Genomic DNA, 54,633 nt, shown 5'->3' on the forward strand with positions numbered 1-54,633 from the left:
TCCTGGCATGCGCCTGGCCAGGGCGTCCCCCATGGTGAACCGGCCCGTGTTCCGCAGCGGTTCGGCCAGCAGGAACATCAGGACCAGAAGCGACAGCAGGGTGCTGACGGCGAGGACGACACCGTCGTAGCCGCACAGCGCGATGACTCCGCCGATGGTGAGCACGGTCGCCGCGGAGATGTAGTCCCCGGCGATCGCGAGTCCGTTGCGAAAAGGGGAAAGTGAGCGGTATCCGGTGTAGAACTCGTCCAGGTCGTCGTGGTCCGGGCCGGTGAGCACACACAGCAGCAGGGTCACCGTGACGGCGGTGCAGAAGGCGACCAGCGACCAGGTCTGGGCGGTCTCGCCGAAGCCGGTCACGGGAGCCGCTCCCGCTCCGTCCCGGCGGCCCACGGCGCGTGCCGGGTGACCCGGAAGGCCAGGGGATCGACGTAGCGCCGCGCGGTGCGTTCGTACAGCAGCACGGCGAGCCAGGTGACGGGGACGTGGGAGAGCGCCAGGACGAGCCCTGTCGGCAGTCCGCCGAGGAGCGGGCGGGCCATGAGGGCGGGTTCTCCCGCGGAGAGGATCAGGAAGGCCGTGAAGTAGCCGAGGGCCAGCAGTGTGGTGACCCGGCGCTGTAATCGGTACCTGCGTCGTAGCCGCCGCAGGTCGCCGTGGTGCGGCCGGGCATGGGCATGGGCATCGCCGTGGGGCATTCCGGAACTCCAGGTGGGGGGAGCGGCTCGGGTCCTCGCACGCTATTCGGCCGTGCGTACGACGAGGAGGGTTTTTCCGGAACTGCCTGGTAGACGGCCTGGAGGGCCGGAAGTCCGATTGTTGCCCATGTGTCCGATGGGGCCTCAGGGGCGGATGAGGCCGGTGAGCGGTGGCCCCGCCGGACGTCAGGGCCGCTCCCGCTCCAGCAAGCCGACGCAGCGGGCGAGCAGGGACTCCAGTGCCGCCCGCTCCTCCTCGGTGAACTCCGCCGCCAGGGCGCGTTCCACGCGTACGGCGCGGGCGTCCGCGTCGGCCAGGACGGCTCGGCCCTCGTCGGTGAGGCGGGTCTCCAGGACGTTGCGGTGCCACTCGTGCGGGGTGCGTTCGATCAGAGTGCGGTCCTGGAGGTTCTTCAGGACCGTGTTCATGGTCGGCGGGGTGACCCCGCACAGCCGGGCCAGGGCCGCGGCCGAGATGCCGGGGTTGGCGGAGAGGTGGAGCAACGCGCCGTACTGCGCGACCGTCACGCCCGCTGGTCTCAGCACCGCGTTCTTGGTCGCGTTGAGAGCCTGCTCGGCCCGCTTGAGATGGGAGCCGAGACGCTCGGAGGCGGGCATGGACGTCATGCACGCATGGTAGCGGGAGCATCCATCGATTCACGCCCTTGCATTCGTTAATACATTGACGAGCATTAGAGCTCTAATCTACATTCATGTACGTCAACTTGTGAGTAGCCGAATCGAGAGGCGTCGACCACCGTGTCCCGTTCGATGCACCGCCGCACGTTCCTGGCCTCCGCCGCCGCCCTGGCCGTGTCCACGGCCGCCGCACCCGCCGCCCACGCGGCCACCGCACCCCGCGTCTCCACCGCCTTCGCCCTCCCCGGCGACCGCGCCTACCCCGAGGGCATCGCGCTCGACCCGCGGACCGGGGACGTGTACGTCGGCTCGTACACCACGGGCGCCGTCTACCGGGCCGCGCCCGGGCGGCGTACCGCCGAGGTCTTCCTCCCCGCGGGTACGGACGGCCGTACCACCGCCAACGGACTGAAGGCCGACCGGGCCGGCCGGCTGTGGGTCACCGACTCGACCGCCGGGGCCGGCGTCTACGACTCGCGCACCCGGCGCCTGATCGCCCGCCTCGACGTCCCCGGCGACGCGCCCCGCTTCGTCAACGACCTGGCCCTCGCCCCCGACGGGACGGCCTACCTCACCGACAGCACCCGCGCGGTCGTCTACCGTGTCACCCCCGCCGAGCTGGCCGCCGCGGCCCGCGACGGACGCGGGACGCTCGTCCCCGCCTACGACCTGACCGCCGTCAAGGACCCGCAGGCCCCCGACGCGATCACCCTCAACGGCATCGTCGTGGACCGGGCGGGACGCCGGCTGTACGTCGTCGACATGACCGGCGGCGGCCTGTACCAGGTGGACACCGCAACCGGCACGGTCCGCCGAGTCACCCTGTACGGAGGGGACTTGACGCACGGCGACGGCCTGGAGCTGGCGCACGGCACGCTGTGGGCCGCGCACAACAGCGTCAACACCCTCACCCGCTGGCAGCTGTCCGCCGACGGCACCTCCGCGCGTCTGGAGCGGCGCTTCACCGACAGCGCGTTGCAGATCCCGACAACGCTGGTCCGCGACCGGGGGCGGCTGCTGGTCGTACGGTCCCAGTTCGACAAGGGCGGTCCGATGGGCCCCGGCGTGCCCGAGACGCCGTTCACCGTGGCGTCCGTCACCGGCATCTGAAGGCCGCCCCGAGCCGGGGCGGGCCGGGTGCCGGCGAGTCGCTGACCTGCTGTGACTTCTCCCACCTGCTCTTGCCCCGCCCGCCGGGCTTTCCTAGGTTCGGTGGTATGTCCTCCCCTGACTCCGACAGCTCCGCACCGGCCGAGTTCGCCGTCGACCTCAGCTCGCACGAAATGCTCCGGCGGACCCACGTCATGGCCGCTCTGGGCCCCGACTGGGACCCGGCCGCGGCGCTGCGCGGCGAGGAGGAGGCGCAGGACCTGCTGTACTCCGGCCTCAGTGAGGAGCAGCAGCGCCTGTACGACGAGCTGGTCGCGGCCGGTGTGCTCCCGCGGCGAGGAGGCGGCCATGCTGCCGCTTGACCCGCAGGCCGACATCGGCCGCCGGGCCTGGGTGGACTGCCCGAACTGCGCGGACCACCGCGGGTGCGCCATGTGCGAGCAGGGTCAGACGTGCTCCCGGCACTGGCGCTACCTGCTCTCCAACACCGGCAGCATCCTGCACCTGCAGTGCCCGGCGTGCACCCACATCTGGTCGCACGAGACGAACTTCGGCGCCACCCGCTCCCAGGGGTAGCGCACAGCCCGCTCCCAGGGGCAGCACACCGTCCGCACGCCGCCGGTGCCGGTGCCTCTGCCATGCTTGGGCCCGTGCAGGAGCCGACGCCCATCACCCCCGACGCCCCGACCGGCATACGCCCCCCCCTGGTCACCCAGCAATGGCTCGACCTGTGCTTCGTGCACTGGGCCGTCGCACCGGACGTGGTGGCGGGCCTCCTGCCCGGCGGAACCGTTCCGGACACGCACGACGGGGTCACCTACGTCGGACTCGTCGCCTTCCGCATGCACCGGGTCGGGTGGCTGCGGCTGCCCGGGGTGCCGTACCTGGGGTCCTTTCCGGAAACCAACGTGCGCCTGTACTCCGTCGACGCGCACGGCCGGCGCGGTGTCGTCTTCCGGTCCATGGACGCCGCACGGCTGATCCCCGTGGTGATGGGGCGCGTCGGCTTCCGGCTGCCCTACCTCTGGTCACGGATGAGAGTCCGGGCCGCCGACGACACCGTCACCTACACCAGCTCCCGCCGCTGGCCCGGCCCACGGGGCGCGTACAGCCGCATCACCGTACGCAGGGGCGAACGCATCGAGCGGCCGACGCAGTTGGAACACTTCCTCACCGCCCGCTGGGGCATGCACAACTCGTTCTTCGGCGGGGCCTCCTATCTGCCCAACCACCACCCGCGCTGGCCCCTGTACCGCGCCGAGCTGCTCGGCTGTGAGGAGAACCTGCTCGCCGCCGCCGGTCTGCCGGCGCCCGCCGACGCGCCGGTCAGCGTGCTGTACTCCCCGGGCGTACCGGTCCGCCTCGGCGGCCCGCTGCGTCCGGCGGGCATCCCCACCCCCTGAAACGCCCCGGTCCGAGACCTGTGACGTGACGGGAGCAGTGGTTCGGTGGGTTCATGACGTTGCTGATGCTGGACCTCGACAACACGCTGGTCGACCGGGACGCGGCCTTCCGTGACGCCGTCGCCGCGTTCCTCGCCGAGCACCGCCTGCCGGACACCGATCTGACGTGGGTGACGACCGTCGACGCCGGCGGCTACGCCGCCCGCCGGGATGTCGCCGCGGCCATGACCGGCCGATACGGGGACTCGGTGCCGGCCCGGGCCATCCACTCCCTGCTGGACCATGGCGCCGCCGACCGTGTCGTGCTGACCGACTCCTCCCGCGAGGCCGTGAAAAGGGCCCGGGCCGGCGGCCTGACCTGCGTGATCGTCACCAACGGCCGCACCGGCCAGCAGGAGGCGAAGATCCGCCGCACCGGACTCGACCGGCTCGTCCAGGGATGGGTGATCTCCGAGGGCGTCGGTCACAAGAAGCCCGCACCGGAGATCTTCCACGCCGCGGCGCATGCCGTCGGAGCGTCCCTCACCGGCGCGTGGGTCGTCGGCGATTCCCCGCACGCCGACGTGGCGGGCGCGAACGCGCTCGGTCTGCGCAGCGTATGGGTCTCCAACGGGCGGCCGTGGCCCCAGGTCACCTACCGGCCCACCCATGTCGCCGGGGACGTCGCCACGGCGATCGACCGGGTCATCGAGGCCATTGTTCCGTAACTCCATGATCACGTGGCGTACTGGGCGGATCTCGGGCCATGCTGGCGTCGCCCTGCTGGTGGTGCTGCAACGGCATTGCATGCAGGGGCTGTTGGTGTGTGAACTGCTCACAGAAACCGAGTGCGATGTCGAGTAAGAAGGTGGTGACCGTCGCCGTTCTGGTGGCGGTCCTCACGTGGAGCACGGTGATGACCGCGCTGGGGCAGGTGGCCGCGGCAGCCGCCCTGCTCCCGTCCCTGGGCCTGCTCGTGCAGCAGATCGTCCAGGCCCTGACCGCGCCGGACGGGTCCCGCCCGCCGGCCGAGCCCGGCCCCACCGCCGTCGGGGGACAGGAGCCGCCCCGATGATCTGGACCCCCGACGCGGACCAGCCTCCGCCACCGGACACCGGCGGCAAGCGGGGCCGCAAGCCGGCCCCGATCTCCCAGGCCGCCGGCCTGTCGCACCGGGCCTGGCTGGAGCCGGTCCGCAGCTTCCTCTTCTCCAGCGGCCTGACCCTCAACGACCTCGTCGACCGCTCCGGTTACTCCAAGACCCGCATCAGTGAACTCCTGCGCGGCAACGGCTACTACCCCGCCTGGGAGATCACCTTCAGCGTCATACGCGCCCTGGGCCTGCCGGTCCAGCCGATGCGCCGCCTGTGGACCGCGGCCGCGCGCGAGGCCCGGAAGGAACCGGGCTGGATCGAGCACTGCATACAGCAGGTCGCCCTCGAACCCGAACACCCGCCCGTCGCCCACCAGGCCTTCACCGAGGCCCTGCGCACGCCCTACACCGACTACACGCGGGCCTTCCTCCTCACCGACCACCGCGCCCGCTGGGTCGTAGCAGAAACCTTCGACCTGCTGTGGCTGTGCTGGAGCGAGGCCGGCACCAGCGCGGACATCCGCCGCTACGCCTGGCGCCTGCTGCGCTCCCGGGTCATGGCCCGCGCCGACCGCCACCACGACGGCCACCCCGACCTGCGCCCGGCCGTCTTCTCCACGGCGGAGGTCCGCGACAGCACGCCGGGCCACTTCATCATCCTCACCGAACTGGTCGACCTCTTCGACGCGATCGGCCGCCTGCCCCACGACCAGATGGACGTCGCCGTGCTGCGCTACCTGTGCGGCATGCACCCCGACGACATGCCCGACGTCCTCGGTCTGAGCCCGGCCATCTGCCACGCCGTCGACCACCACGCCCGCGCAGCCCTCGAAGACCTCCTCCGCCCCTACAGTCCCCGGGAGTGAACCCACCCGCCATGACCGCCATCGACCAGCTCCTGGCCCGCGCCCGCCTGCACCACGACGCACAGGTGCACCCCGACACCGTCCCCTACGAGGACTGCACCTACCCCGACCTCACCCACGACCCGGCCACCCCGCGCCCCGACGGCGCGGACACCGACGACCGCGCCGCCCAGCACCTGCACACCCTGTGCGAAGCAGTCGTCACCACCGCCGCCCCCGGAGCCCTGGAATTCCTCACCGACCAGCTCCCCGAGCCCGAAGGGGCCTGGCTGCTGGGCTGCGCGCTGCATCTCGCGGGGATCGACGACGGCTCCCGCTTCTGGTGGCAGTACGCGGCCGGCGCCGGCCACACCCCGGCCGCCTACTGCCTGTCCCTGCACCACCTCGCCCGCGGCGAGGCCCACGCGGCCGGCTTCTGGTACGACCAGACCGGCCTCGAGTCCGTCACCGACTCGGAGACGCTCACCGTCACCGGCGCCTGGCCGCCCCACGACCAGTTCCGCTTCGACGCCAGCGTCCCCACCGTCCTGCGCGTCCTCAACCGCCTGAACACAGCGCGCCCGCGCCCGCGCACCCACCGGGCCGACGCCATCACCAATTACGTCGCCCACGCCGTCACCCACGGCTACGCACGCCACCCCGGCGTCGAAATCCCGGTCCCCGAACCCCGGTTCGCCGACCGCGTCAGCTTCATCCTCTCCGCCACACCCCCTTGGCGGCGCCGGCCGGCCCGCGTGCTGAACCCCGCCCTTCCCACCCGCCCGGAACAAGTCGGCCGCGGCGCCACCGTGGACGCGGCCGAGGGCTGAGCAACTCGCGTCGCACACCGGCCCATTGACTACGGCACCCCCGACTGGTTGAGTGGCTCATCCACTCAGCCACTGGGGAGGACGGCGTGGAGGCACTGCCCCGCGAGACCATCGTCGATGTCCTGGAGAGCCGTCTGCGCGAGGACATCCTCGCCGGACGCCACCCGGCCGGCAGCTACCTGCCACCGGAACGGCGGCTCGCCGACGGCTACGGCGTCACCCGCACCACCCTCAAGCACGCCTTCGGCCGCCTCGTGCAGGCGGGACTGCTGGAAACCCGGCACGGGGTCGGCACCCGCGTGCGCGACTACCTGCGCCTGGGCGGGGCCGATCTGCTGCCCATGCTCGTACGGCACAGCCCCGACTGGATCGGGGAGATCTTCGAAGTACGGCGCGGCATCGGCGCGTTGATCGCCGAACGGGCCGCGGCCCGGGCGACCGGCCGGCAACGCGCCGAACTGCGCCGGCTGCTCGAAGCCGTCGGGGAGGCGGCGGACGCCGACGCCGTACAGCTCGCGGACATCGAGGTGCACCGCGCCCTGGCCCGCGCCACCGGGAACCGGGTCTACGTGCTGCTGACCAACACCCTCTTCAACGCCTACGTGCCGGTGCGCGCCGCGCTCAGGGGACCGTTCACGGACGCCGGGGCGGCCAGGGGCCGTCTGGAGCCGGTGGTCGACGCGATCGAGGCCGGCGACGGGGCCGCCGCCCGGCTGGCGGCCGAGGAGTATCTGACCGAGACCGAGCGCATCATGCTGGACGGCCTCGCATGAACGCGGACACCGCGGCCCGCGGCACCGTCTTCAGCGAGACGATGCTCGGCACCCTGCGGCTCGACGACGAGGACCGCACCCGCCGGGTACGGCTGGACCTGAGGGTCTCGGCGGACGGCATCCTGCGGGTCACCGGCACGACCGAGGCCCGCGCCACCGGCCGGACACGGATCGAGGGCTGGGCCGACGACCCGGACACCGAGGGCGAGTTGGAGATCTCGCCGCTCGCGCGACGCCGTATCCGCTACCGCCTGGCGTTCACCGCGCACGGGCGCCGGCTGACGCTCGACGGCTGGAAGTCCGTGACACCGCTGAGGCCGCTGGCCTCGATGACCGTGCTGCCGTACACCCTGTACGACAACGGCGCGCGGATCGGCACCGGGACGCTCCGCTTTCCCGTCGCCACGCGGCTCCTTCCGTTCCTGGCGAGCTTCCGCTTCCCGCGCCGGGAGGACCCGGCCGGGTATCTCGCCCCGCGCCTGCGCGGCGAACCCGGCCGTACCGAGGTCTGGTACACCACCGTCACCGACCCGGCGACCGGCAGCGGGCTCTGGCTCCACCACGAACTCACCGCACCCGCCGACGGCTCCGCGCCGTACGCGCACGGCTGGGCCGCCGTGTTCCCCCAGGACGGACCCGTACGGCACGCCCGCTTCGGCCCCGCCGAGTGGGCCACCGGGGCGGCCGGGTTCAGCGCCGCCGGGGTCACGGCCGGACCCGGGACCCTCACCGGCTCGGCGGACGACGGCGCCCTGCGCTGGCAGCTCACCGAACAGCCCCTGGCCGGGCCGCTGTTCACCTTCCCCCGCTGGTCCTGGCGCCGCCCCCTGCTGCCCGCGGCCCACATGCTCCCCGCCGCGCGGGCCCGCTACGACGGAACGTTCACCCATGACGGCACGACGCTGACGCTCACCGCGGCTCCGGGAGCCTCCGCCCGGATCCACGGTCACGGCAACGCCCGCCGCTGGGCCTGGCTGCACGCCGACCTCGGCGGCGGGGACGTCCTGGAGATCGTCGCCGCCGTCGCCACGCGCCCGGGCCTGCGCGGACTGCCGCCCCTGGTCTTCCTGCGCCTGCTGCGCGGCGGACGCACCTGGCCGCGGCGCCCCGAGCGGTCGGCGGTCGGCTGGGCCGGACCCGGCCGCTTCCGCGCGGCCATCGACCTGCCCACCTGGACGGTCACCGGCCGTGCGGGACCGCGCCGGATCCGCGTGGCGGTCACCCAGCCCGCGGACCGCACCCTCACCCTGGACTACACCGATCCCGACGGCTCCCACGCCCTGTGCCGCAACAGCGAACGCGCCGACGCGCACGTCCTGTTGGAGCGCTGGTGGTTCGGAGGCTGGCGCACCGAGGCCGAGTGGACGCTCGACGGCACGGCACACGCGGAGGTGGGCACGCGATGAGCCTCACCGGTCTGGTGGCCGCCCTCATCGCCGACGACGGCACCGCCGACTGGCCCGCACGCGTCCCCGCGAGGCTGGAGACGGTCCTCGCCTCGATGCCGCTGCCCGCCCGGGCCGGCGTACGCGCGGCGGCACGCGGGCTGGACGCCTACGCCAGGCTCCGCACGGGACGCGGGCCGGCCGCGCTCACCGGGCCCGAGCGCGAGTCGGTACTCGGGTCACTGGGCGCGCGGCCCGCCCTGGCGGCGCTGCTGGACGTGGTCAAGGTGCCCGTCCTGCTCGCCGCCGGGACGGAGCGGATGCTCCAGCAGGGACTGCCGGCGCGCCGGCCCGCGCGCGAGGACCCGCCGCTCGACTGCACGCCCGCCGCCCAGTGGCCCGCGCGCTCGACGGCCGACGCCGTCGTCATCGGCTCGGGCGCGGGCGGCGCCGTCGCGGCGCGAACCCTCGCCCGGGCCGGACTCGACGTCGTCGTCCTCGAAGAGGGACGGCACCACTGCACCGACTGGTTCGGCCGCCGCACCCCGCTGGAGCGCTTCGCCGAGCTCTACCGGAACGGGGGAGCGACCTTCGCCCTCGGCAGCCCCCCGCTGCTGCTGCCGGTGGGCCGGGCCGTCGGTGGCACCACGGTCGTCAACTCCGGTACCTGCTACCGCACTCCGGACCACGTCCTGGCCCGCTGGAGCACAGAGTTCGGGTTCGCGCCCGCCGACGGCTTCGGCAGCCGTCTCGACGAGGTGGAGCGCACCCTGCGGGTGGCCGCCCAGCCCCTGGACGTCCTCGGCGGCAACGGCCGGACCGCGCTCGACGGGGCGCGCGCACTGGGCTGGCGGGCCGCGCCCCTGCGCCGCAACGCGCCCGGCTGCAAGGGGTCCTGCCAGTGCGTCGTGGGCTGCCCGACCGGTGCCAAGCAGAGCGTGCAGCTCTCCGTACTGCCCGACGCGTGCGCCGCCGGGGCCCGGATCGTCAGCGGAGCACGGGTGGAGCGCGTCCTCGTCGACACGGACCGGCCGGGCGGGCCGCGTGCGGCGGGCGTGCGCGTACACCGGGAGGGCGGCGGGATCGAGATCCTCGCGCCCCTGGTCGTCGTCGCCGCGGGCGCCCTGGAATCACCGCCGCTGCTGCGCCGCTCCGGCCTCGGCAGGCATCCCCGGCTCGGCCGCAACCTCAGCGTCCACCCGGCCACGAGCGTCGCCGGGCGCTTCGCCGAGCCGGTCACCGCCTGGGAGGGCGTGCTCCAGAGCGTCGGCGTGGAGGAGCACCACCACGCGGGCGTCCTGATCGAAGCCACCGCCACCCCGCCGGGCATGGGCTCCTTCGTACTGCCGGGACTCGGCGCCGAACTGCGCGGTGAACTGGAGGACGCCCACCGGCTCGCCACCCTCGGCGCGATGATCGCCGACCGGCCCTCCGGCCGTGTCCTCGGCCGCGACCGCACGCTGCTCCGCTACGACCTCGACCGCCGCGACGCCGGCCGGCTGATGCGGGCGGTGCGTGCCATGGGCGAACTGCTCTTCGCCGCGGGCGCCGAGGAAGTGCTCACCGGCATCACCGCCACGCCCCGGGTGCGCAGCCTCGCCCAACTGGACGCGGTGCTGGCCGGCACCGGTGCCCGGCAGCTCCATCTGTCGGCGTACCACCCCACCGGTACCGTCGCCGCGGGCGCGGACGCGCAGCGGTTCCCGGCGGACGCGACGGGACGGCTCCGCGGGGTGGAGGGGGTGCTGGTGGCGGACGCGTCCGTGCTCCCCGGCTGTCCCGAGGTGAACCCGCAGCTGACCGTCATGGCGGCGGCCCTGGCGGTCACCCAGACGCACCTGGGGTCGTGACCGCGGTGGTCACCGCCCCGGCGCTCCCGCGCGCAGGCCGTCCATGACGAGGTCCAGGAGCCGGTCGGTACGTGACCGCCAGTCGTCGGTGGGGTCGATCTGCCACAGACCCGCGATGGCGAGGAGGAAGTCGGCCCCGGTCACTCCCGGGCGGATGGTGCCGGCCTTCTCGGCGGCACGGAGCAGGAGTTCGGCCGCGGCGGTCACCGGGGTGGGGGCCGGCTTGCCGGGACTCCCCGGCGCGCTGGTCGCCTGACGGATCGCGTCGGCCAGGCCGGCCTTGGCCATGGCGAACCCGGCCAGCCGGTCCATCCACGCGCGCAGGGCCTGATCGGGCGCCCGGTCCTGGAGCAGCTCGGCCGCGCTGTCGGCGACCTGCCGCATCTCGTGGCGGTAGATCTCCAGGACCAGGGCCTCGCGGTTGGGGAAGTTGCGGTAGAACGTGCCCTGCCCGACGCCCGCCTTCCTGGCGATCACACTCAGCGGGGCGTCCGCGTTCCGCGTCAGCTCGGCCAGGGCGACCTCCAGGATGCGCTCGCGGTTGCGCTGCGCGTCCGAGCGCAGGGGCGCCTCCTTCTTCTCCTGCACCTGTCCTCCTCGGGGTCCGTGGCCGAACCCGGTCCTTGCTAAGCGGACAGCTGTCCGTTAGGTTCTCCGTAGTAGCGGACAACTGTCCGGTTCGGTCCACGATAGCCGTGGACGTGCCTTCGCTGAAGCGGCGGCGCCCTGTGCGACGCCATCCCTGCGACGCCCGGTCCGTCCGGCTGCCGGACCGTCCTTCCGTCCTTCCCGTACCGGAAAAGCGAAAGAAGCTGCTCATGGCCTCATCGACGTCCAGTGTCATCACCCTGAACGTCAACGGCGAGAAGCACACGCTACCCGTCGACCACCGCACCACCCTGCTCGACGCACTCCGCGAGCGGCTCGAGCTCACGGGCACCAAGAAAGGCTGTGACCAGGGGCAGTGCGGCGCCTGCACCGTCCTGCTGGACGGCCGGCGGGCCGTGGCCTGCCTCCAGCTGGCGGTGGCGGCCGAGGGGCGCGAGATCACCACCATCGAGGGCGTGGCCGAGGGCGACCGGCTGCACCCGGTGCAGCAGGCCTTCCTCGACCTGGACGGCTACCAGTGCGGCTACTGCACGCCCGGGCAGATATGTTCCGCGATCGGGGTGATCGAGGAGCACGCGGCCGGCTGGCCGAGCGCCGTCACCGACGACCTCCGGCCCGAGTCCGGGCCGCCACCGCTGTCCGCCGAGGAGATCCGGGAGCGGATGAGCGGCAACCTGTGCCGCTGCGCCGCGTACGTGTCGATCGTCGAGGCGGTCGCCCGGGCGGCGGCGCAGAAGGCGCCTTCGGAGAAGACCGCGGAGAAGGGGGAGGTCGCGGCGTGAAGGAGTTCGGCTATCACAGGGCCTCCGACGTCGCCGGCGCGGTCGCGGTGCTCGGGACCGATCCCGACGCCCGCTTCCTCGGCGGAGGCACCAACCTCGTCGACCTGATGAAGGCGGGCGTCGAACGCCCCGCCCGGCTCGTCGACGTACGCGAACTGCCCCTGGACCGGATCGAGCCGACGCCGGACGGCGGGCTGCGCATCGGGGCGACCGTCACCAACAGCGAACTCGCCGCCCACCCCGAAGTCCGGCGCCGTTACCCGGCGTTGGCGCAGGCGGTGCTGGCCGGTGCGTCCGGGCAGCTGCGCAACATGGCCACGGTCGGCGGCAACCTGCTCCAGCGGACCCGCTGCGGTTACTTCACCGACGTGACCAAGGCGTGCAACAAGCGGGTCCCCGGCAGCGGTTGTCCCGCGATCCGGGGCGAGCACCACAACCACGCGATCCTGGGCGCCTCCGGCCACTGCGTGGCCGTCCACCCCTCGGACATGGGCGTGGCGCTGGCCGCCTTCGACGCCGTCGTCTCCTACGAGACGGCCGATGGGCCGGGCGATTTGCCGCTCGGCTGGTTCTATCTGCCGGTCGGCGAGACCCCGCAGCGGGAGACCGCCCTGCCGTCCGGGGCCCTCATCACGGGCGTCACCCTGCCGCCCGCCCCGGTCGCCGCCCGCTCCCGCTACCGGAAGGTCCGCGAGCGCGCCTCCTACGCCTTCGCCATCGGCTCGGTCGCCGCCGCGCTCGACGTCCGGGACGGCATGGTGCACGACGTGCGGCTGGCCTTCGGGGCGGTCGCGTCCCGGCCCTGGCGGGCCCGGGCGGCCGAGCGGGTGCTGACCGGTGCGCCGGCCGACGGCGACAGCTTCGCCGCCGCCGCCGACGCCGAACTGGCGGCGGCCAGGCCGCTGCCGCACAACGGATACAAGGTGACCCTCATGCGCAACCTCGTGGTGGCCGTGCTGACCGAACTCGCCGAGGAGGCCGCCCGATGACCACTGCCCCCACGAGGCGGACCGCCAAGGGCGCCGTCGGCGCCGCGCACACCCGCGTGGAGGGCCGTGCCAAGGTCACCGGAGCGGCCCGCTACGCCGCGGACATCCCCTTCGCCGAACTCGCCCACGGCTGGCTGGTGTTGTCCACGATCGCCCGAGGGCGCATCCGCGCCATCGACACCGGCCCCGTGCTCGCCATGCCCGGCGTCCTCACCGTCCTCGACCACCGCAACGCCCCGCGGCTCGACACCGACTACGTGGGCCCGCTGGGCAAGCCGGACCCGACCTGCGCCGTCTTCCAGCACGACCGGGTGCCGCACCTGGGCTGGCCGGTGGCGCTCGTCGTCGCCGAAACGCCCGAGCAGGCCAGGGAAGCGGCCGAGACGCTCGTCGTGCACTACGAACAGCAGCCCCACGACATCGACTTCACCGGCGACCACCCGGACGCCTACCCCGTGGACGGCCACATGCCGGCGGTGACGGACAAGGGCGACCTCGAGGCCGAACTCGCCGCGTCCGCCACCGTCGTGGACGTCGAGTACACCACCCCCGAAGAACACCACAACCCGATGGAACCGCACGCGGCGGCGGCCCACTGGGACGGCGGCCGGCTGGAGGTCGTCGACTCCAACCAGGGCGCCGGCTGGGTCGCGGGCGAGCTGGCCAGCCTGTTCTCACTCGACCCCGCCTCGGTACGCGTACGCTCCGAGCACGTCGGCGGCGGCTTCGGCAGCAAGGGCGTCCGCGTCCCCCAGGTGGCGGCCGTGATGGCCGCGACGGTCCTCCAGCGGCCGGTACGCGTCGTCCTGACCCGGCGTCAGATGTTCTCGCTGGCGGGCTACCGCAGTCCCACCACCCAGCGGATCAGGCTCGGCGCCGACGCCGACGGACGGCTGCGCGCACTGGAGCACCGGTCCCAGAGCCTCACCTCCACCGTGCACGAGTTCGTCGAGCCCAGCGCCGGGGTGGCCCGGGTGATGTACGACGCCGACGCCCACCACACGGCCAACCGCGTCGTACGGCTCGACGTGCCGACCCCGACCTGGATGCGCGGGCCGGGCGAGGCGCCGGGGTCGTTCGCCCTGGAGGCCGCGCTCGACGAACTCGCCGAGAAGTGCGGCATCGACCCGATCGAGCTGCGGCTGCGCAACGAACCCGAGCGGGGACCGGTCTCCGGCCTCCCGTTCGCCGGCCGCAATCTGCGCGCCTGCTTCCGTGAGGGCGCCCGCAGGTTCGGCTGGGCGGACCGGGACCCCCGTCCCGGTGTGCGCCGCGACGGGCGCTGGCTGCTCGGCACCGGCACGGCCGCGGCGTCCTTCCCGGCCGGGGCCGCACCCTCCACGGCGACGGTGACCGCCCGGGACGACGGCACCTTCACCGTGCGGATCGCCGCGGCCGACATCGGCACCGGCGCCCGGACCGCGCTCACCCTGGTCGCCGCGGACGCGCTGGCCGTGACACCGGACCGGGTCGAGGTACGCATCGGAGACAGCTCCTTCGGACCCGCGATGATCGCCGGCGGTTCCATGGGCACCCGCTCCTGGGCCTGGGCCGTCACGGCGGCGGCCGGCGAACTGCGCGAGCGGCTCGCCCTGGGTGCCGGCATTCCGCCGGAGGGCATCACGGTACGGTCGGACACCACCGCCGCCATCGGCGCCCTCGCCCAGAAGGAACGCCACTCCTTCGGAGCGCAGTTCGCCGAGGTGGCCGTCGACCTCGCCACCGGCGAAGTGCGCGTGCGGCGCATGCTCGGCATCTTCGCGGCGGGTCGGATCGTCAACCCGCTCACCGCGCGCGGCCAGTTCCTGGGCGGCATGGCCTGGGGTATCTCCATGGCCCTGCACGAGGAAGCGGTCCGCGACCGGGCCTCGGGCGGCCATGTGAGCCCCGACCTCGCGGGCTACCACGTGGCCACGAACGCCGACGTACCGCTCATCGAGGCCGACTGGGTGGAGGACCCCGACCCGGACGACCCGGTCGGCATCAAGGGCATCGGCGAGGTCGGCATCGTGGGCGCCGCCGCGGCCATCGCCAACGCGGTGTGGCACGCCACCGGCGTACGGCACCGCAGCCTGCCCATCCGGCCCAGCCGGGTGCTGCCGGCCGCCGGCGGAGCGCCGGATGCTTGACATCGCCGAGGAGCTGGACCGGTGGCTCGCCGAGGGCCGCGAGTTCGCCGTCGCCAGCGTCGTGGCCGTCGGCGGCAGCGCGCCCCGTGGTCCGGGCGCCGCGCTCGCGGTGGACGGCGCGGGCACCGTCGTCGGCTCCGTCTCCGGCGGCTGTGTGGAAGGCGCGGTGTACGACCTGTGCGTCCAGTCCCTCAGTACCGGGGAGAGTGTCACCGAACGGTTCGGCTACAGCGACGAGGACGCCTTCGCCGTGGGGCTGACCTGCGGCGGCACCCTCGACGTCCTGATCACGCCGGTCGGCGCGCGCTCGCCCGCCCCGGCGGTGCTCCGGACCGCGCTGACTGCCGCCGTACGGGGCGAGCCGGCGGCCCTCGCCCGGGTCGCCCGCGGCCCGGAGGAGTTCCTGGGCAGGGCTCTGCTGGTGCGTCCCGACGGCACCCGCGAGGGCGGCTTCGGCGGCCACGAGAACCTGGACCGCACGGCGGAGGCGGCGGCCCGGGCCATGCTGGAGACCGGGCGCACCGGCACGGTCGAGGTCGCGGCGGACGGCTCGCACTGTCCCGGCGGGCTCACGCTGCTGGTCGAATCGAACGTGCCGCCGCCGCGGATGATCGTCTTCGGGGCGATCGACTTCGCCGCGGCGCTGGTGCGTGCGGGGAAGTTCCTCGGCTACCACGTGACCGTCTGCGACGCCCGGCCCGTCTTCGCCACGCGGGCCCGTTTCCCCGAGGCCGACGAGATCGTCGTCGACTGGCCGCACCGCTATCTGCGGCGGACCACGACCGACGGCCGCACGGTGCTGTGCGTGCTCACCCACGACGCGAAGTTCGACGTGCCCCTGCTGAAGGCGGCACTGGGGATGCCGGTGGCGTTCGTCGGGGCGATGGGCTCGCGCCGCACCCACGAGGAACGCAACCGCCGCCTGCGCGAAGTCGGCGTGAGCGAGCGGCAGTTGGCGCGATTGAGGTCCCCGATCGGCCTGGACCTCGGCGCCCGCACACCGGAGGAGACCGCCCTGTCCATCGTGGCGGAGATCGTCGCGGCCCGGCGCGGAGGGACGGGGGCCCCGCTCACCGGGTCCAGGACGCCGATCCACCGAGACCGGGGGAACGGAGTGATTCGGACACCTTTTGCGCCCGCGCGGTCACGATGAGTGCAAGAACGCGACGCGCCGTCGAAACAGTGTTCCATTCATGGGAGGCGGCGGGTTAAGGTCACGCTCTGAGAGATCTTGTGTGGAGGTGCCCGGTATGGAGAACAGTGAGCCCGTGCGCCGGGGACGGCCGCCTGGCACCCGGTCCGCCGAGGGCGAGCTCACCCCCCGCCAGCAGGACATCGTCCGTTTCATCGCCGACACCGTCCAGCGGCAGGGCTACCCGCCGTCCATGCGCGAGATCGGCCAGGCCGTCCGTCTCGCCAGCACGTCCTCCGTCGCGCACCAGCTGATGACGCTGGAGCGCAAAGGCGTCCTGTACCGCGATCCGCACCGGCCGCGGGCCTACCGCGTGCAAGTCTCCGCGGCCCCGGAAACGAGTGCTCCGGCCGAGCCGCCCGTTCGGGTGCCGCTGGTCGGCCGCATCGCCGCCGGCGCGCCGCTGCTCGCCGAGGAGATGGTCGAGGACGTCTACACGCTGCCGCGCCAGCTGGTCGGCGAAGGCGAGTTCTTCGCCCTGACGGTGTCCGGCGACAGCATGATCGACGCGGCGATCTGCGACGGGGACATCGTCACCGTGCGGCGCCAGGACAGCGCCGACCACGGCGACATCGTCGCCGCCCTCCTCGAGGACGAGGCCACGGTCAAGGTGCTGCGTCGCCAGGTGGGGCAGGTCTGGCTCATGCCCCGCAACCCCGCCTACGATCCGATCCCCGGAGACCAGGCGCAGATCCTCGGCAAGGTCGTGAGCGTGATGCGCGCGCTGTGAGCGCGGTACACGCCGGGCCGCTCAGTGACCGGGTGCGTCGTCCGGCTGGATGTCGGCGAACTCCCACCAGGCGAGCGGCAGCCAGTCTCCGTCGACGAAGCCGTCGACGGAGCCCCCGGTGCCTCGTATGGCCACTCGGGTGCCCTCCGGGTAGGTGGTGCCGGACAGGCCGGTGACTGCCACGAGCAGGGTTCCGAGACGTCGCGACAAAATAATCAATCCTTCCGGAACTGCGCAGAACGGACTCTGCGTCCTCTGGGTGCAAATCGTCTCATCATGTACCAGCCTGGTATATGAGCCACAGCACAGAAGACCGATCGATTTCGCGGGCCTGTCGCTGGAAGGGCAGTGGGCCCTCGGCATCGTCTTCCTCACTGTGACCGCGCTTTTACGTCCAGTGGAGGTGCTTGAGGATGAGGGCTGTCGTGTACAAGGGACCGTTCGAGGTGGCGGTCGAGCAAGTGGAGGATCCCAGGATCCAGCACCCGAACGACGCGCTCGTACGTGTCACGTCGACCGCCATCTGCGGTTCGGACCTGCACATGTACGAGGGCCGCACCGCAGCGGAGCCGGGGATCGTCTTCGGTCACGAGAACCTCGGAGTCATCGAGGAGACCGGCGACGGAGTCACCACGCTCAACCGCGGGGACCGGGTCGTCATGCCCTTCAACGTGGCCTGCGGATTCTGCAAGAACTGCACGGCCGGCTTCACGGGTTTCTGCCTGACGGTGAACCCGGGCTTCGCCGGAGGTGCCTACGGCTACGTCGCGATGGGCCCCTACACGGGAGGACAGGCGGAGTACGTACGGGTGCCGTACGCCGACTTCAACTGCCTGAAGCTCCCCGAGGGCAATGAGCAGGAGACCGACTTCGTTCTTCTCGCCGACATCTTCCCGACCGGCTATCACGGCAACGAGCTGGCCGACGTCCGCCCAGGTGACAGCGTCGCGGTGTACGGCGGTGGCCCGGTCGGACTCATGGCCGCCTATTCCGCGATGCTGCGCGGCGCGAGCAAGGTGTTCGTGGTCGACCGGGTGACGGAGCGGCTCCAGAAGGCCGAGGAGATCGGCGCCATACCGATCAACTTCACCGAGGGCAACCCGGCGCAGCAGATCAAGGAGCAGATGGGAGGCGAAGGCACGGACAAGGGCATCGACGCCGTCGGCTACCAGGCCCAGGCCACGGGGAAGGAGGGCAAGGACCGCGAGGAACCGGCGACCGTACTGAACTCGCTCGTCGAGACGGTCCGGGCGACGGGCGCGCTCGGCATCCCCGGCCTGTACGTCCCGCGCGACCCCGGCGGACCGGACGAGCAGGCCAAGCAGGGCATGCTCATGGTCTCCATCGGGCGCCTCTTCGAGAAGGGGCTGCGCATGGGCACCGGTCAGTGCAACGTCAAGCGCTACAACCGTCACCTGCGTGACCTGATCATCGAGGGCCGTGCGCGGCCGAGCTTCGTCGTCTCGCACGAGCTGCCGCTCGACCAGGCGCCGACGGCGTACGAGAAGTTCGACAAGCGGGTCGAGGGTTACACCAAGGTCGTCCTTCACCCGCAGGCGTAGGAACACCGTCCGGCGGGCGACTGTCGCGGACCGTCCGACGGGCGCTTCTGAGAAATACCCCCTGGGGTATCTGTGTTAGCGTGCAGATACCCCGGGGGGTAATTTCACGCTGAAGGGAGCGCCAGGTGTACTTCGTCGACACCATCGAGACGGCAGGGATCGGGAACCGCGGCTACCTCGCCGGCGGCGAGCGAACGGCGGTGGTCGTCGATCCACCCCGGGACATCGACCGGGTGATCGCGGCGGCGGCCCGGCGCGGGGTGCGGATAGCCCATGTCGTCGAGACGCACATCCACAACGACTACGTCACCGGCGGTCCGGAACTGGCCCGCGTCACCGGTGCCGCCTACCTCGTCCCGGCCGGTGCCCGCGTCTCCTTCGAGCGGGTGCCCGTGCGCGACGGGGACACCACGGCCGTCGACCCCGGCTCCGGGCTGAACCTGCGGGCGATGGCCACCCCGGGCCACACCCCGCACCACACCGCCTACGTCCTGGAGCACGACGGGACGGCCGTCGCGGTGTTCACCGGCGGCTCGCTGCTGATCGGCGCGGTGGGCCGCCCCGACCTGGTCGAGCCGCGGCTGACCGAGCGGCTGGCCCGTGCCCAGCACGCCTCGGTCCACCAGCTGGCCGCCGAACTCCCCGACGACACAGAGGTGTTGCCCACCCACGGCTTCGGCAGTTTCTGCGCCTCCGGCCCGGTCGCGGGCAGCGCCACGACGGTCGGCAAGGAGAAGGCGGGCAACGACGCGCTCACCCAGGACGTGGACGCCTTCGTCGCCGCTCTGCTGGCCGGGCTCGACGACATCCCCGCCTACTACGCGCACATGAACCCCGCCAACGCCGCCGGCCCCGCCCCGCTCGACCTGACGCCACCCGCCGTGGCCGACGCCGACGACATCGCCACCCGGCTCGCCGCCGGCGAATGGGTGGTCGACCTGCGCAGCCGGGCCGCGTTCGCCCAGGGACATGTCGCGGGGTCCTTCAACTTCGCGGCTGAGGGGCAACTCGCCACGCATCTGGCCTGGTTGATCCCCCCGGGGAAGCCGGTGACGCTGCTCGCCGAGTCGGCCGGACAGCTCGCCGCCGCCCAGCGCGAACTGGCACGCGTCGGCATCGACCGGCCCGCCGCCGCCGCCACGGGCGCGCCGTCGGACTGGGTGCGCGAGGGGGAGCGCCCGAGCTCCTTCCCACGGGCCACGTTCGCCGACCTCGCCGGCCGGCGCACGGATCACGGGACGGTCGTACTGGACGTCCGCCGCGACTCCGAACGGGCCGGCGGCTTCATCGCCGGATCGGTCCACATCCCGCTCCACCACCTGCGCCCCCGGCTCCGCGAGATCCCCGACGCAGAGGTGTGGGTGCACTGCGCCGGCGGGACGCGCGCCGCCATCGCCGCGTCACTGCTGGACGCGGCCGGCCGTGCCGTCATCGCCGTCGACGACTCCTTCGACGCCGCCGAGCGGGCCGGACTGGTCGTACGCGAGGGTGCGACGGGGCCGGGGTGCGCGGGGAGCGAGACGGGCCGATGACCTCGTTCCACCACCCCGCGGGCGAAGGCCTGGCCACCGGAGATCAGGGTGGGGACGGCAAGGTCGCGTGAGTGCTCTGATACTCGCCCTGGCCGCCGGGGCCGTCGTCGGTGTGGCGCTCGGTGCGCTCGGGGGCGGCGGCAGCGTCCTGGCCGTGCCCGCCCTGGTCTACCTGCTCGGTTTCACCCCGGTCGCGGCCACCACCGCGAGCCTGGTCGTCGTCGGTGTCACCTCGGCCGCCGCGCTGGCAGCGCACGCGCGCGAGGGCCGTGTCCGCTGGGGCACGGGGCTGCTGTTCGCGGCGGCCGGCACCGTGCCGGCGATGCTGGGCGGCGCGGCCGCCGGACGGATGCCGGACACGGTGCTGACCGGAGGCTTCGCCGTGGTCGCGGCCGTGGCCGCGATCCGGATGCTGCGCCCGCCCCCGGCGACGGAACCCCACCGCCCGCCACGGCCCGGGCGGGCGGCGGCGGCCGGTGCGGGCCTCGGTGCCGTCACCGGAGTGCTCGGTGTCGGCGGCGGCTTCCTCGCCGTACCGGCCCTCGTGGGCGTGGTCGGCCTGCGGATGCGGGCGGCGGTGGGCACCAGCCTGCTGGTCATCACCGTCAACTCGCTGGCCGCCCTCGCGTCGCGGGCCGGGACGGCCGACGGACTGGACTGGGCCCTCGTCGGCCCGTTCGCCGGGGCGGCGATCCTCGGCGCGTGGGACGGCAAACGCCTGGCCACGAAGGTGTCCGGGCCCGCGCTGCAACGGATCTTCGCCCTGGTGCTGCTGGCCGTGGCCACCTTCATGCTGATGGACGCGGTGGCCGTCTGATGTGTACGCCCACGGACGCGCGCGGGCGGCGCCTCACGCCAGCGACAGGAACAGCTTCTCCATGCGGGCGCGCATCTGCTCGGCGTCCTCGCCGTTCTTGCGGCCGGACTCGATGTCGGCCACGCAACTCTGGAGACCGGTCGCGATGATCGCGAAGCCGGCGCGGTCGAGGGCGCGGGACGCGGCGGCCAGCTGTGTGATCACGTCCTCGCAGTCACGGCCTTCCTCGATCATCCGGATCACTCCCGAGATCTGACCCTGCGCACGGCGCAGCCGGTTCAGTACGGACTTGAGTTCGGCTCCGGCGAGATCCAGCTCCACGACCACTCCTCGATATATACCCCTGGGGGTACTGTACGTCCCGTTTCGGGACGGCGTCGACCACCGGGATCACCCACCACCAAGGATCACACCTGTCATGACCGCTCCGGTCACGCCTTCCGCCCTCACCGTCGGCGAGGCGCACGCCCGGCTGTCCGGGTTCACCGTCATCGACGTGCGCACCCCCGGTGAGTACGCCTCCGGTCACCTGCCCGGCGCCCTGAACGTCCCCCTCGACCACATCGGCCGTGTGCTCCCCGGCATCCGTCACGCCGCCGAACACGGCGATGTCCTCGTCGTCTGCGCCTCCGGCGCCCGCTCCCGGAAGGCCTGCGAGCTGCTGGCCGAGCAGGGCGTGCGCAGCGCCACCCTCGTCGGTGGCGCCGGAGCCTGGGCGGCCGCCGGCCACGATCTCCAGCGCCCCGCGGGCCGCGCCGCCCGGGCCGGCTGGAGCATGGAGCGCCAGGTGCGTCTCACGGCCGGCACGCTCGTACTCCTCGGCCTGGGCCTCGGCCTGCTCCACCCGGCGTTCCTGATCCTGTCGGCGGGCGTCGCGGGCGGGCTCGTCCTCTCCGCGCTCACCGGTACCTGCGGTATGGCCCTCGTCCTCGCCAGGCTGCCCCACAACCGCCCGCGCACCGCCGACCTCGACGCGGCGTCGGCGGCCCTGCACGGCAGGTGAGCGCACGCGTCACGGCCGGTGGGCGCACGCGTCACGGCCGGTGGGCGCACGCGTCACGGTGACGCGCGCGCAGGCCGATTCGGCTGATTCAGCCGTGGTGCCGTCACTCCGTCCCGTGGACCATACCGATATGACGCCACGTCACTTACGAGCGGGTCCCGGTCGCGCACTGGCCGCGGTGGTGGCGGTGCTGATTCTCACCGGCACCGCCTGCGACAGCGACAGTCACTCCGACGACCAGGGCCGGGAGCGGCTCACCGTCGCCGCGCTGCCGCTGACCGATGCCGCCGCCCTCTACGTCGCCCGGGACCGGGGGCTGTTCGCGAAGGAAGGGCTGGACGTCCGGATCAAGCCGGTCCAGCAGAGCGTGCAGGCACTGCCCGCCCTGCTGAAGGGGCAGGTCGACGTGATCGCCAGCGCCAACTACGTCACCTACCTCCAGGCCGCCGAAAAGGGCACCGCCGACGTCCGTATCCTCGCCGAGGGCGTCCGGGCCGCCCCGCACATGATGGACGTCCTGGTGGCGAAGGACTCGGCCATCAAGACGCCCGCCGACCTCAAGGGCCGTACGGTCGCGGTCAACCTCCTGAACAACATCCAGTCGCTCACCCTCAACGCGATCCTGGACGCGCAGGGCGCCGGCCGGCCCGTGTACCGGCAGGTCCCGTTCCCCCAGATGGGTCCCGCCCTGCAACGCGGGCAGGTCGACGCCGTGCACGCGGTGGAGCCGTTCGACAGCGCGATCCGCGGCGAGCTGGGGGCCAGGGTGCTGCTCGACGGCGATTCCGGCCCCGCGGCGTCCCTTCCGCTGAGCGGGTACGTCACCACCCGCGCGTTCGCCGCCCGCCACCCGAAGGCCGCGGCGGCCTTCCGCCTGGCCATCACGGCCGCCTCGAAGATCGCCGCCCGGGACCCGTCGGCCGTACGCGCCGAACTGCCCAAGTACACCAAGGTGACCGCGTCCCAGGCCAAGGCCATCCGGCTGCCCGCCTACGCGACCACCTCGGATCCCGCGCAACTGCGCCGGCTGACCCGCCTCATGAAGGAGCAGGGCCTGCTGAACACCTCACTCGACCCCGCCAACCTCCTTGTGACGCTGCCGAGGTGAGGCGCCGTCAGGAGACCGTAGTCCTCGGCGTGACCGGCGTGCTGCTCGCCTTCGGTGTCTGCGAGGCGGTCGGCCGCGCCGGCATCGTCCGCCGCAGCTACCTCCCTCCCGCCTCCGAGGTGCTGGCCCGCGCCACCGAACTGGCCGGCGACCACGCCTTCCTGACCGGCGTCGGCGCCACCCTGCGCGCCTGGGTTCTGGGCCTCGGCCTGGCCTTCGCGATCGCCGTCCCGCTGGGACTGCTCCTGGGCAGCGTGCCGGTCGCGGGCGCCGCCCTCCGCGCGCTCGTCGAGTTCCTGCGCCCGCTGCCGTCCGTCGCCCTCATCCCGCTCGTCTCCCTGCTCCTCGGCTCGGGCACCGAGACCGAGGTCGCCCTCATCACCTACGCGTCCGTGTGGCCGTTGCTGTTCAACACCGTCTACGGACTCGGCGAGACGGACCCGCTGGCCCGGGAGACCCTGCGCGCGTTCGGCTTCGGCCGCCTGGCGGTGCTGCTCCGCGTGGACGTGCCCGGCACCGCGCCGTTCATCGCCGCCGGGCTGCGCATCTCAGCGGCGACCGCGCTGATCCTGGCCGTCGCCACGGAGATCCTCTCCGGCTTCGGCGAGGGTCTTGGCACCTTCATCGCCCAGGCACAACTCGCGACGGACGGCACGCGGGACGTCCTCGCGGGCGTGGTGTGGGCGGGCACGCTCGGCGTACTCGTCAACTGGCTCCTGGTGCGCGCCGAGCGCCGGCTGTTCCCGTGGACACCGGAGCACCGGCGGGTTCCGCGGGTCCGGGCGGCGAAGCGCCCATGACCGGCACCCGTCACGCCCTTCTGCGGTGGCTCGTCCTCGTGGTCTGTGCCGGTGTCTGGCAACTGGCCGCCGTGAACCACCACAGCGTGTTCTTCCCGCCCCCGTCGCGGATCCTCCGGCACGCCGGGGACCTGTGGTTCTCGGGCCCGGCACGGCACGCGTTCCTCTCCGACGCGGCCATCGGCGACGTGCTGCCCAGCCTCGGCCGGATGACCGCGGGCTTCGCGCTCGCCGCCCTCACCGGTATCACCCTCGGGCTCCTCATCGGCCGCTCGCGGCGGGCGTACGCGCTGTGCGACCCGGTCCTCCAGTTCGCGCGGGCCGTCCCGCCCCCGGCCCTGGTGCCGGTGTTCGTGGTCGTACTCGACTTCGGTACGCCGATGCAGCTGACGTCGATCGCGTCCGGCGCCCTGTGGCCGGTGCTGGTCGACACGGCGGAAGGGGCCCGTGCCGTCGACCCGCTGCGGCTCGACGTCGCGGCCGTGCTGCGGCTGACCGCGGCCGAGCGGCTGCGGCTGCTGATCCTGCCCTCCGCGCTGCCACGCGTCTTCGCCGGCCTGCGGCTGAGCCTGTCGCTCTCCCTGATCCTGATGGTCTTCTCCGAACTGCTGCCCGGCACCGCCGACGGCATCGGGTTCACGCTCACCGACGCCCAGTCCCGCTCCGACCTGCTGACGGTGTGGGCGGTCCTGGTGCTGCTCGGCGCCCTCGGGTACCTGCTCAACACCGGCCTGCTGGCCGTCGAGAAACGACTGGTGGGCAGGGCCCGCGCCGGATGGAGGCCGATATGAGGAGCCTGCGGGACGACCGTCCGGAGGGGACCGTCCTCGACGCCGTCGTCCGATTCCTGCGCGATACCGGGATGACGACGGTCTTCGGCAACCCGGGCTCCACCGAACTGCGCATGCTGCGCGACTGGCCCGGCGACTTCACCTACGTGCTCGGCCTCCAGGAGGCCACGGTCGTCGCCATGGCCGCCGGTCACGCCCTGGGCACCCGCAGCGCGGCCCTCGTCAGCCTGCACTCGGCGGGCGGGGTCGGCCACGCCCTCGGAGCCGTCTTCAACGCCCACCGCGACCGGGTCCCGCTCGTCGTCGTCGCCGGCCAGCAGTCCCGGTCGCTGCTCCGGCTGCGCCCGTTCCTCGGCGCCGACGAGCCCGCCCAGTTCCCCCGCCCGTACGTGAAGTTCTCCCGCCAGCCCGAACGCGCCGCCGACGTCCCCGCCGTGCTCGCCGAGGCCCACCGCATCGCGATGACCCACCCGCGCGGCCCCGCCTTCGTCTCCGTCCCCGAGGACGACTGGGACCAGCCGGCCGACCCCGTGGCACCCCGCACACTGCACGCCGGCTTCACCGCGGGCCCCGAAGCCCTGGCCGCGCTCGCCGGCCGCCTGACGGGCTGCGCCCGCCCCGCGCTGGTGATCGGCCCCGGCGTGGACGACGAGGACGCCCTGCCGGAGGCGGTCGCCCTGGCCGAGCGGACCAGAGCCGCGGTGTGGATGAGCCCGCTCTCGGGCCGCTCCGGCTTTCCCGAGTCGCACCCCCTCTTCCAGGGCTTCCTGCCTCCCGTCGCGGGCCCACTGGCCGACCGGCTGGCCCCGTACGACGTGGTGGTGGCCCTCGGCGCACCCGTGTTCACCTACCACGTCGCCGACGACGGCCCGCCCCTGCACCCGGGCACGGCCCTCTTCCACCTGGACTGCGACCCGGCACAGGCCGCCTGGCTGCCCACCGGCACGAGCATCGTCACCACGCTCAAGCCCGCCCTGACCCTCCTGGCCGCGCTGACGCGACAGGCCGACCGGCCACCGCCCCCGCCCCGCACGGTACCCCCGGCGGTGTCCGCCGACGGCGCGAAGATCACCCCCGAACTGCTCCTGGACCTCCTGCGGGAACGACTGCCGGGCGATCGGGTCCTCGTCGAGGAGGCCCCCAGCCACCGGGACGAGCTCCACGCGCGCGTGCCCGTCGACCTTGCGGGCGGCTTCCTCACCACCGGCAGCGGTGCCCTGGGCTGGGGCCTGCCGCTCGCCGTCGGCCGCGCCCTGGCCGACCGCCGCCGCGTGGTGTGCGTCCTCGGGGACGGATCGGCGCTCTACTCCGTCCAGGCGCTGTGGACCGCGGCCCGCCACCGGGCCCCGGTGACGTACGTGATCCTGGACAACGGCGGCTACGCGGCCGTCCGCGCCCTGGGCCGCCGCATCGGCATCACACCCGTCCCCGGCACGGACATCGGCGGCGTCGACTTCGCCGCCCTGGCCGCCTCCCTCGGCTGCCCCGGCGCCGAGGTCAGGCATCCGGCTGAGCTGCCCGCCGCCCTGGACCGGGCGCTCGCCGCCGGCGACGAGGACGGCCCGTACCTCCTCCACGTCCGCGTCACCCCCACCGAGGACGCCCTGTACACCGAACCCCGGGGCCGGTGAGCCGCCGCCGTGCTCCGACTCGACGCCCTCGGCCAGCGCTACGGCGACCACCAGGTCCTGCACGACATCAGCCTCACCGTGCCGGACGGCCAACTCCTGTGCGTGGTAGGCCCCTCCGGCTGCGGGAAGTCCACCCTGCTGCGCACCGTCGCCGGCCTGCTCCCCGCCGCCGAGGGCACGGTCACCGTCGACGGCACACCCGTCACCGGCGTCCCCGACCGCATGTCGGTCGTCTTCCAGGACTACGCCCGTTCCCTGCTGCCCTGGCTGACGGTCCGCGACAACGTGGCCCTGCCACTGCGCCGCCGGGGACTTCGCCGCGCCGCCCGCCGCGCCGAGGCCGAGGACATCCTGGACCGCGTCGGCCTCACCGGCACCGCCGACCGCCATCCCTGGCAGCTCTCCGGCGGCATGCAGCAACGCGTCGCGATCGCCCGGGCGTTGATCGGCCGCCCGTCCCTGCTCCTGATGGACGAGCCGTTCGGCTCGCTCGACGCCCAGACCCGCGAGGACCTGGAAGACCTCCTCGTGGAGGTGCACCGCACGGACGGCGCGACGATCGTCCTCGTCACCCACGACATCGACGAGAGCGTCTACGTCGGTGATCGCGTCGTCGTCCTGTCCCCGGCACCGGCCGCCCACATCGTCCTCGACCAGCCGATCGACCTGCCCGATCCGCGCGAGCAGCTCACGACCCGGGGATCACCGGAGTTCGCCGGCCTCCGGTCGAAGATCGGCCGGGCGGCCCGCACCCCGGCCACCTCGTGAGGTCCGGCCCCCGCGGCACTGGAGGACCTCCGTGCGCGGCTGCGTAATCCGTTGGCGCAGCCGGGAGTTGGCGTGCCAGCCTGGTGCGCCATGGAACAGGATGTGTGGACCGAGCAGGTGGCCCGGACGTACGACGAGTCGTCCGCGTACATGTTCGCGCCCGAGGTGCTGGAGCCCGCGGTCGGGTTCCTGGCGCGCCGCGCGGAAGGCGGGCCGGTGCTGGAGTTCGCGGTCGGCACGGGGCGGGTCGCGCTGCCGCTGCGGGAGCGGGGCGTGGCCGTCAGCGGGATCGAGCTGTCGGAGCCCATGGTGCGGGAACTGCGCCGCAAGCCCGGCGGGGACGCCATGCCGGTGACACCGGGAGACATGGCCCGGGTGCGGGTGCCGGGCGAGTTCAGCCTCGTCTACCTGGTCTACAACACCATCAGCAACCTGCTCACCCAGGACGAGCAGGTCGCCTGCTTCCGCAACGCCGCCCGCCATCTGCGTCCCGGTGGCCGGTTCGTCATCGAGGTCGGCGTGCCCGACCTGCAACGGCTGCCGCCGGGGGAGAGCGCCCGGCCCTTCCACGTCGGTGAGCACCACGTCGGCTTCGACACCTACGACCTGGTCGACCAGCGCCTGGTCTCCCACCACTACCGCCTCACCGACGGGCGGGCCGAGACGTTCCGCTCCCGCCACCGCTTCGTGTGGCCCTCCGAGCTGGACCTGATGGCCCGTCTCGCGGACCTCGAACTCCGCGAGCGGTGGGCCGACTGGAACGAGACCCCGTTCACGGCGGACAGCAGGGCGCACGTGTCCGTGTGGCAGAAGCCGGACGCCGTGGGTCAGTAGCCGACGCGGAAGGTCGCGTCCTGCTGCTCGGTGGCGGTGGAGACCGGGTCGACGCGCAGGGCGTAGTCGTAGTGGCGGATGTAGCGGGTCGGGTTGTTGTAGGAGCGGAAGGACGACCAGCTCGCGTCGGCCAGGCCCGCCGTCCGGTGGAAGGTGGCGTCCGCCGCGAACGCCGACGTGCCGTCGTTCACGTCGAGTCGCAGTTGGTAGTCGTAGTGCCGCAGGTAGCGGGTCGGGTAGTTGACCGACTGGAAGGAGACTCCCGAGCTGTCCGCGAGGCCGGGGACGAGCTTCCACTGCGAGTCGGTGTACGGGTCGAAGGGGTACTCGTCGATACGGCCCACGAAGTCGGAGTGGCGGACGTAACGGGCCGGGTAGTTGTAGGACTTGAGTCGGTTCCAGGCGGGGGCGCCCCACGTGGCGACGAGGTTGTCGTACTGGGTGGCGGTGATCGTGGTGATGCCGCAGTGCTTGGAGTTGACCGGCTGGGTGTAGGTTTTCTGGTCCAGTGCCGTCCAGGTGCCCGCCGAGAGGTCGCTGGACTGCCAGGCGTAGAAGACGCCGTTGGGGGTGTAGGTGTCCCCCCACAGGTACCAGGTGCCGGCCGTCAGGGACTTGACGAGTGTCGGGGCCTCGGTGCCGCCGTGGGCGGCCGGGGTGCTGAAGACGGTGAAGCTGCCCGGGTCCAGCGAGGTGGAGCGGGCGCCGACGAGGGTCTGGTCCTTCTTGAAGTACAGGTAGTTGACGCCGTTCACGCCGACGGCCATGTCGCCGTCGATGACGTCGTAGCCGGGGTCGAAGAAGACCTGGGGAGCGGAGACGGTGACGAAGTCGGTCGTGTGGTTGACCATGATGACGTTGTGGCCGCTGCTGTTGACCGCGGAGTAGATGAGCGCGTACTGGCCGCGGCCGGCGTCCCAGAACGCCTCCGGCGCCCAGCAGTGCGTGTCCATGTCGTGCAGCCTGAGCCGGTGGTAGCCGGTGAAGGTGCGCAGGTCGGTCGAGTTCCACACGTGCACGTACTGGCTGACGTAGCTCCAGTCGGTGCCCTTGAGGTCGGTGGCGAGGACGACGAAGGTGCCGTCCTGTTTGCGCAGGATGAACGGGTCGCGCAGGCCGAGCGCCCCCTCGGTGGGGGTGACCACGGGGTTGTTCTGGTTGAGCGGTGTCCAGTTCAGCGAGTCCTTGCTGACGGCGAGGTGGAGGCCGTAGTCGGTGCCGGTGCCGTTCGGGGACTCGGTGAAGTAGCCCATGACGTACGCGGAGTCGGCGGCGTGGGCGGTGCCGGTGCCCAGGGTCAGCGCGCCGGTCATGGCCAGGGGAGCGGTGGCGGCCGCGCGCAGGACGAGTCGACGGCTGGGGAGGGGGCGGCTCATACGTACTCCAGTGGTCGATGTCGATCGATATGTCGAACGAGGTTCGGAGAGGCGATCAGAAGGTAGGGCGTGGCCATGTGCGCGTCAATCACTCCGCTCATCCTTTGTGATTTCTGTGGGGCGGAAGGTGCGGGCGGGTGGGCCGTTGACATGTGTCAGCCGCCGAACCCACGGTTGCCGGAACGTTCCCGAGTTCCTGACCAGCGCCGAGTACTACATGTCGTTCGTCTTAGGCGTGGTGGAGCAGGCCGCCCGCGCCGGTCTGAACGTCACCCTGCTGTCCTCCGGGAACCTGCCCAAGGGCGGGGCGGTGCCCCAGGTCGACGGGCTGGTGCTGTGCGATCCGGCGCCCGAGGACCCGATGGTCCGGCGGCTCATGGACTCCGGGCTGCCGGTCGTCACCGCCGAGCGGTACGTCGGCGGCAAGGAGCCGGCCGGGGTCGTCTGGACCGACCACGAGGCGTCGATGACCGAACTGCTGGACCACCTCCGCGACAGCGGAGCCCGCCGTCCGGCCCTCATCGCCTCCGGCGCCACCTCCGACTGGTCCCTCACCCTCCAGCGGACCCATGCCCGCTGGTGCGCCGGCAACGGTCTGCCGACGATCGTGCGGAAGACGCCCTACGAAGCCGGCCCGGACCAGGTCCGGTACGCCGTACGGAAGCTGCTCGCCGAGGAACCCGGGATCGACGCCCTGGTGTGCGCCCCCGACGGCGCCGCCGCCGCATGCCTGCCCGCACTCCGCGCTGCGGGCCGCACCGTCGGCGCGGACCTGCTGCTGGCGTCGTGCGTGGACTGCTCGGCGATGCGGACGGCGGAACCGCCGATCACGGCGATCGACCTCCGGCCACGGGACATGGGGACCGAGAGTGCCCGCCTGCTGTGCGAGCTCCTGTCCGGCGACGCGCCCGTGGGGACGGTGCGCGGCCTGCCCGTCGCGCTGAACATCCGGGCGTCGACCCGACGGCTCGGCCCACCGCGGACCGGGACCCGGGGTCAGGCGACCTGACCGCCCACTCCCGAGCGCCCGTCGGGGACGGCCAGCAGCCCGACCGTCACCTGTTCGCGGACCTCTTCGCCGAGCACGCCGGCCACCGCTTCGGTGATCGACGCGATCAGCCGCGCGGGTGCGTCCGGCACCTTCGGGTGCCGGTAGGCCGCTTCGCGCAGGCTCAGCGTGACGTTCGGGGCGGCCTGGCCGGACGGTACCCCGCCGATGCCGCGCCGGTGCGGGGGGATGCCGATGAGGTCGACCGCGACCAGGCGCCCGAACCGCTCGCCGTAGACGGAGCCCACCGCGTCCGTCAGCCCGCTGATCAGGCCCTCCTCCACCTTCTCGTCCAGGGCGGTCTCACTGATGTGCACGGTGAAGTGAGGCATGGTGGAATCTCCGTTCGTGCCCGCGGACACGGGCAGTCGACGTCTGATGTCTTTGTGAGCAAAGCATCTTTGCTGGCAAAGGTAAATGGTGAGGGGTACAGGATGGCCGGATCCGCGCGGCGCGAGGCCGGAGCGGGTGAAGTGGACTCCGTGGTACGCGAGTTGCTGTTGCTGATGCCTCGGATGGCGAGCCGGGTGAAGCGCATTCCCGTGCCCGAGGCGCTGCGGACGCAGTCCTTGGCGCCCCGTCACCTCTCCTTGCTCTCCTGCCTGTTGTTCGACGGGCCCACGACCGTCAACGAACTGGCCGCGCGGCTGGAGGTGGCGCCCACCACGGTCAGCCTGATGGTGGGGGACCTGAGCGGCAAGGGCATCCTGGAGCGGCACGAGGACCCGGCCGACCGGCGACGCCGGATCGTGGCCATCGCCCCCGACCAGCACGACGCGATCGCGGCCTGGCTCGCCCCCGGCGCCGCCGCCTGGCGCCGCGTGCTCACACCGCTGGCGCCGGCGCAGCGGCGCCTCTTCGTCGAGACCCTGCGCGCCTACGAGGCCGCGGTGGAGGAGGAACGCGAGCGCTGAAGCGCGCCGGAGGGGGAACGCCGCCTCAGCGGCCCGAGTCCCAAGTGACTCGACCGGCAAGGAGATTCACGTGACCGACATCGACCCGCAGGACGTGGCCGACCGCTGCATCGCACAGTGGAACCTCCCGGAAGGCCACCGAACGCCGCGCGGCCATCGAGCGGCTGTGGGCCGAGGACGGCACCCATATCCTCCAGCCGCCCGAGGAGATGCGGCGGATCGCCGCGGAACTCGGCTTCGAGCACACGACGTCGGAGGCCCAGGGGTACGACGCCATCGAGACCCGGGTGGCACGAAGCCACGAGCGTTTCGTTGAGAAGGAGGGAATCACGTTCCGGGCGTGCGGCGACGCGGTACGCCTCCACGGCGTGGTCAGGTTCGGCTGGGAGGCCGTGTCCGCCGAAACCGGCGACGTGGCGGGCGGCGGCTCGGAGATCCTCGTGCTCGACGAGACCGGGCGGATCAAGACCGACTACATGTTCCCCGGCGCCTGACCTCCAGCGGCCGAGGCCAGTGGCCCGGCGGCCGCCGAGAGCGCCTCGGCCGTCGCCGGGTCGGCCGGCAGGAACGCCTCCAGCTTCAGCTCCGCGAGTGTGACGTCGACGGCGGTGGCGAAGGTCGTCACGGTCGTCATCAGGCTCAGCTCACCGTACGAGGACCGCAGACGGAGCGGAACCGCGAAACCGAGGTGGCCCGCGGACGGCTCCAACTCGGGCACGTATGCCGTGAGTTCCTCGCGCAACTCCGCCAGGTGGCCGAGACGCGCCAGGATGTGGCGCGCCCATTCGGCGAGGTTGCTGATGCGGGGAGCCAGGCCGTCCGGGTGCAGCGCGAGGCGGTAGACGTTCGTGCCCGGGCCCAGCAGTTCGGGAGCCACCTCTTCGGTGATCACGTCGAACGCGGTGTTCGCCGCGATCAGATCACCGCGCCGGTCCACCACCAGCGCCGGATACGGCAGATGCCCGCGCAGGATGTTGTCGATCGCCGTGCGCACGGGTGCCAGCACCGGGTCGTCGAGTGAACTCTCGGGGTAGGCGGGCGCGTACCCGGCGGCCAGCAGCAGTTCGTTGCGCTCCCGCAACGGCAGTTCCAGCGACTCGGCCAGCCGCACGACCATGTTCCGGCCGGGGGCGGACCTGCCGGATTCGATGAAGCTGAGGTGCCGCTGGGTGGTGCCCGCCAGCAGCGCCAGGTCGAGCTGGCTGAGATGACGGCGGGTACGGCGTTCGCGAAGCGCACGAGGGAAGTCCACGGGCCTGTTGTAACGGCCCGGGCGGCCTCCGGGCCATTCCCCCCGGGGAATTGTCGCCATACGCCGCGGCGATGAACATCGGCGGCATGGACATCGGTGTACTGCTTCCGACCGGAACCGCCCAGTGGGGCGAGGCCGACGACCCCCGCACCCTCGTCGGCTTCGGCCGCCGGGCCGAACGCCTGGGCTTCTCCTCCCTCTTCGTCAACGACTCACTGATCAGCCCGCGCATCGAAGCCCTTACGATGCTGGCCGCGCTCGCCCCGGCGACCGAGACCGTGACCCTGGGAACGGCCGCGCTGATGCCGTTCCTGCGCCGGCCGGTCCAGGCCGCGCAGTCGCTGGCGTCGATCGACCTGTTGTCCGCCGGCCGGCTCACCGTGACCGTCGGCGCCGGCTTCCCCGGCCGCTTCGGACGGCCTCTCTACACCCTGTCCGAGGTGCCGTGGGAGCGGCGCTTCGCCCGCCTGGACGAGACGGTGACCCTGTGGCGGGCCCTGTGGGACGGCGCCGGCTCCTTCCACGGCGAGATCCTCCGTTTCGACGACCTCCCACCCGCGACCAGACCCTCCCGGGCCGACGGCCCGCCCATCTGGCTCGGCGGCGCCACCCCGGCGGCGCTGGCCCGCACCGGCCGGCTGTACGACGGATGGCTGCCCTACCCGCCCGACCCCGCCGACTACGCCTCCGGGCTCCGCGACATCCGTACGGCGGCGGCCGACGCCGGACGGTCGGCCGAGGACATCACCCCTGCCCTGTTCGTGTCGGTGCGGATCGACGACGACGTCGAGAGCGGCCGCCGGGCACTGGACGCGTACGCGCGGGCCGCATACGGCATGCCGCTCGAGGAGCTGGAGAAGATCCAGGCGGTCGTCACCGGCTCGGCCGACCAGGTGCTGACGGGTCTACGGCGCTACGTCGCCGCCGGCGCCCGGCACATCGTCGTCCGCCTCGGCGCCCTGGGTCTGTCCTCGCAACGCGACCAGCTCGAACGGGTGGCGGACCTGATCCCGGCCGTAGCGGCCACGGCTCACTCGTGCTGAGCGGCGAACCGAGCGAGTCGCTGCGCCAACTCCTGCACGAGAACGCGTAGTTCGGTCGGCCTCCGTACCACGAACGGGCAGTCGAGCCCGGCGATCAGAGGCGGGATCCAGTCCAGCCGCTCCGCGCGGAGCCGGACACGGAACCACCTCCCGTGCTCGTCGACGAGCGCGATGCCCTCGGGGAACCTCGACCTGATGTGCTCCCGTGTGCCCTGCACGAGGATCTCGACCTCGTGGGTCCACGGGGTCTCGGCGAGCGTCGCCAGCGTGTGCGACGCGGCGTCGAAGTTCTCGGGCCGGTCGAAGGAGCCCGGCAGCACGCGCACGTCACCTGCCCGGTCCACCCGGAAGGTCCGCACGTCTCCCGATTCGGCATCCGCGCCGGTGACGTACCAGCGGCCCGAGTGGGCCACGAGACCGTAGGGGTGGACGACCCGGTGACTGACCCTGCCGTCACGGCTGCGGTACTCCATCGCCACCGGGTGCCGGTCGGCGGTGGCCTCGGCGAGCGTGAGCAGGACGCGCCCGGCGGGGCCGTCGGCGCCGCGGTCGGCGGTCGCCGTGAACCGTGTCGTGGCCAGCAACGCGTCCAGCCGCCGGCCCAGCGGCTCGGGCAGCACCCGGCGCAGCTTCGCGACGGCGGTGTCGGCGGCGGCGTCGGACGCGGGGACCGGACCCGCCCGCCGCACGGTGATCAGACCGAGCACGGTGGCCAGCGCCTCGTCCTCCGTGAGCATCAGCGGGGGCATCCGGTACCCGCGTGCCAGCCGGTAGCCGCCGTAGCGTCCGCGTACCGACTCGACGGGCACGTCGAGGTCGACCAGGTGATCGACGTACCGGCGGACCGTGCGCTCGTCCACGCCCAGCCGCCCGGCGAGGTGGGCGACCGTATGGACGCCTCCGGCCTGAAGAATCTCGAGGAGGGCGAGCACGCGCGCGGTGGGACGAGTCATGCGGCCAAGTCTCTCCCGGATACCGGGCGGATCCTGTCCGGTATCCGTCCTACGGTCTTGGCAGGACGCGGGACAGTCCCGCGCCGCAGCCCCGCGACACGTCCGAGGAGACCGCCATGCAGTTCGCTTCCATCCGCCTCATCACCGACGACGTCGACCGCATGGTCGAGTTCTACGAGAGGGCGACGGGCCGGACCGCGAAGCGTTTCACCGACGACTTCGCCGAGTTCCGCACCGCCACCGGAGCCCTCGCTCTCGCGAGCGTCCGCACGGTGCGGGCGCTCGGCGCGCGGGCGCCGCGACCGGCAGCCAACGAGAGCGTGATCATCGAATTCCTCGTCGACGACGTGGACCGCGAGTACGACCGGCTCCGCCCGCTCGGCATCGAGTTCGTGACAGAGCCCACGACCCAGCCCTGGGGCAACCGCTCCCTGCTGTTCAAGGACCCCGACGGCAACCTGGTCAACTTCTTCGCACCGGTCAGCCCTGAGGCCGAGCAGCGCCTCCTGGGCGCGGAGTGAGGGCCGGTCCACGCGGGATTGCGGCGGCACCGAACGGGTCCGGACCGGCCAGAAGTTCACGTAACCGCGCCAGGGGGAGCCGCGGATCCCGGGCGGCCGGCCCCTTCGTCTCCGGCTCACGGCTGAGCCGGTCCAGGAACTCAGCCGCCCGTGCGGATCAGCCCCGTCAGGTACCGCCACAGTGACGACCGCCGCTTGGCGGCCTGGTCCGGGACGAACTCCTCGGTGACCTTGGTGTCATCGGTGACCCCGGTGTCCTCGACAGCCTCCGGCGCCGGTGTCCGCGACGCGGGGGACACCGTGGGGGCGGTGAGTTCGTACCGGACGGGCAGGGACCGCAGGCCGCGCATGAACGGGGAGGATCGCCAAAGGAGTTGATCGACGGGGAGGGCGAGTTCCAGGTGGGCGAAGCGCTCGAACAGGCGGCTCACGCCGGCCGCGGCGATCGTGGAGGCCAGCTCGCGGGCCGGGCACTGGCGCGGGCCCGCGCCCCAGGACAGGTGCGCCCGGCTGCTGATCGTGGAGCCCGAGGTCATCCGGCCGGCGAAGAGCGGGTCGGCGTGGGCCGCGGAGGAGGAGACCCACACCGGGTCGCCGGCGCGGACGGTGTACTGGCCGAGCCGGGTGTCCCGGGCCGCGAACCGCGGCACGAAGTTGACCAGCGGCGGCTTCCGCATGACCACCCGGTTCATCGTCTCCCGCACCATCCCGGCGGACAGCACGGTCCGTACGCCGCCGTCGACCTCACCGGAGATCACCTCCACGACGGTGTTGGAGATGAGGATTCCGACATGGTCGGAGGTCATGCCGAGCAGCATGAACAGTTCGCGGGCCAACTCGTCGACGGACAGGTCGGGATGGGCGGCCAGCAGGAGGGAGGGAAAGTCGTCGCCCGGCTCGCGGATCTTGGTGGCGGCGAGTTCGGCGAGCGTCTCCAGGAGTCGCCCGAGGGCGGGTTCCGCGTCCGGGCCGGCGTCCAGGACCCGCCACATGTCCATCAGCGCGTCATCCCCCTGGGCAGCGGGGAAGCCGAGGAGGTGACTCGCCGCCATCAGCGGCAGGGGCCGCGAGAACTGTGCCGACAGGTCGGCGTGGCCGGTGCCGCCGCCCTGGCCGAGCAGGGTGATGAGTTCGTCGGCGTAGGACGTGACGGCCGCGCGGAGCCGCTTGGCCTGCGCCTGGCGCGGGTCCTGGAACGGCCGCAGGGCCGCGTCCCACGCCGTGCGCAGCGTGCGGTAGCCGGAACCGCCCTGGATGAGGACGTGGTTGACCTCCAGGGAAGGGGCCAGCGGCCAGTCCGCGGGCACCCGGCCCTCCGTGCGGGCCCGCCAGTTCTCCAGCCCCTTCGGCCAGCCCTCGTCGTCCTGAAGCACCTGGAGCGCCTCGCGGTAGCCGAGCACCAGCCACGCCGGCACGCCGAGCAGGTCGACGGGCGCGACCGGCCCGTGCCGCTCGCGCAGCCGCTCGTACACCAGCGCCGGGCGCGTCTCGTAGTCCCGCGTCAGCAACGGCTGAGGGTCGAGGTCCTCCAGGCGTGCGCCACCGAGCTCGGTCGACCCTCCGTCGACCAGGTGCGATTCCATCGTGCTTGCAGCCCTCCGACGCTCCCCGCAACGGCCCTTCACCGGTGAATGGTTGACGGCCGGGGGGCGACCCTACCTCAGGGGAGCCGTCCGATCCATGGCGGGTACCGGCGAGTAGCCGGCCGTTGGCATCGGCCGTCCGCGTCAGCCACGCATGGGTTCCCGGCGGCGGACACGACCTCCCGGCGCCGGCGGTGGCGCTGCTCGTGTCTCATGGCTGCCGGCCGCTTTCCTGGCTGCCGCCGCGCAGCCGCTCGATGCCGTCCAGGACTCCCTTCCGGCGGGCGTGCGTACGCTCGTAGGCCTCGATCACCGTCAGCTCCGACGGGGACAGCGTGCCCAGGCGCCGATGGATCTGATCCGTGCTGAGCTGGCTGAACCCGTGGATCGGCAGGTCCTCCTCGCTCCGCACCGCGCCCAGGACATCCTCGGGACTCGGGCTGGGCCGGGGCCCCTGCCGCACCGCGCCCTCGGCGACACCCCTGGCCTTGCGGACGCCGCTCTGAATGACGTCAGAGGCCTGGACGATGGCGGTCCGCACCGTCCGGACCGCCGCGTCGGCCAGCCCGCCGTCGCTGCTCGTGCCCGGCCCGAAGCCGGCGGCGGACTCCGCCACGGCACGGGCGTGCTCGGCGAGGCTCTCCTCCAGTTCCAGCAGCAGTTCCTCGTCCTGGCGGCGCAGCGACGCGAGCAGGTGGGCGGTCGTCTCGTCGTCCACCTGCTCGGCGAGCACCTCTCCCGCCCGGCACGTCGCCAGCGCCCGCGCGGCAGCCGAGTACTCGCTCTCCGCGTTCCGCAGCAGCCGTCGTGCGTCGGCGGGACGCCTGCCGGACAGCATGCCCTTGACGGCCGCCGCGCCGATGTTCAGCGGCAGCATCGCCGTGCGCACCGCGCCGTGGGAGACGTACCGTGTCATGCTCGCCGCCGTGCCCACGAGCCCCTGCGGTTGCAGATCGCGCACCTGGCGCTGGATGCGCTGCACACCGACCTGGACCTCGGCGGCCTGGCGTTCGAGCATCTCCCGGTTCGGACCCGCCGGCGTGACCGTCGCATCCGCCCGGAGCCGGTCGAGGACCGCGGCGTGCGCCTGGCGTGCGTCCTCCAGCGCCGGTACGAGCTCCTCCGTCATCACTGCCATACGAGGCTCCCTCGGGGAACAAGGTGGGCGGGCAACCGGCACCATCCTGCGGCAGCCGGGCCAAGATCGCCTGCTGGGCCGGTGCCCGGTGCCGCCGCACTCGTCCGTCCGGGTGAGGCCGCGCCGTTGCGGGAAATCCGTTGAATCTGCACACCACCCCTGAGCAGTGGTCACGGCCGTGCCGCAGCCCGGGGATCGGTGGGTCCGAGTGTGCGCCGCGCGCCGAGGGCAATGGTCGCGCGTGCTGCGGCGCAGCAGGCCCTGTGAAGGAGTGGGCGTCCTCGGTCACCGGGTCGTCACGCCGGTGAAGGTCGCATTCGCGACGGGGTCTGCTCACCTCGTGCGCCGCTGGCCGTCCCCTGGACGGGCGTGCTTTGATCCTTCGCGTGGCGCAGGTCGCCGCTGTCGGCTATCGCCTGACGGCTCGTGCTGTCGGGGATCGAGCGAGCGGACCACGCCACGGAAGAGTGCCTATGTGAAGGGAACAGCGCGTCATGAACCATGCCTCCCGGGTGGAGACGGCCCAGATATCCGACGCCGACCTGGACCGCGTCGCCGGCGGCCTCGCGGCCGGCGGCTCCGGGGGTCTCCACATCGAGACGCCGGTCGCGGACCTCTGCGCCGACGTGCTGGCCTTCGCCACGCCCGAGGGTCTCACGGCGGGCGGAAGCGTCACCGCCACGCACTGACGGCAGCGTCCGCGCGTCCATGGGTCCCGGGTCATGTGATCCGGGGCCCATGGCGTTTCCAGCGGCCGGGAATACCCCTGGGGGGTATATCGTTAGGTCCTCGTGGAGAGCTCATCCGACCTGAGGAGCCCACGATGGACCACAGCGCACACGAGCACGAGCACCGCGACCACTTCTCGCACGGCTCCTGGCGAACGGCCGCGCAGGCGACGTTGCACTGCCTGACCGGGTGTGCCATCGGCGAAGTCCTCGGCATGGTCGTCGGCACCGCCGCCGGCCTGCACAACGCGGGCACCGTCGTCATCTCCGTCGTACTGGCCTTCGTCTTCGGCTACGCACTGACCATGCGCGGACTGCTGCGTGCCGGGTTGCCCGTCCGGCGGGCGCTGAAGGTCGCGCTCGCCGCGGACACGGTGTCCATCGCGGTGATGGAACTGATCGACAACACCGTCATGGTGGGTGTGCCCGGAGCCATGGACGCCGGGCTCACCGATGTCCTCTTCTGGGTCTCGCTGTTCCTCTCCCTCGTCCTGGCGTTCCTGCTGACCACTCCGGTCAACCGATGGATGATCGGCCGCGGCAAGGGCCATGCCGTCGTGCACGCCTTTCACTGACACCGGGGGAGCGCGGTCTTCTGGGCGGTCTTCTCATTCCGCCGCCAGCAGTTGCGCCGGCGCGATGCGGGACAGCGCGCGGATCGGTACCGCCAGGGCGCCGCAGACCAGGGCCACCGCGGCCAGGACGGCCAGGAGCGCGGCGCCCGCCAGGGCGGGAAGGCGACCGTCGAGCACACCCCGGCCGAGGGCGAGGACACCCGCCAGGCCGAAGACGGCTCCGGCCAGGCCGCCCAGGAGGGCGAGGCCGAGGCCCTCGTAGAAGGTGAGTCGGGCGAGTTCGCGCTTCGTCCAGCCGGTGGCGTGCAGGACGGCGAGGTCGGCGGCGCGCTCGCGCTGGGAGAGCACCAGGACGTCCACCGCCCCCGCCGCGCCGAGCAGCAGGGAGAGGACGGCGCTCAGGTAGTCGGCCGTGCGGGCCCGGGCGACGACCGCGTTGCCGAGCAGCGAACCGGCGACCTCGCCGCGGAAGGCGAGGGTGACGGACAGCAGCACCGTGAAGGCGCCCACACCGAGGGCCAGGCCGGTGGCGCCGAGCGCGGTACGGCCGCGGACGCGCAGCAGGTTGCGCATGGCCAGTCCGGCGACCGAACGGACGGCGCGGGCCCGGCCGGTGGCGGTCACCGGAGGCACGACCGCGTCCAGGGGCCCGAGCCGGGTCGCCCGCCAGGCCGGGACCAGCCCCGCGACCAGCGCGAGCAACAGCGCGACGGGCAGGACCAGGACCGCCTTCAGTGCCGCGTGGGGCACGTCCAGCAAGCCGCCCAGGACGAAGGCGAGCAGGGAGCCCAGCGCGCCCGCGCCCAGTCCGATCACCGCCAGTTCGCCGAGGATCAGCCGGAGGATCTCCGGGGCGCTCCAGCCCACACATCGCAGCGTGCCGATCTCGGCGCGACGGGATCGTACGGAGGCCAGCGCGGCCTGGCCGAGGAAGAGCCCGCAGACGACCAGCACCAGCACGAACAGGGCCGCGCTCTTGGTGTCCACGGCCCGCAGGATGCGCAGGGCCACGCCCTTGGCGGCCCAGTTCTCGCTGATGCGGATCCCCGAGGGCAGCGCGACGGTCTGCGGTGCGGGCGAGCTGCCGACGGTGACCTCGACGTGCAGCTTCGGGCAGGCGGAGTGGATCTGCGCGGCGACGGCGTTGACCCGGGCCCGGGAGGTCGCGTCGACCCCGGTCACGCCCGCCACCCGGATACGGATGGCGCTGACCGGTGCCTTCTCCTGCGCGGTGGGCTTGTGGCGGCTGTGGGTGAACGCGGAGACCGAGTCGAGGGTGGTGAGCAGGGTGGGCGGCGCGCCGAGATAGCCGCCCAGATTGCGGTCGGGCCGCAGGGGCTGGTTGCCCAGGGCGCGGCGGGAGGCCGCGTCCGCGCCGGTGACCTCCGGGGACTGGTAGGTCTCCAGCGGCACCTTGGACAGGGCGGAGAAGCCGCGCAGCTTGCCGGTGTCGTAACGGCCGACCAGACGCAGCATCGGGATGGGCGCGCGCCCCGAGTCCGGACTGCCGCAGGACTTGTTGCCCATGCAGTCCGTACCGGTGAGGCCGGTGACCGTACGGAACTGGGTGCCCGCGTTCTCCTCGGGGATGTCGGTCCTGGGCCGGTGGTCGAAGTTGTCCTGCCAGACGTCGGCGGACTGCGCGGACCGGGTCCGTGCGGCCAGGCCGTCCCCGGTGTCGCGGTAGGCGACCGGGCCGACCGTCCAGTAGTTGCCCGCCTGGAAGCTGACCGAGGAGCTCGCGGAGCGGAAGGCGCGGTCGAGATCGCCGGCGACCTTGCCGACGGTGGTGCCGTGCAGGCCTTTGACGAAGGCGTGCGCGGCGGGGCTGCCCAGCTTGGCCGGCAGCGCGGCGGGGTCGCCGGCGTCCAGCCGTTGCACGGTCGCCTTGACCCTGCCCGCGGTCAGGGTGTGGCTGCTGAGCATGATCGGGACCTGGTAGTCGTGCTGGCGCTGGGCCACCGGGCCCTTGTCGAACGGGTCGGGACCCCAGACCGGCCGGTCCTTCGCCGTGAGCATCCGTCCGGAGGTGACCGCGGCACCGAGTCCGACGAGCCGGTCCTCGGCGGCCGGATCGATGGCCGACAGCAACACCGGGAAGGAGACCGGCACTTCGGCCACGGCCTTCCCCTTGCCCGACTGGCAGCTCAGGCGTGAGCGTGCGTCGGTGTCGAACGGGGAGGCCGGAGCGGGGTTGTACGGCGGCTCGGCCTGCGGTGTCAGTGTCGTGCCGTCCGTACCCTGCGCCGTGTCCGACTTGTCATAGTTGTAATACCAGCAGACGTAGTAGTCCCCGCGCTTCGCCTTCTCCTGCTCCAGACCCAGCAGTCCCGTGTCCTCCAGGAGGTCGTCGCGGGAGACGATCGGGTTGTGGGTGAGGTAGACGTACTGGTCGGCGACCGGGTAGCTGCCGAGGCCCGCCGTCAGCGTGGGCTTGACGCGCAGCAGTTGGGCCGGGGCCTTGCCGTCCAGGAACCGGGAGACGTCGATCCGCAGCGTGGCGTGCACCATGAGGTAGCCGACGTTGGCGACGGGCGCGGCCACCTCGACTCCGGCCAGGTCCTTGATCCGCCGGTACTGGTCGAGGGTGATGCCGCCGAACACGCCGGACAGGAAGTTCGCCTGCACCAGGCCGTGTCGCCGCTCGACGGCCGTGTCGGTGCCGGGCGGCCGGACCAGCACGTCGTACGCCGAGCGGGCGTTGCGCTGCACCAGGCCGGTGGTCTGCGCGCGGCTGGTGGTCACCGCGGAGGTGAGCAGCGTGAAGCTGGTGGCGGCGACGAGGATCCCGGCGGCCAGGGCGAGGGCGCGGGCGCGGCGACGGCGTAACTGGGAGAGGATCATGGCGATCACGGACGCAGGCCCCCGAGCCGGTCGAGGACGTCGGTGGCCGGTGCCACCTGCTCGTCGGCGACGATCCGGCCGTCGCCCAGCCGGACGATCCGGTCGCAGTTCGCGGCCACCTCGGCGTCGTGCGTGGCCACCAGCATGGTCATTCCATAGCGCTCGCGCAGCGACAGCAGCAGGTCGATGATCTCCCGCCCGGTCGCGCTGTCGAGGTTGCCGGTCGGCTCGTCGGCGAGCAGCAGTCCCGGCCGGTTGATCAACGCCCTGCAGATCGCGACCCGTTGCTGCTGACCGCCGGAGAGTTCCGAGGGCAGGGCGTTCGCGCGCTCCGTCAGGCCGACCGCCTCCAGCAGTTCGCCGGCCCGGGCCCGCCGGTCGAAGTCCACCCGGCGCGGCAGCACCGGTGCGAGCACGTTGTCCAGCGCGGTCAGCGCGGGCAGCAGGTGGAAGCGCTGGAACACGAAACCCACCCGGCGCCGGTGCGCGTCCAGTTGACGTGCCGTCAGTTCCTTGCCCTCGACCACGACGGTGCCCTCGTCCGGCCGGTCCATCCCGCCGAGCAGGTGCAGCACCGTGGACTTCCCCGAGCCCGACGGACCGGTCAGCGCGACGGCCGAGCCGTCCTCGATCTCCAGATCGACGGCGTCCAGTGCGGTCACCCCCGGATATCGGCGGGACACACCCCTCAACGTCACGTCCACGTACTTCCCACCCTTTCCGCACTGCCGTCCGCGAGTGCGACCTCTACATTGCGGCAATGCAGCGGTACATTGTCACAATCCAGGAGGTGTGTAAATGCCACTGCACCATGCGGTGCTCGCGCTGCTGACCGAGGGCCCGAACCACGGCTACGAACTGAAGGCACGCTTCGAAGAGGCCATCGGCCCGCAGTGGGGCGGCCTCAACATCGGCCACCTCTACCAGATCCTGGACCGCCTGGTCCGCGACGGCTACGTCACCCGCTCCCACGTGGCCCAGTCGGACCGCCCCGACAAGACCCGCTACACCCTCACCCCGGCCGGGCAGGAGGAACTGCGCGAGTGGGCGACGACCGCCTGGGTACGCACGGGCGGTTTCCGGGACGAGCTGTTCCTGAAACTGCTCGGGGCGTCCGCACTGGGCCCCGAGGCACTGGACACCCTCGTGGCGGCGCAGCGCCAGAAGTACGTCTCCGAACTCGCCGGCCTCACCCGGCTGCGCCGCTCCCATCTGGACGACCCCCTGGTGGCCCTCCTCATCGACGCGGCGATCGCCCACACCAAGGCCGACCTGGAGGTCGTGGACAGTGCGGCGGAAAGACTGGCGCCGGTGGCTGAGCGGGCCGCCCGGGGGCTGCGCGAGGGCGGGCACGAGACGCCGGGGGACGTGCGCGAGAGGGGTGCCTGACCGCGCCCCGGCCGCCGTCGCCGTGGTCGCGCCGCCTAGGGTGCGATCATGACCTCGAAGGCGTATCTCTCCGAACTGTTCTCGCTGGACGACCGGGTCGCCGTGGTGACCGGTGGGAGTTCCGGCATCGGGCGAGCCATCGCGGGGGCCCTCGCGCGCGCCGGGGCGAGCGTCGTGATCGTGGCCCGCAAGGAGGCCGAGCTGACCGCGACCGTGGACGAGCTGACGGCCGACGGCTGCCGGGCGGCCTGGGTGAGCGGCGACCTGAGCACGCGGGAGGGTGTGCGTGCGGCCGCCGAGGAGTCGGCCGGGGTGTTCGGGGAGCCCGACATCCTCGTCAACTCGGCCGGGGTCAACCTGCGGCCCCCGATGGGCGAGTTGAGCGAGGAGGTGTGGGACACCACCATGGCGGTGAACCTGGAGGCGCCCCACCTGCTGGGGCAGCGCTTCGGACCCGGTATGGCCGAACGCGGCTACGGGCGGATCATCCACATCACCTCACAGCAGGCGCACCGGGCGTTCGTGCAGAGCGGCGCCTACGGCGTCTCCAAGGGGGCGCTCGAGTCGCTGACACGTTCGCAGGCCGAGGCGTGGTCGCCGTACGGGGTCACCTGCAACACGCTCGTGCCGGGCTTCGTCATGACGCCGCTCAACACACGTCTGTCGTCCGACCCCGAGAAGGTGGCGGCGCTCGCCGCGCGCACGCTGGTCGGGCGCAACGGCCTGGCCGAGGACTTCGCGGGGGCGGCGGTGTTCCTGGCGAGCCGCGCCTCCGCCTACGTCACCGGCCAGGCGGTCTTCGTCGACGGCGGGTTCTCCGTCCACTGAGCCCTGGCGTCGCGGGTCGTCAGCGGTAGCAGGTGGTGACGCCCGGATGCCAACGGCAGGCGATTCCGGCGAAGCCCCCGTCGGCCGCGATGTCGACGCCGAGCGTGTCGCCGCCACGCAGGATCCGGCGGTCCTGGACGAGACCGTCGGCGCCGTCCCGGATCGTCTCCACCAGCCACCGTCCGGGGCCGATGGACAGCGGTACCCCGGCCGTGCGGGCGGCGCCGGAGTACACCCCGCCCAGGAACCAGCGGTCGCCGCCGCGGCGGGCGAGCACGGCCTCCTGGCCGGGTCGCCCGGCGAGCAGCCGGGTGTCGTCCCAGGCCGCGGGGACCTGGTCGAGGAAGGCCCGGGCGAGCGGCCGGGCGTCGTACGACTCGGGGGTGCCCGCGAACATCTGGAGACCCGACTCGTAGGCGACGGTGAGCCCGACCTCGGCCGCGTCGGAGTCGGGGCGCTGCCCGACGCGCTGGAAGCCCCCGGGGGTGAAGTCCATGGAGCCGATGACGTTGCGGGTGAAGGGCAGGATGGTGAGGTGGGCGGCGGTGTTGGTGCGCTTCTCCTCGCCGCCGACTCCCTCCATGGTCATGGCCTGCGGCCAGGTGCGCTGGATGCCCTTGGGGATCGTGGAGCCGTGGAAGTCGACCATGAGGTGGTGGGCGGCGGTCTCCCGGAGGATGGCGTCGTACCACTGGAGCATGGACTGCGCCTCGGAGTTCATGAAGTCGATCTTGACACCCTTGACGCCCCACCGCTCCAGGGTGGGCAGCCACTGGGCGCGTTCCTCCGGTGTGTCGAGGTCGCGCTGGTGGATCCAGACGACGATCCCGACGCCCTTGGCGCGCGCGTAGTCCACGAGTTGGGGGAGCCAGCTGTCGGTCTGCCAGTTCGGGTCGGTGGTGTCCCACTCGTCGGTCTTGAAGTACCAGCCCGCGTCGACGGCCTCGTACGGCCAGTGCCGCTCGGCGGCGTAGTCGACGTACGCCTTCTGCGCGGCGAGGCTCTGGCCGGCCGCGCGACCGCCGGCGAGCCAGGTCCACAGCACGGTGCCGGGCCGGATCCAGGAGGTGTCGGCGACCTCGGCGGCGGGGGCGAGGTCGTCGGTGAAGGTGGAGCGGGTGACGGTCGCCAGGTCGCCGGTGACCATGGCCCGCCAGGGGGTGGCGAGGGGGCCGCCCGTGTGGACCCGGTCGTCGGCGAGCCTGATCCGGTAGGTGCCGGTGCCCTGGTCGTGGGCGAGCCGGGCGCCCGAGTAGGCGCCGGTGAGGTCGGACTCGGCGAGCAGGGTGTAGCCGCCCGCGGTGGAGAAGAGCGCCTGGTCGGAGTACTCGCCGGTGGGGGCGGTCGCGGCGGTGTACTGGTTGAACCGGCCCTCGTTGTCGACCCGGTAGGCGCCGAGCCACGCGCTGGCGTCCGGCGGCAGGTTGAACGCGGAGGTCTCGCCGAGGACGTCGCCGTACCCGGCGGGAAGGACGTAGCGGTAGGCGATGCCGTCGGCGGAGGCGCGGACGACGAGGTCGAGCCGGGCGCCGGCGCCGGTGGTGAAGGAGAGCCGGGACTCGTTCATCCGTACCCTGCGCTCCAGACGTTTCCCGGACTTCGTCCGGTAACGCTCCTTCACCGTACGGTCCTTGCGGTGCAGGAAGCGCAACCCCTGCGACAGGTCGGCCCGTTCGGTGACGATGCCGACGGGTGACGGCTCGACGACCGTACGGCCGTCACGGGAGACCGTGAGGCTCAGGGTGCCGGTGGTGTCGTCCAGGGCGATCCGTGCTCGGGGTGTGCGTGCCGCCTCGGACACCGACCACGATCGCTCGTGTCGCTCGGCGTGCGCGGGCACGGTCGTGAAGAGTGCGGCCACCAGGCCCGCTGAGAGCGCGGCGACCGCGGTTCTGGTTCTGGTGAGAGAAACCGCCATGTGATCCCTCCGAGGTGTGTGGCCGTTACGGCAGTCCCCAGGCCGCGCCCGGTTCGCTGACGGCGACGGGCGCGATGACGAGGTCGGGCCGGGAACCGGAGTGCACGAGCACCTCCCGGCCGCGCGGCAGGTCGATGCCGAGGGTGCCGTCACCGAGGTCGTGGGTGTGGGCCGGGCTGCCGTCGTCGAGCAGGACGGTGAGCGGCCCGGTCAGGCCGTGGCGGAGCCTGAGGGGCTCGCCCGCCAGGCTCCTGACCCGGATGAACCGGGTGACGCCCGCCTTCCGGACGGCGCTGACCAGGAAGGCGCCCTGGGTGCGGAAGTCGTGCAGGGTGACGTCCGCCCAGGCGGACGGGACGGCCGGGAAGACGCGGATGGTCCCGCCCCAGCTCTGGCAGAACATGTCGTGCAGCGACTGCGAGGCGGACAGCGGCGTCTCGATGACCGGTCCGGCCTCCGTGTAGTGCGTGTTGGCCCGGCAGGGGTAGCGGGTGGTGGGGTCGAAGAACTTCCGCAGGTAGGTGATCGCGGTGTCGCCGTCACCGGTCATCGCGTACATCGAGGCGGCCCCGGTGTAGCTGTAGCCCCGGTGGGCGCCGGTCAGCGCGTGCCAGCGGGCCACCGACTTCGCGATCAGCTCCCGGTTCTCGGGCTGGTCCCAGTTGACCAGGTACAGCGGGTACACCATCAGCAGGTGCGAGTAGTGCCGGTGGGACTGCGCGTACGGGGTGTCCGCGCCGATCATGAAGCCGTTGTCGTCGACCGGATACGGTGTGAGCCGGGCCAGCACCTCCTGCCAGCGCGGCTTCAACTCGTCGTCCACGCCGAGCCGTTCGGCGCAGTCCAGGAGCGTCTGACAGCCCCAGCGGATCAGGGCCAGGTCGTAGTTGGTGTCCTGCGGCGGCACGACGGGGTACTCGGGGGAGAGGGTGCTCGGCAGGTGGAGCTTGCCGTCGCTGCCCGGGGTGAGGAAGTGCAGGTAGTAGTTGACCGCCCGGCGCAGTACGGGGAAGACCGTGTCGCGCAGCAGGGCCTCGTCCATGGAGTGCCGGTAGGACAGCCACACGTTGTGCAGCGCCCAGGTGAGGTCGCCGGTCTCGGCGCCGGTACCGGGCCTGCCCACCTCCCGGTCGGCGAACATGTCGGAGCTGCGGCCGATGCCGGAGCTGTCCGCGCGGTAGGCCGCGGGCACGTTGGCGACCAGCTGTTCCTGGTTCTGCCGCAGCGTGGTGGCGAGCGAGTCCAGTTCCGGGTGGTTGAAGCCATGGATGAGCCAGTACTCCAGTTGGACGTTGAGGTTCCACCAGACCGCCGGCCAGGGCGTGGGCTCCAGCCACGGCCCGGAGGTGGCCATGACGGGGCCGCCCGCGCGGCTCGCGGAGGCGACCTTGTAGAGCTGGATCCAGTGGAAGCTCTGCAGCCGCTGGTCGGGGAACGACACGAAGCTCTTGCGGTAGAACTCGTGCCACCAGCGGGTGTGCCGTCGCCGTAAGGCGCCGTACGACGTGGCGCGCCGGAGGTTGCGCAGCGAGTCGGCCTCGGCGGCGGTGTCGGAGGGCGAGCTGTGCCCGACGCTGAGCAGCAGGTCGTGGCCGTTGCGGCGGTACGCGGTGGCGGTCTGGCCGCCGCCGGTGAGGGGCTGGAGCACCTGTTCGGTGCCGTCGGCGGCGGTGCGGGTGGTCCAGGGCGGGTTGGCGGTGTATCCGGAGGGCGGGGCCTCGCTGATGCGCCGGGGGCTGACGGCCTCCTCCGGGTGGAACGTCCAGGTGACGTGTTCCCCGCCGCCGGCCGTGACACGGGCGGCGAAGACCTCGTCGTGGATGTGGGCGGAGAGGGTGAGCGTGCCCGCGGTGGTGGTGACGGTGCCGGTGAGCTCGGCGTTCCACAGGCTCAGCCGCCAGTCGACGGCGGTGATGGTGCCGGCCGGTTCGAGCGTGAGGTGTCCGACCGGCAGACGGCAGGTGCCCCAGCCGCTGCCGAACTCGGGCCGGTGGTCCTGGACGCGGCCGTGCTGGACGGTGAAACGGATCCGGTTGGCGCCCGGCTCCTGGTAGACCATGCTGCCGAGCAGGCCGTCGCCGAGGAACGGGCCCTCGTACCAGAGGGTGGGCAGCCTGGTCCACAGCAGGTCCTGGCCGCGCAGGAACCGGTCCCAGGCGCTGTCGGTGGTCATGGTGTCGCGGAGTTTCCACGGGCGTCCGGCCTTGGTGCCCGTCGATCGCACCGTGGCCGAGGGTTGTCCGGCGTGAGCGGTTCCGGGCAGGGCCGAGGCTGCCGCTCCTCCCAGGGCGGTGCCGAGTACCGCTCTTCGGGGCACCGGTGAGCGTTTCTCCGGCTGCGAGGTCATCGTCGTCCTCCAGACCTGACAGATCTTCAATACATCGGGTGTATCGGCGAACCTAGGCACCCTGCGTGTCTCTGTCAACAAGGCCAACAGTTGGGTGATGGCGCCGCATTGGGCTGGAAACGCGGCTGTGAGCTTCACGTTCACATGACTAATCCTGACTCAAGTCCTTGACTCCTCCGATGTATTGGAGTTCCCTGCCTTCGCATCCCGCTCCCTGCCCGCCTCCGTCTCCCCACCGGAAGGACGGCACTCCATGCGCAGAGGCTCGATCGCGTCGTCACTCGCGGCTCTCGCGGCCGCACTGACCCTTGTGTCGCAGTCATCCCCGGCGAACGCGACCCCGTTGGGCCACCCGCACAAAAGCCCCTGGACCGGCACCTGGGAGGCCGCCGCCACCGGCACCATCGCCCAACTCCCGGACCAGTCGGTGCGCAACGTGATCCACACCAGCCTCGGAGGCCGCGCGGCCCGGATCCGGATCTCCAACCGGCTCGGCACCGCGCCGCTCGAACTCGGGGCCGTCACCGTGGCCGTACAGGAGACCGGCGCCCCGAAGAGCCCGGACGCCGTGCCCGGTTCGGTGCGCACGGTCACCTTCCACGGCGCCACCGCCGCCGCGATACCGGCGGGGCGGGACGCCGTGAGCGATCCGGTGCCGCTGCGGGTGCCCGCGGACGCCAACCTCCTGGTCAGCCTGTACACGCCCCATGACTCAGGCCCGGCGACGTACCACCGCTCCGGCCTGCAGACCTCCTTCCTCGCCCCGGCCGGCGACCACACCGCCGACCAGGACGGCACGTCGTACACCCGGACCACCGGCTCCTGGTACTACCTGACCGGCGTCGACGTGCTCGGCGCACCCGCCGCGGGCAGCGTCGTGACGCTGGGCGACTCGATCACCGACGGCTCCGGTTCGACCTCGAGCGCCAACCACCGCTGGCCCGACCGGCTCGCCGCCCGACTGCGCGAACTGCCGCCGCGCGAGCGCCTCGGCGTGCTGAACGCCGGCATCGCGGGCAACCGCGTGTTGCTGGACGGCACCGGCCCCAGCGCCCTGTCCCGGCTGGACGCCGACGTGCTCTCCCGCAGCGGTGTACGGGCCCTGGTCGTCATGGAGGGCATCAACGACATCAAGGGCAGCCCCAACCAGACCGACCCCGCCGCGTTCGAGGCCGCGTACCGCGAGATCGTGGCACGCGCCCACGCCCGCGGCATCCGTGTCGTCGGCGGCACGATCACCCCGTACGGCGGCAACGGCGGCTGGACCACGGCCCGCGAGGCCGTACGGCAGTCCGTCAACGACCTGATCCGGTACGGCGGCATCTTCGACGCGGTGGTGGACTTCGACGCGGTCGTCCGCGACCCCGCCGCGCCCGACCGGATCCTGCCGGACTACGACTCCGGCGACCACCTGCACTTCGACGACACGGGGTTGCGGGCGATGGCCGACGCGATCGACCTCCACTCACTCACCGGAAAGGACACACGATGAACAGGAGATCCGTCCTACGGGCCGGCGCCGGCCTGCTGACCGGGGGCGCCGCACTCACCCTCCCGGCCGCCACACCCGCCGTCGCGGCCGCCGACCCCACCGACGGCTGGACCCGGACCTCTTTCACCTACAGCTGGCACAAGCCCTGGAACCTCGACCTCGGCGACCGGCACAGCTACAGCGGGGGCGTCCACCGCATGTGGGTGTACGCCACCGACGAGCCTTTCGCGGAGGGCAGTTCCACCGACCCGCGCACCGAGATGCGCTGGAAGGTCGACTACACGACGGGCGACCACATGTGGGACGCCGACGTCTACCTCCCGTCCGGCACGGACGGCGCCTCCTTCGTCCAGATCCTGCGGGGCGTCCATCCCTCGGGCACCCCCGCCACCGACATCATGCTCAACGTCTACGACACGAACGGCGGCACCGTGCGGCGCTACGACGGCATGGTGCTCAAGACGGGTGCGTACGACACCTGGTTCAACGTGAAGGTCGCCCACGCGGCGAGCAGCGGGACCGGGAGGATCAAGGTCTACTTCGACGACTCCCTCGTCCTGACCGTCGCCGACCGGGGTCCCGCCACCCGCTACTTCAAGAACGGCGTGTACAACCACGGTTCGGGCCGTGCCGAGGCACGTTTCCGCAACATCGTGTACTGGACACGGTGAACGCTCCCTTCACAGTACTCACACAGAGCTCTCCAGGCGCTTTAAGTTTCAAGTGTTAATCTCGCGCCCATACCCCCACAGCGCAGGAGACCCCGGTGCGAGATGGCAACGTAGTGGGTGATAGGCGGCGGCTATGCGGGCGTCCGCCTGTCGAGACGGCTGGACGCGACGGCGCACGTCACGCTCGTGGACCGCAAGGAGGTCTTCTTCCACCGGATCGCCTCGCTGCGCGCCGGAGTGCGTCCGGAGTGGACGGCGACCCCCTTCATCCCGTACGACCGTCTGCTGCGCAACGGCCGGGTGATCGTCGGCAAGGCGGTGCGCGTCGACACCGCCGCACGGGAGGTCGCACTCGCCACCGGTGAGCGGCTGCCTTACGACGTGCTGGTGATCGCCACCGGCGCCGACTACCCGGAACCGGCACGCTTCACCGGCGTCACCATCGAGGAAGCGGCCAAGTCGTTCGACGAACACCAGCGGAAGGTCGCCACCGCCGAACACGTCCTCGTCGTCGGCGGTGGCCCCTCCGGCGTCGAACTCAGCGCCGAGATCCGCCTGGCCCGGCCGGACGCCCGGGTCACCCTCGCGCACGCGGGGCAGGAACTGCTGCACTCCACGGGCAGCGCCCGCGCCGGCCGGAAGGCCCGGGCCTGGCTGGAGTCGCATGACGTGGAGGTACGGCTCGACACCTTCATGGCCCCCGGCAACGACTTCGGCACCTACCGCGACGCCCATGGCGCCGTCCTCGCCGCCGACCTCTCCTTCTGGGCGACGGGCACCACCCCCAACACCCTGTGGCTGCGTCTGGCCGGGCACGGTGACTGGCTGAACGGGACGGGTCACGTCAAGGTTGACCGGATGCTCCGCGTCGAAGGGTGGCCGGACGTGTTCGCGGTCGGTGACGTGAACGACGTCGGAGAGCTCAAGGTCACCCCGGCAGCGCTGGCCCAGGCGGCGGTCGCCTTCCACAACATCCGCGCCTACCTGCGCAGTTCGGGTCGGCACGGCAGCAAGCCCCGCTCCTACCGGGCGGTCCACCGGACCCCGCTCATCGTGCCGTTCGGTCCGGCCGACGGGGTGACCATGCTGCCCGTGCCGGGCGGCGAGACGGCGGTCCTCGGAACCCTCACCACCACCCTGGCCAAGGCGAAGACCCTCATGACCCCCTTCATGCGCCGCCAGCTCGGATACGCGGCGGCCTGACCGCCGTCACCTTTTCGCCGGCGGCCCGCTGCTCTCCCGGACGACCAGTTCCGTGGCCACCTCCACCCGTGTGGTCTCCGGTTCCTGACCCGACAGCAGCCGCAGGACCATCCGGGCGGCGAGACCGGTCATGTCGGCGAGGGGAGTGCGCATCGTCGTCAGGCGGGGGGTCACCCAGTCCGCGAACGGCAGGTCGTCGAAGCCGACCACGCTGACGTCGTCGGGGACGCGCAGTCCCCGCTCGGCCGCCGCGCGGTAGGTGCCCAGCGCCTGATGGTCGCTGCCCGCGAAGACCGCCGTGGGGCGGTCGGGCAACGCCAGCAGATCCAGGGCGTGTTGATGCGCGAGACCATGGGTGAAGTCGCCGTAGCGGACGAGCTCCGGGTCGAAGGGGAGCCCGGCCTCCGCAAGTGCCGAACGGTAGCCGTCCACCCGGGCGCGTGAGGTAAGCCGGCGCTCCGGACCGCTGATGACCGCGATACGCCGGTGGCCGAGCTCGATGAGGTGACGGGTCGCGGCGAACCCGCCGGGCCAGTTGGTCGCGCCCACCCAGGGGATGCCGGGCGCCGGCTCGTCGATCGGTGCGACGAGGGCGTACGGGATGCCGAGGCCGGCGAGGTCCGCCTGCTGCCCCGCGGTGAGTTCGGGTACGACGAGGATCGCGCCGCGCGTGGGACGCGTGGCCAGCGAGTCGAGCCACTGGCGCGCCCGATTCCGCCGCCCGTGGGTCGCCGAGACGACCAGTCCCATGCCGGCCTCGTGCAGCACGTCCTCGGCGCCGCGGATCAGCTCCACCGCCCAGGGGCTGTCCAACTCGTTGATGACCAGATCGATCAGCCCGCCGGGCGGTGCCGCGGTGGCGGCGGGCCGCTGCCGCGCCAGATAGCCGTGCTTCTCCAGCAGGCGTTGCACCTTGGCCCTGGTCTCAGGGGATACGTCGGATCTCTGATGCAGCACCTTGGAGACGGTGGAGACCGAAACGCCCGCCTCATCGGAGATTTCGGCCAGAGTGCGCCGCCTCGCTTCGCCGGATCCTGTCCGGACTGTTGACGTCATCGGATGAATCTCCTACGTTTCCGGAGCGGTCGCAGATTGCGAAAACTATCGCAATCCAACCCTCCAGCGTAGAGGTGGCAGGTGGTTCTCGATGAAGAGATGGCGTCCGGGCCGGAGTTGGCGGGCCGCCTCCCTGACCGTCGGCGCGGCGCTCCTGCTGGCCGGCTGCGGCGGCACCGGCGGCGGCAGCGGCACCTCGGGCGACGGCAAGGGTGAGTTACTGGTGTGGGTGGACAACACCCGCACCCCGGCGGCGCAGCAGTACGAGAAGGCGCACCCCGGCCTGAAGATGCGCATCGTCACGATCCCGCCCGACGCGGGCTACGTCCCCACCAAGGTCTCGCTCGCCAACCGCACCAGGAGCGGCTGGCCGGACGTCGTCTTCCTCGCCAACCCGGCCGAGGCCGCCACCCTGGCGAGCGACAGGTTCGGCTACGCGGCCCCGCTCGACGGCCTGGTACCGAAGTCCGTCCGCGACGGATTCACCCCCGGCTCGCTCGACACCTGCACCTTCGGCGGCAAGACGTACTGCCTGCGCAACGACATCGCGCCGACCGTGCTCTGGCACGACGCGAAACTGATGAAGAGCTACGGCTACGAGGTCCCCAAGACCTGGGCCGAGTACCAGCGGGTCGGGCTGAAGGCGGCCGAGGAGCACCCCGGCACCGTCGTCGGCGCGATCAACGGCAAGTACGGCGCCGGCGTCTACTTCGGCAGCAGCGGCTGCCCCACCCGCGACACCCTCAGCCTCACCAGGGTCCGCGTCGACCTCACCCGGCAGAACTGCACCCGGGTCGCCGACCTGCTCCAGCCGATGGCCAGGGCCAAGGCGGTCACGACCGTCGTGCCCACCGACCCCGCCTTCGCCAAGCTCGGCAAGGAGAAGAAGATCCTGATGCTGCCGGGCCCCGCCTGGTTCGGCGACTTCATGTTCGGGCCCGCCTTCAAGATCCCCGCGGGACGGATCGCCGCCGCGCCCATGCCCACCTGGCCCGGCGAGACCAAGTCCTACGCCGGCCAGGTCGGCGGCGGAGCCTTCCTCGTCTCCGCGCACGCCGGGGACCGTACGAAGCAGGCCGTGGACCTGGTGCGCTGGATGACCACCGACGTCGCCCTTCAGGCGAAGCAGCCCACCTACCCCGCGTTCGCGGCGGCAGCCCAAAAGTGGGGCGAGGCCAAGTCCGAGGACCCCTACTACGCCGCCGACCCGATGCCCGCCCTCACCGCGTCGGCGAACGCGCTGCGCCCCGGTTTCGGCGCTGTCCGCTTCGAGGCCGCGTGGCAGACGAGCTTCAACGACACCGTGGGCAAGGCGGCCGACTCCGGCGGCGACCTGGGCGACGCGCTGAAGAGCTGGCAGGACAAGCTGGCCGCGGCGGCCAGAACCAGCGCATACACGGTCGGACGATGACGCTGACCCCCACCCGGCCACCGGCGACGGCCACCGCCGCACCGGCCGGACCCCGGCGCCGCGGACACCGGAGCCGTACCACCGCCGTGTGGATCCTCGTCGGCCCGTACACCCTGTTCCTCGCGGTCTTCGGCCTCGCGCCCGCCGGATACGCCCTGTGGACCTCCTTCGTCCACGACGGCTCCTGGGCCGGTGGACGCAACTGGACGGCCGTCCTCGACGACTACCGGCTCGGCGAGGCGGCCCAGAACGTCGCCCTGTACCTCCTGCTCTGGCTGCCGGTCCTGCTGCTGACCGTCCTCTCGCTCGCCTTCACGCTGCACGCCCGGCCGGGCCGGTCCTCCGGCGCCTTCCAACTCGTCTACTACCTGCCGGGCGCGGTCACCGGCTCGGCTGCGGCCCTGCTCTGGCTGTTCATGGTCAGCCCGGACAACAGCCCGTTCGGACCGCTGCTGAGGCTC

The 54,633-nt window shown here is 72.4% G+C and carries 56 protein-coding genes and 1 pseudogene (2 of these 57 running past the window's edge); 40 read left to right on the forward strand and 17 right to left on the reverse strand.

What is annotated here, in order from left to right; translation table 11 throughout:
- The 3 genes from ACFY01_RS29150 to ACFY01_RS29160 form a co-directional block, all read right to left on the reverse strand.
- Positions 1–360, reverse strand: the 5' portion of a protein-coding gene (locus tag ACFY01_RS29150; protein WP_390738724.1) for a cation acetate symporter. It extends 1,251 nt beyond the left edge of the window; only the first 360 of its 1,611 coding nucleotides appear in the window; the start codon lies at positions 358–360; the stop codon falls past the left edge of the window.
- Positions 357–698 carry a DUF485 domain-containing protein gene (locus ACFY01_RS29155; protein WP_390738725.1) on the reverse strand — a complete coding sequence of 114 codons (342 nt, stop codon included), beginning with the start codon at positions 696–698 and terminating at the stop codon, positions 357–359. Before ACFY01_RS29155 ends, ACFY01_RS29150 begins: the two co-directional genes overlap by 4 nt.
- A 186-nt stretch (positions 699–884) precedes the next feature.
- Positions 885–1,325 (reverse strand): MarR family winged helix-turn-helix transcriptional regulator, encoded by a 441-nt coding sequence (locus ACFY01_RS29160; RefSeq protein WP_390738726.1) that lies wholly within the window; start codon positions 1,323–1,325, stop codon positions 885–887.
- A gap of 132 nt (positions 1,326–1,457) precedes the next feature.
- Between ACFY01_RS29160 and ACFY01_RS29165 the strand changes: the two genes are divergently transcribed.
- The 11 genes from ACFY01_RS29165 (at position 1,458) to ACFY01_RS29215 (ending at position 10,605) form a co-directional block, all read left to right on the forward strand.
- Entirely contained in the window at positions 1,458–2,447 is a 990-nt protein-coding gene (locus ACFY01_RS29165; protein WP_390738727.1) for an SMP-30/gluconolactonase/LRE family protein, read from the forward strand.
- A 107-nt stretch (positions 2,448–2,554) separates the two neighbouring features.
- Positions 2,555–2,809 (forward strand): DUF6400 family protein, encoded by a 255-nt coding sequence (locus ACFY01_RS29170; RefSeq protein ID WP_390738728.1) that lies wholly within the window; start codon positions 2,555–2,557, stop codon positions 2,807–2,809.
- Positions 2,796–3,023: a hypothetical protein gene (locus tag ACFY01_RS29175; protein ID WP_390738729.1), complete on the forward strand. Its 228-nt coding sequence runs from the start codon at positions 2,796–2,798 to the stop codon at positions 3,021–3,023. The genes ACFY01_RS29170 and ACFY01_RS29175 overlap by 14 nt, the downstream gene beginning before the upstream one ends.
- A gap of 62 nt (positions 3,024–3,085) precedes the next feature.
- A complete protein-coding gene (locus tag ACFY01_RS29180) occupies positions 3,086–3,850 on the forward strand; it encodes a YqjF family protein (protein ID WP_390738730.1) in 765 nt (254 codons plus the stop codon).
- 53 nt (positions 3,851–3,903) lie between these two features.
- Entirely contained in the window at positions 3,904–4,557 is a 654-nt protein-coding gene (locus tag ACFY01_RS29185; RefSeq protein ID WP_390738731.1) for an HAD family hydrolase, read from the forward strand.
- Positions 4,558–4,682: 125 nt separating this feature from the next.
- Positions 4,683–4,904, forward strand: a complete 222-nt coding sequence (locus tag ACFY01_RS29190) for a hypothetical protein (protein ID WP_390738732.1) — start codon at positions 4,683–4,685, stop codon at positions 4,902–4,904.
- On the forward strand, positions 4,901–5,788 hold the full coding sequence (locus ACFY01_RS29195) for an XRE family transcriptional regulator (RefSeq protein WP_390738733.1): 888 nt from the start codon (positions 4,901–4,903) through the stop codon (positions 5,786–5,788). The genes ACFY01_RS29190 and ACFY01_RS29195 overlap by 4 nt, the downstream gene beginning before the upstream one ends.
- A gap of 11 nt (positions 5,789–5,799) precedes the next feature.
- Positions 5,800–6,597 (forward strand): hypothetical protein, encoded by a 798-nt coding sequence (locus tag ACFY01_RS29200; protein ID WP_390738734.1) that lies wholly within the window; start codon positions 5,800–5,802, stop codon positions 6,595–6,597.
- Between the two features lie 86 nt (positions 6,598–6,683).
- A complete protein-coding gene (locus ACFY01_RS29205; RefSeq protein WP_390738735.1) occupies positions 6,684–7,370 on the forward strand; it encodes a FadR/GntR family transcriptional regulator in 687 nt (228 codons plus the stop codon).
- The gene (locus tag ACFY01_RS29210; RefSeq protein ID WP_390738736.1) at positions 7,367–8,776 is read left to right on the forward strand and encodes a hypothetical protein; all 1,410 of its coding nucleotides are present in this window, start codon (positions 7,367–7,369) and stop codon (positions 8,774–8,776) included. The genes ACFY01_RS29205 and ACFY01_RS29210 overlap by 4 nt, the downstream gene beginning before the upstream one ends.
- The gene (locus tag ACFY01_RS29215) at positions 8,773–10,605 is read left to right on the forward strand and encodes a GMC family oxidoreductase N-terminal domain-containing protein (RefSeq protein WP_390738737.1); all 1,833 of its coding nucleotides are present in this window, start codon (positions 8,773–8,775) and stop codon (positions 10,603–10,605) included. The genes ACFY01_RS29210 and ACFY01_RS29215 overlap by 4 nt, the downstream gene beginning before the upstream one ends.
- A 9-nt stretch (positions 10,606–10,614) precedes the next feature.
- On the opposite strand, the gene ACFY01_RS29220 is transcribed toward ACFY01_RS29215, so the two are convergent.
- Positions 10,615–11,193: a TetR/AcrR family transcriptional regulator gene (locus ACFY01_RS29220; RefSeq protein WP_390738738.1), complete on the reverse strand. Its 579-nt coding sequence runs from the start codon at positions 11,191–11,193 to the stop codon at positions 10,615–10,617.
- A 230-nt stretch (positions 11,194–11,423) separates the two neighbouring features.
- On the opposite strand from ACFY01_RS29220, the gene ACFY01_RS29225 reads away from it, so the two are divergent.
- From ACFY01_RS29225 to lexA, 5 genes are read left to right on the forward strand one after another with little or no spacing between them, the layout of a single operon-like run.
- Entirely contained in the window at positions 11,424–11,996 is a 573-nt protein-coding gene (locus ACFY01_RS29225) for a 2Fe-2S iron-sulfur cluster-binding protein (protein WP_390738739.1), read from the forward strand.
- On the forward strand, positions 11,993–12,985 hold the full coding sequence (locus tag ACFY01_RS29230) for an FAD binding domain-containing protein (RefSeq protein WP_390738740.1): 993 nt from the start codon (positions 11,993–11,995) through the stop codon (positions 12,983–12,985). The genes ACFY01_RS29225 and ACFY01_RS29230 overlap by 4 nt, the downstream gene beginning before the upstream one ends.
- Positions 12,982–15,114, forward strand: coding sequence for a xanthine dehydrogenase family protein molybdopterin-binding subunit (locus ACFY01_RS29235; protein WP_390738741.1), 2,133 nt, complete (start codon positions 12,982–12,984; stop codon positions 15,112–15,114). Before ACFY01_RS29230 ends, ACFY01_RS29235 begins: the two co-directional genes overlap by 4 nt.
- Entirely contained in the window at positions 15,107–16,267 is a 1,161-nt protein-coding gene (locus ACFY01_RS29240; RefSeq protein ID WP_390738742.1) for an XdhC family protein, read from the forward strand. The genes ACFY01_RS29235 and ACFY01_RS29240 overlap by 8 nt, the downstream gene beginning before the upstream one ends.
- A 40-nt stretch (positions 16,268–16,307) precedes the next feature.
- Positions 16,308–17,036, forward strand: a complete 729-nt coding sequence (gene lexA, locus ACFY01_RS29245; protein ID WP_390738743.1) for a transcriptional repressor LexA — start codon at positions 16,308–16,310, stop codon at positions 17,034–17,036.
- A 21-nt stretch (positions 17,037–17,057) separates the two neighbouring features.
- On the opposite strand, the gene ACFY01_RS29250 is transcribed toward lexA, so the two are convergent.
- Positions 17,058–17,246 carry a hypothetical protein gene (locus tag ACFY01_RS29250; RefSeq protein WP_361439068.1) on the reverse strand — a complete coding sequence of 63 codons (189 nt, stop codon included), beginning with the start codon at positions 17,244–17,246 and terminating at the stop codon, positions 17,058–17,060.
- A gap of 203 nt (positions 17,247–17,449) precedes the next feature.
- Here ACFY01_RS29250 and ACFY01_RS29255 point away from each other — a divergent pair, with 203 nt between their 5' ends.
- The 3 genes from ACFY01_RS29255 to ACFY01_RS29265 all read left to right on the forward strand — a co-directional run bounded on the left by ACFY01_RS29255 (position 17,450) and on the right by ACFY01_RS29265 (position 20,947).
- A complete protein-coding gene (locus tag ACFY01_RS29255) occupies positions 17,450–18,598 on the forward strand; it encodes a glutathione-independent formaldehyde dehydrogenase (protein WP_390738744.1) in 1,149 nt (382 codons plus the stop codon).
- A gap of 125 nt (positions 18,599–18,723) precedes the next feature.
- Positions 18,724–20,130: a rhodanese-like domain-containing protein gene (locus tag ACFY01_RS29260; RefSeq protein ID WP_390738745.1), complete on the forward strand. Its 1,407-nt coding sequence runs from the start codon at positions 18,724–18,726 to the stop codon at positions 20,128–20,130.
- A 67-nt stretch (positions 20,131–20,197) separates the two neighbouring features.
- On the forward strand, positions 20,198–20,947 hold the full coding sequence (locus ACFY01_RS29265) for a sulfite exporter TauE/SafE family protein (protein ID WP_390738746.1): 750 nt from the start codon (positions 20,198–20,200) through the stop codon (positions 20,945–20,947).
- A 33-nt stretch (positions 20,948–20,980) separates the two neighbouring features.
- Here ACFY01_RS29265 and ACFY01_RS29270 read toward each other — a convergent pair whose 3' ends face one another.
- Positions 20,981–21,268, reverse strand: coding sequence for a metal-sensitive transcriptional regulator (locus ACFY01_RS29270; RefSeq protein ID WP_390738747.1), 288 nt, complete (start codon positions 21,266–21,268; stop codon positions 20,981–20,983).
- Between the two features lie 97 nt (positions 21,269–21,365).
- Between ACFY01_RS29270 and ACFY01_RS29275 the strand changes: the two genes are divergently transcribed.
- From ACFY01_RS29275 to ACFY01_RS29305, 7 genes are all read left to right on the forward strand, one after another.
- Entirely contained in the window at positions 21,366–21,950 is a 585-nt protein-coding gene (locus tag ACFY01_RS29275) for a rhodanese-like domain-containing protein (protein ID WP_390738748.1), read from the forward strand.
- A gap of 130 nt (positions 21,951–22,080) precedes the next feature.
- Positions 22,081–23,058 carry an ABC transporter substrate-binding protein gene (locus ACFY01_RS29280; RefSeq protein WP_390738749.1) on the forward strand — a complete coding sequence of 326 codons (978 nt, stop codon included), beginning with the start codon at positions 22,081–22,083 and terminating at the stop codon, positions 23,056–23,058.
- Entirely contained in the window at positions 23,055–23,858 is an 804-nt protein-coding gene (locus ACFY01_RS29285) for an ABC transporter permease (protein ID WP_390738750.1), read from the forward strand. The genes ACFY01_RS29280 and ACFY01_RS29285 overlap by 4 nt, the downstream gene beginning before the upstream one ends.
- A complete protein-coding gene (locus ACFY01_RS29290; protein ID WP_390738751.1) occupies positions 23,855–24,649 on the forward strand; it encodes an ABC transporter permease in 795 nt (264 codons plus the stop codon). Before ACFY01_RS29285 ends, ACFY01_RS29290 begins: the two co-directional genes overlap by 4 nt.
- Positions 24,646–26,280 carry a benzoylformate decarboxylase gene (gene mdlC, locus ACFY01_RS29295; protein WP_390738752.1) on the forward strand — a complete coding sequence of 545 codons (1,635 nt, stop codon included), beginning with the start codon at positions 24,646–24,648 and terminating at the stop codon, positions 26,278–26,280. Before ACFY01_RS29290 ends, mdlC begins: the two co-directional genes overlap by 4 nt.
- A 9-nt stretch (positions 26,281–26,289) precedes the next feature.
- Entirely contained in the window at positions 26,290–27,048 is a 759-nt protein-coding gene (locus ACFY01_RS29300; protein ID WP_390738753.1) for an ABC transporter ATP-binding protein, read from the forward strand.
- Between the two features lie 90 nt (positions 27,049–27,138).
- Complete coding sequence (locus ACFY01_RS29305) at positions 27,139–27,882, forward strand: class I SAM-dependent DNA methyltransferase (RefSeq protein WP_390738754.1); 744 nt, start codon at positions 27,139–27,141, stop codon at positions 27,880–27,882.
- Here ACFY01_RS29305 and ACFY01_RS29310 read toward each other — a convergent pair.
- Positions 27,876–29,258, reverse strand: a complete 1,383-nt coding sequence (locus ACFY01_RS29310; protein WP_390738755.1) for a glycoside hydrolase family 43 protein — start codon at positions 29,256–29,258, stop codon at positions 27,876–27,878. The two genes, ACFY01_RS29305 and ACFY01_RS29310, sit on opposite strands and share 7 nt — an antisense overlap.
- A gap of 217 nt (positions 29,259–29,475) precedes the next feature.
- On the opposite strand from ACFY01_RS29310, the gene ACFY01_RS29315 reads away from it, so the two are divergent.
- Positions 29,476–30,267, forward strand: coding sequence for a LacI family DNA-binding transcriptional regulator (locus ACFY01_RS29315; protein WP_390738756.1), 792 nt, complete (start codon positions 29,476–29,478; stop codon positions 30,265–30,267).
- On the opposite strand, the gene ACFY01_RS29320 is transcribed toward ACFY01_RS29315, so the two are convergent.
- Positions 30,255–30,638: a hypothetical protein gene (locus ACFY01_RS29320; protein ID WP_390738757.1), complete on the reverse strand. Its 384-nt coding sequence runs from the start codon at positions 30,636–30,638 to the stop codon at positions 30,255–30,257. The genes ACFY01_RS29315 and ACFY01_RS29320 overlap by 13 nt on opposite strands.
- Before the next feature lie 102 nt (positions 30,639–30,740).
- Here ACFY01_RS29320 and ACFY01_RS29325 point away from each other — a divergent pair, with 102 nt between their 5' ends.
- Both ACFY01_RS29325 and ACFY01_RS29330 read left to right on the forward strand, forming a co-directional pair.
- Positions 30,741–31,220 (forward strand): MarR family winged helix-turn-helix transcriptional regulator, encoded by a 480-nt coding sequence (locus ACFY01_RS29325; protein WP_390738758.1) that lies wholly within the window; start codon positions 30,741–30,743, stop codon positions 31,218–31,220.
- A gap of 209 nt (positions 31,221–31,429) precedes the next feature.
- On the forward strand, positions 31,430–31,714 hold the full coding sequence (locus ACFY01_RS29330) for a hypothetical protein (RefSeq protein WP_390738759.1): 285 nt from the start codon (positions 31,430–31,432) through the stop codon (positions 31,712–31,714).
- On the opposite strand, the gene ACFY01_RS29335 is transcribed toward ACFY01_RS29330, so the two are convergent.
- Positions 31,693–32,472, reverse strand: coding sequence for a helix-turn-helix domain-containing protein (locus ACFY01_RS29335; RefSeq protein ID WP_390738760.1), 780 nt, complete (start codon positions 32,470–32,472; stop codon positions 31,693–31,695). The genes ACFY01_RS29330 and ACFY01_RS29335 overlap by 22 nt on opposite strands.
- An 86-nt stretch (positions 32,473–32,558) precedes the next feature.
- Here ACFY01_RS29335 and ACFY01_RS29340 point away from each other — a divergent pair, with 86 nt between their 5' ends.
- On the forward strand, positions 32,559–33,515 hold the full coding sequence (locus ACFY01_RS29340) for an LLM class flavin-dependent oxidoreductase (RefSeq protein ID WP_390738761.1): 957 nt from the start codon (positions 32,559–32,561) through the stop codon (positions 33,513–33,515).
- Here ACFY01_RS29340 and ACFY01_RS29345 read toward each other — a convergent pair.
- Positions 33,503–34,468: a helix-turn-helix transcriptional regulator gene (locus tag ACFY01_RS29345; protein WP_390738762.1), complete on the reverse strand. Its 966-nt coding sequence runs from the start codon at positions 34,466–34,468 to the stop codon at positions 33,503–33,505. The two genes, ACFY01_RS29340 and ACFY01_RS29345, sit on opposite strands and share 13 nt — an antisense overlap.
- A gap of 116 nt (positions 34,469–34,584) precedes the next feature.
- Between ACFY01_RS29345 and ACFY01_RS29350 the strand changes: the two genes are divergently transcribed.
- Positions 34,585–34,989 carry a VOC family protein gene (locus ACFY01_RS29350; RefSeq protein ID WP_390738763.1) on the forward strand — a complete coding sequence of 135 codons (405 nt, stop codon included), beginning with the start codon at positions 34,585–34,587 and terminating at the stop codon, positions 34,987–34,989.
- A gap of 140 nt (positions 34,990–35,129) precedes the next feature.
- Here the strand turns inward: ACFY01_RS29350 and ACFY01_RS29355 are convergent, their stop codons facing one another.
- Complete coding sequence (locus ACFY01_RS29355; protein WP_390738764.1) at positions 35,130–36,572, reverse strand: cytochrome P450; 1,443 nt, start codon at positions 36,570–36,572, stop codon at positions 35,130–35,132.
- Positions 36,573–36,783: 211 nt separating this feature from the next.
- Positions 36,784–37,710 (reverse strand): hypothetical protein, encoded by a 927-nt coding sequence (locus ACFY01_RS29360; protein WP_390738765.1) that lies wholly within the window; start codon positions 37,708–37,710, stop codon positions 36,784–36,786.
- Between the two features lie 494 nt (positions 37,711–38,204).
- Here ACFY01_RS29360 and ACFY01_RS29365 point away from each other — a divergent pair, with 494 nt between their 5' ends.
- A complete protein-coding gene (locus ACFY01_RS29365) occupies positions 38,205–38,399 on the forward strand; it encodes a hypothetical protein (RefSeq protein WP_390738766.1) in 195 nt (64 codons plus the stop codon).
- A 134-nt stretch (positions 38,400–38,533) separates the two neighbouring features.
- Positions 38,534–39,013 (forward strand): DUF4396 domain-containing protein, encoded by a 480-nt coding sequence (locus tag ACFY01_RS29370; protein WP_390738767.1) that lies wholly within the window; start codon positions 38,534–38,536, stop codon positions 39,011–39,013.
- 33 nt (positions 39,014–39,046) lie between these two features.
- Here the strand turns inward: ACFY01_RS29370 and ACFY01_RS29375 are convergent, their stop codons facing one another.
- The gene (locus ACFY01_RS29375; protein ID WP_390738906.1) at positions 39,047–41,857 is read right to left on the reverse strand and encodes an FtsX-like permease family protein; all 2,811 of its coding nucleotides are present in this window, start codon (positions 41,855–41,857) and stop codon (positions 39,047–39,049) included.
- Positions 41,858–41,862: 5 nt separating this feature from the next.
- Positions 41,863–42,540 (reverse strand): ABC transporter ATP-binding protein, encoded by a 678-nt coding sequence (locus ACFY01_RS29380; RefSeq protein ID WP_390738768.1) that lies wholly within the window; start codon positions 42,538–42,540, stop codon positions 41,863–41,865.
- Positions 42,541–42,655: 115 nt separating this feature from the next.
- On the opposite strand from ACFY01_RS29380, the gene ACFY01_RS29385 reads away from it, so the two are divergent.
- Positions 42,656–43,246 (forward strand): PadR family transcriptional regulator, encoded by a 591-nt coding sequence (locus ACFY01_RS29385; RefSeq protein WP_390738769.1) that lies wholly within the window; start codon positions 42,656–42,658, stop codon positions 43,244–43,246.
- Positions 43,247–43,294: 48 nt separating this feature from the next.
- The gene (locus ACFY01_RS29390; protein WP_390738770.1) at positions 43,295–44,074 is read left to right on the forward strand and encodes an SDR family NAD(P)-dependent oxidoreductase; all 780 of its coding nucleotides are present in this window, start codon (positions 43,295–43,297) and stop codon (positions 44,072–44,074) included.
- 19 nt (positions 44,075–44,093) lie between these two features.
- Here the strand turns inward: ACFY01_RS29390 and ACFY01_RS29395 are convergent, their stop codons facing one another.
- Both ACFY01_RS29395 and ACFY01_RS29400 read right to left on the reverse strand, forming a co-directional pair.
- A complete protein-coding gene (locus ACFY01_RS29395; protein ID WP_390738771.1) occupies positions 44,094–45,992 on the reverse strand; it encodes a glycoside hydrolase family 97 catalytic domain-containing protein in 1,899 nt (632 codons plus the stop codon).
- Positions 45,993–46,017: 25 nt separating this feature from the next.
- Positions 46,018–48,339 (reverse strand): Tat pathway signal sequence domain protein, encoded by a 2,322-nt coding sequence (locus ACFY01_RS29400; RefSeq protein ID WP_390738772.1) that lies wholly within the window; start codon positions 48,337–48,339, stop codon positions 46,018–46,020.
- 253 nt (positions 48,340–48,592) lie between these two features.
- Between ACFY01_RS29400 and ACFY01_RS29405 the strand changes: the two genes are divergently transcribed.
- The 3 genes and pseudogenes from ACFY01_RS29405 to ACFY01_RS29415 all read left to right on the forward strand — a co-directional run bounded on the left by ACFY01_RS29405 (position 48,593) and on the right by ACFY01_RS29415 (position 51,705).
- Positions 48,593–49,831, forward strand: coding sequence for an SGNH/GDSL hydrolase family protein (locus ACFY01_RS29405; RefSeq protein WP_390738773.1), 1,239 nt, complete (start codon positions 48,593–48,595; stop codon positions 49,829–49,831).
- A complete protein-coding gene (locus ACFY01_RS29410; RefSeq protein WP_390738774.1) occupies positions 49,828–50,502 on the forward strand; it encodes a polysaccharide lyase family 7 protein in 675 nt (224 codons plus the stop codon). The genes ACFY01_RS29405 and ACFY01_RS29410 overlap by 4 nt, the downstream gene beginning before the upstream one ends.
- A 95-nt stretch (positions 50,503–50,597) precedes the next feature.
- Positions 50,598–51,705: pseudogene (locus ACFY01_RS29415) on the forward strand (NAD(P)/FAD-dependent oxidoreductase).
- A gap of 6 nt (positions 51,706–51,711) precedes the next feature.
- Here the strand turns inward: ACFY01_RS29415 and ACFY01_RS29420 are convergent.
- Positions 51,712–52,761 carry a LacI family DNA-binding transcriptional regulator gene (locus ACFY01_RS29420; protein WP_390738775.1) on the reverse strand — a complete coding sequence of 350 codons (1,050 nt, stop codon included), beginning with the start codon at positions 52,759–52,761 and terminating at the stop codon, positions 51,712–51,714.
- Between the two features lie 91 nt (positions 52,762–52,852).
- Here ACFY01_RS29420 and ACFY01_RS29425 point away from each other — a divergent pair, with 91 nt between their 5' ends.
- Both ACFY01_RS29425 and ACFY01_RS29430 read left to right on the forward strand, forming a co-directional pair.
- Complete coding sequence (locus ACFY01_RS29425) at positions 52,853–54,172, forward strand: extracellular solute-binding protein (RefSeq protein WP_390738776.1); 1,320 nt, start codon at positions 52,853–52,855, stop codon at positions 54,170–54,172.
- Positions 54,169–54,633, forward strand: partial view of a carbohydrate ABC transporter permease gene (locus ACFY01_RS29430; RefSeq protein WP_390738777.1) — the 5' end (the start) only. Its footprint extends 477 nt past the window's final position; 465 of the gene's 942 nt are visible here — the first part of the coding sequence; it begins with the start codon at positions 54,169–54,171; its stop codon lies off the right edge, out of view. Before ACFY01_RS29425 ends, ACFY01_RS29430 begins: the two co-directional genes overlap by 4 nt.

Origin of the sequence: Streptomyces sp. NPDC001480, from assembly GCF_042894725.1 — a bacterium.
Lineage (GTDB): Bacteria > Actinomycetota > Actinomycetes > Streptomycetales > Streptomycetaceae > Streptomyces.

Excerpts from the sequence above, each read along its gene's own strand:
- ACFY01_RS29155 (WP_390738725.1), bottom strand. The coding sequence starts at position 698 with ATGCCCCACGGCGATGCCCATGCCCATGCCCGGCCGCACCACGGCGAC.
- ACFY01_RS29160 (WP_390738726.1), bottom strand. The coding sequence starts at position 1,325 with ATGACGTCCATGCCCGCCTCCGAGCGTCTCGGCTCCCATCTCAAGCGG.
- ACFY01_RS29170 (WP_390738728.1), top strand. The coding sequence starts at position 2,555 with ATGTCCTCCCCTGACTCCGACAGCTCCGCACCGGCCGAGTTCGCCGTC.
- ACFY01_RS29175 (WP_390738729.1), top strand. The coding sequence starts at position 2,796 with ATGCTGCCGCTTGACCCGCAGGCCGACATCGGCCGCCGGGCCTGGGTG.
- ACFY01_RS29180 (WP_390738730.1), top strand. The coding sequence starts at position 3,086 with ATGCTTGGGCCCGTGCAGGAGCCGACGCCCATCACCCCCGACGCCCCG.
- ACFY01_RS29185 (WP_390738731.1), top strand. The coding sequence starts at position 3,904 with ATGACGTTGCTGATGCTGGACCTCGACAACACGCTGGTCGACCGGGAC.
- ACFY01_RS29190 (WP_390738732.1), top strand. The coding sequence starts at position 4,683 with ATGTCGAGTAAGAAGGTGGTGACCGTCGCCGTTCTGGTGGCGGTCCTC.
- ACFY01_RS29195 (WP_390738733.1), top strand. The coding sequence starts at position 4,901 with ATGATCTGGACCCCCGACGCGGACCAGCCTCCGCCACCGGACACCGGC.
- ACFY01_RS29200 (WP_390738734.1), top strand. The coding sequence starts at position 5,800 with ATGACCGCCATCGACCAGCTCCTGGCCCGCGCCCGCCTGCACCACGAC.
- ACFY01_RS29210 (WP_390738736.1), top strand. The coding sequence starts at position 7,367 with ATGAACGCGGACACCGCGGCCCGCGGCACCGTCTTCAGCGAGACGATG.
- ACFY01_RS29215 (WP_390738737.1), top strand. The coding sequence starts at position 8,773 with ATGAGCCTCACCGGTCTGGTGGCCGCCCTCATCGCCGACGACGGCACC.
- ACFY01_RS29225 (WP_390738739.1), top strand. The coding sequence starts at position 11,424 with ATGGCCTCATCGACGTCCAGTGTCATCACCCTGAACGTCAACGGCGAG.
- ACFY01_RS29235 (WP_390738741.1), top strand. The coding sequence starts at position 12,982 with ATGACCACTGCCCCCACGAGGCGGACCGCCAAGGGCGCCGTCGGCGCC.
- ACFY01_RS29240 (WP_390738742.1), top strand. The coding sequence starts at position 15,107 with ATGCTTGACATCGCCGAGGAGCTGGACCGGTGGCTCGCCGAGGGCCGC.
- lexA (WP_390738743.1), top strand. The coding sequence starts at position 16,308 with ATGGGAGGCGGCGGGTTAAGGTCACGCTCTGAGAGATCTTGTGTGGAG.
- ACFY01_RS29255 (WP_390738744.1), top strand. The coding sequence starts at position 17,450 with ATGAGGGCTGTCGTGTACAAGGGACCGTTCGAGGTGGCGGTCGAGCAA.
- ACFY01_RS29275 (WP_390738748.1), top strand. The coding sequence starts at position 21,366 with ATGACCGCTCCGGTCACGCCTTCCGCCCTCACCGTCGGCGAGGCGCAC.
- ACFY01_RS29280 (WP_390738749.1), top strand. The coding sequence starts at position 22,081 with ATGACGCCACGTCACTTACGAGCGGGTCCCGGTCGCGCACTGGCCGCG.
- ACFY01_RS29290 (WP_390738751.1), top strand. The coding sequence starts at position 23,855 with ATGACCGGCACCCGTCACGCCCTTCTGCGGTGGCTCGTCCTCGTGGTC.
- mdlC (WP_390738752.1), top strand. The coding sequence starts at position 24,646 with ATGAGGAGCCTGCGGGACGACCGTCCGGAGGGGACCGTCCTCGACGCC.
- ACFY01_RS29305 (WP_390738754.1), top strand. The coding sequence starts at position 27,139 with ATGGAACAGGATGTGTGGACCGAGCAGGTGGCCCGGACGTACGACGAG.
- ACFY01_RS29310 (WP_390738755.1), bottom strand. The coding sequence starts at position 29,258 with ATGAGCCGCCCCCTCCCCAGCCGTCGACTCGTCCTGCGCGCGGCCGCC.
- ACFY01_RS29315 (WP_390738756.1), top strand. The coding sequence starts at position 29,476 with ATGTCGTTCGTCTTAGGCGTGGTGGAGCAGGCCGCCCGCGCCGGTCTG.
- ACFY01_RS29320 (WP_390738757.1), bottom strand. The coding sequence starts at position 30,638 with ATGCCTCACTTCACCGTGCACATCAGTGAGACCGCCCTGGACGAGAAG.
- ACFY01_RS29325 (WP_390738758.1), top strand. The coding sequence starts at position 30,741 with ATGGCCGGATCCGCGCGGCGCGAGGCCGGAGCGGGTGAAGTGGACTCC.
- ACFY01_RS29330 (WP_390738759.1), top strand. The coding sequence starts at position 31,430 with ATGCGGCGGATCGCCGCGGAACTCGGCTTCGAGCACACGACGTCGGAG.
- ACFY01_RS29340 (WP_390738761.1), top strand. The coding sequence starts at position 32,559 with ATGGACATCGGTGTACTGCTTCCGACCGGAACCGCCCAGTGGGGCGAG.
- ACFY01_RS29345 (WP_390738762.1), bottom strand. The coding sequence starts at position 34,468 with ATGACTCGTCCCACCGCGCGCGTGCTCGCCCTCCTCGAGATTCTTCAG.
- ACFY01_RS29350 (WP_390738763.1), top strand. The coding sequence starts at position 34,585 with ATGCAGTTCGCTTCCATCCGCCTCATCACCGACGACGTCGACCGCATG.
- ACFY01_RS29355 (WP_390738764.1), bottom strand. The coding sequence starts at position 36,572 with ATGGAATCGCACCTGGTCGACGGAGGGTCGACCGAGCTCGGTGGCGCA.
- ACFY01_RS29360 (WP_390738765.1), bottom strand. The coding sequence starts at position 37,710 with ATGGCAGTGATGACGGAGGAGCTCGTACCGGCGCTGGAGGACGCACGC.
- ACFY01_RS29365 (WP_390738766.1), top strand. The coding sequence starts at position 38,205 with ATGAACCATGCCTCCCGGGTGGAGACGGCCCAGATATCCGACGCCGAC.
- ACFY01_RS29370 (WP_390738767.1), top strand. The coding sequence starts at position 38,534 with ATGGACCACAGCGCACACGAGCACGAGCACCGCGACCACTTCTCGCAC.
- ACFY01_RS29375 (WP_390738906.1), bottom strand. The coding sequence starts at position 41,857 with ATGATCCTCTCCCAGTTACGCCGTCGCCGCGCCCGCGCCCTCGCCCTG.
- ACFY01_RS29385 (WP_390738769.1), top strand. The coding sequence starts at position 42,656 with ATGCCACTGCACCATGCGGTGCTCGCGCTGCTGACCGAGGGCCCGAAC.
- ACFY01_RS29390 (WP_390738770.1), top strand. The coding sequence starts at position 43,295 with ATGACCTCGAAGGCGTATCTCTCCGAACTGTTCTCGCTGGACGACCGG.
- ACFY01_RS29395 (WP_390738771.1), bottom strand. The coding sequence starts at position 45,992 with ATGGCGGTTTCTCTCACCAGAACCAGAACCGCGGTCGCCGCGCTCTCA.
- ACFY01_RS29400 (WP_390738772.1), bottom strand. The coding sequence starts at position 48,339 with ATGACCTCGCAGCCGGAGAAACGCTCACCGGTGCCCCGAAGAGCGGTA.
- ACFY01_RS29405 (WP_390738773.1), top strand. The coding sequence starts at position 48,593 with ATGCGCAGAGGCTCGATCGCGTCGTCACTCGCGGCTCTCGCGGCCGCA.
- ACFY01_RS29410 (WP_390738774.1), top strand. The coding sequence starts at position 49,828 with ATGAACAGGAGATCCGTCCTACGGGCCGGCGCCGGCCTGCTGACCGGG.
- ACFY01_RS29420 (WP_390738775.1), bottom strand. The coding sequence starts at position 52,761 with ATGACGTCAACAGTCCGGACAGGATCCGGCGAAGCGAGGCGGCGCACT.
- ACFY01_RS29425 (WP_390738776.1), top strand. The coding sequence starts at position 52,853 with ATGAAGAGATGGCGTCCGGGCCGGAGTTGGCGGGCCGCCTCCCTGACC.